Raw genomic sequence first — 56,383 nt, 5'->3', positions numbered from 1 at the left:
CAACCCTTCAACCCCGGCAAGGCGGCGGCTACAACTGGGGGCTCACCAACTACGACTACATCGTCGATCAAGCTCTGAAACGCGGTATGGGTGTGCTCGGCGTGCTGCACGAGACGCCCACCTGGGCGGGCGACCGACTCGGGTCCGGTATGCCCACCGATGTGACGACCTTCGGCAACTTCACGGCAGAGGTGGCTGCCCATTTCGAGGGCCGGGTCGCGGACTACGAGGTGTGGAACGAACCGAACGCGAAGTTCTTCTTGGACCCGGTGAGTCCGGCGAATTACACCTCATTGTTGAAGGAGGCGTACACCCGGATCAAAGGAGTCGATCAGGACATCACCGTGATCGGTGGGGTGCTGGGTTTCGGGTTCACCCTGACTTCCCCCGATGGCACTACCCGGACCATGAATCCGGTCGATTTCCTCGACGGGATGTATGCGGCCGGCGCCCACGGTTACTTCGACGCGCTCAGCTTTCATCCCTACAAGCCCGACATCAGGTTCTCCGACCAGGAGGGCAATGCCCTCACCCCGCTAGCTCAGCTCGAGCAGATGCGGCAGCTGATGGAACAGTACGGCGACGGAGCTCTGAAGGTCTGGGCGACTGAGTACGGCTTACCCACTGTCCCAGGCGAGATTTCGCAGGAACAGCAAGCCGATTTCATCAAGGATTTCCTCAACAACTGGGGCAAGGTGGACGGCACCGGGCCGATCTTCATCTATACAGCCCGCGACCTGGACACCGGGTCGAGTAACGAGCAAGACAACTACGGCATCTGGGAAACGGACTGGACGCCGAAGCTCGCCGTCGAGGTCATCAAGGACTTCATCGCGTCCCAGAACGGCAATCCGATCGTCGACTTCATCCGGAACGCCATCGTGAACCTGGCCAAGATCACCGGCGTGGTGATCAAGGGCATCGCCAACGCGACGGTCCGTGTCGTGAACGCTCTGGTGGACGCCACGGTGTGGGTCGTCAAGGCGATTGCCAAGGTCACGGGGGCCGTGGTCAACGGCATCGTCGATGTCACGAAGCGCATCGCCACGGCTATCTGCAACACGGTGCACGCCGTGGTGGACCGCATCCAGGACGTCTTCAACCGCAACGACACACTGCAGGCCCCCACGTCACTGGCTGGAGCCAGGTCGTTGAATACTGCAGCCGCCCGACTCGCGACCACCGCCGCCGAGGTGGGCACCGCCACGGTCCCGAAGGATCAGCAATCCGGAACCACCGCAGCGGATCTGGACAAAGTCAGCGAAGTCGCGGTCACCGGGGAGGCTGCCAAGAGTGCCACCGGGATCACCGCGGACACCACGAAAGATTTTGACACCAAGGAAATCCCCGACGCCACCACCGAGGTGAAGGCGACCACGGCAACGGAGACCTCCACAAAAGAGCCCGCTACCAAGGACACCGAAACCGTGGAGCCCCCGACTGAGCAGACCACAGCGACGACCGCACCCGTCGCTGAGAAGGCTGCCGCCGCGTCGACGACCAAGACCGAGGCGACCAAGACCGAGGCCACCAAGAAGGACGAGGGCGAGACCGCGTCGGCAACCGGCACCACGAAGACCGGCACCGTGAAGGCCACCCCGTCGACCAAGCAGGACGCCACCACCAGCGCGTCTACGGCGGGTGCCGCCGGCGCCTCGGGTCAGCAATCATCGCCGAACGCCGGGGCCAATGCCGGCTCGGCAAGTTCGAGCTCCGGCGAATAGCAGGACTTCGGGTAATTCTCCCGATTGGCAGTGGGTCGCCGATGGTCCGTGGCCGCTCCAAAAGTACTTGTATTCGCAAATAAAAGCGGGATCGAAATTGGTTGTTTCGCGACGCATTCGGCTCAACTGGACTATTCATGTATGGACAGCAGGTGTGTAAAGGCTGCTGTTCAGCCCATTTTGTGGCGGTGATGGGCGGACGGACGCCGGGGGCGGCAAAGGCGTGCAGGTCAAATATCGGTTGCAGTAAATTAAGTGGAAAGCGTGTGCATTATCCGCGGGGGAAGACGACTGGCCCGGCTGTCGGATTGGCTCGACCAACCCGATCAGTTCGAGGCTGTCACTGCTTTCCTGTGCCATCGGGGGTTGATCCGCTCGACGCGCGTGCTGCTGGCCGTGGTCGCAGCATCGTCGATGCTGGCACCCCTGGCGTTGATCGTGCCCGGCGCAAGGCAGGTCACCCTCGGCTCTGCTGTGGTGATCGGCGTGCTCGCAGCGAGCCTGTCATGCGTGATGACCTGGTTCTGGCTCACCCGATGGCCCACCCGGCGCCAATCGCTGATCGCGGCTTCGGTGGCCACCGCATGCATCGTGGGCTGGAGCCTGGCGCAGCCGAGTGCCGCGCTGGCCGCGCTGACCTGCGCCGCGGTGCCCATCACCAGTGGATACATCGCGTTCTTTCACAGCGCCCGTGCCCTAGCGCTCAACATCGCCGCCGGGCAGGTCGCGTCCGCCGTCGCGGCATACCGACTTGCCACCGACGTCGACATCAACACCGCCATCGCCGCGCTCTGGCTGCTGTGGCTGATCAACATGGTGGCGCCGTTCACCGTCCGTGGCCTGTCGGAGGCCATGAGCAAATACGCGACCCGGGCCGATGAGGATCCGCTGACGGGCCTGCTGAACCGGCGGGGATTCGTGGACGTGGTGGAACGCCTACTGATCGGCGGTTTGGCGGGCGGGCAGAACTATCTCGTCATGCTCATGGTCGACCTCGACGACTTCAAACGGATCAACGACACCTACGGCCATGCCGCCGGGGATCGTGTGCTGCTCCGGGTCGCCGACATCCTGCGCAAGCATGCACCGGATGACGCGGCCATCTGCCGCGCCGGGGGAGAGGAGTTCCTTGTCGCGGCGACCTCCCGAACCGGCGACGCGTCATTCACCACCGCGTTGTGCCGGGCTATTGCGGCGCTCGCGGGAAATGTCACTGCCAGCATCGGCGTCACGGTCGTCCACGGAGACGACGTGCATACCGCGCCGCGACCGGCCGACCTGGTGCTCGAACTCATCAGCGCGGCGGACTCGGCGATGTATGCGGCCAAACGCAGCGGCGGAAACCGTGTCGTCATCGGGGCGCGCTGACGGCGATTCGCCTCCTGTTCGCTGACAAGAAGTGTGACCGACAGCTAGCGTTAGTCCCCGCGCTTTCGATGAGGGGAGGCGCAGTGACGAGGGGGAGGCGCAGTATGAAGCGTTCGTCATCGAGACGACGAGGTGTCCTGCACCGGACGGCGTTACTGGTGACCGCGCTGCTGGTCGGGTCGTTGAGCCCGCTGCTGACGGCAGGTACCGCCTCGGCGGACGGCGAGAAGTACGTCATTGCCACGGACACGACGTTCGCGCCGTTCGAATTCCAGGACAAGCAGGGCAATTTCGTCGGTATCGACATGGATCTGATTCGTGCGATCGCCGCGGATCAGCACTTCACGGTGGACATCAAGCCGCTCGGTTTCGACGCGGCGCTGCAGGCCGTGCAGGCGAATCAGGTCGACGGCGTCATCGCGGGCATGTCCATCACCGACAAGCGCAAGCAGGTGTTCGACTTCTCCGAACCCTACTTCGAGTCCGGCATCCAGATGGCGGTGCTCAAGACCAACGAGGACATCAAGTCCTACGACGATCTGCGCGGCAAGCGGGTGGCGGTCAAGAACGGCACCCAGGGCGCCACCTTCGCCAACTCCATCAAGGACAAGTACGGCTTCCAGGTGGTCTCGTTCGCCGACTCCTCGTCGATGTTCGACGAGGTGAAGACCGGGAACTCGGTCGCGGTGTTCGAGGACTACCCGGTGCTGCTGTACGGCATCGCGCAGGGCAACGGCTTCAAGACGGTCACCCCCAAGGAGGATCCGACCGGCTACGGGTTCGCGGTGAACAAGGGCCGCAACGCCGAACTGCTGCAGAAGTTCAACGCCGGCTTGAACAATCTCAAGAAGTCCGGCGAGTACGACAAGATCGTCAACACCTATCTCGGTGAGGGTGCGTCCAACGACGACAACTCGTTCCTGGGCCTGATCAAGAGCACCTACCCGATCCTGCTGCAGGGCTTGAAGATGACCGTCATCCTGACGGTCGTGTCGATCGCCATCGCCCTGGTGCTCGGCATCATCTTCGGCCTGCTGCGGGTTTCCCGCGCGATCTGGCTGAGGGCGATCGGGACGACATTCGTCGACATCTTTCGCGGCACACCACTTCTGGTTCAGGCGTTCTTCATCTACTTCGGCATTCCGTCGGCGCTCGGCTTCCAGATGAGCGCCCTGACCGCGGGCATCATCACGCTGTCGCTGAACGCCGGCGCCTATATGACCGAGATCGTGCGCGGCGGCATCCAGTCGGTGGACAAGGGGCAGATGGAGGCGGCCCGCAGCCTGGGCATCGGTTATCTGCCCACGATGCGAAAAGTCATTCTGCCGCAGGCGATCAGGACGATGATCCCGTCCTACATCAACCAGTTCGTCATCACCTTGAAGGACACCTCGATCCTGTCGGTGATCGGCATCGCCGAGCTGACCCAAACCGGCCGGATCATCATCGCCGGCAACTACCAGTCGTTCAAGATGTGGCTGATCATCGGCATCATCTACTTCGTGGTGATCATGGCGCTCACCAAACTCTCGGACCGACTTGAACACCGGCTAGTCAAATAGGGGCATCGCAAAATGACTGATCTCATTCCCGAAGCTGCAATCGAGGAGCCGGGCGCCGTCAAGATCCGAATCGAAGGCTTGAAGAAGTCGTTCGGAGATCTGGTGGTGCTCAACGGTATCGACACCACGATCAAACAAGGCGAGGTCGTCTGCGTCATCGGCCCGTCAGGCTCCGGCAAGTCCACCTTCCTGCGGTGCCTGAACAAGCTGGAGGACATCACCGGCGGCAAGGTGACCATCGACGAGTTCGACCTCACCGACAAGAAGGTCGATCTGGACAAGGTCCGTCAGCACATCGGCATGGTGTTCCAGCACTTCAACCTGTTCCCGCACATGACGGTGATCGACAATGTCACGCTGGCGCCGCTGCTGACCAAGAAGATGGGCAAGGCCGACGCCGAGAAGAAGGCGCTCGACCTCCTCGCGCAGGTGGGGCTGGCGGAGAAGGCCCAGGTGAAGCCCTCCACACTGTCGGGTGGGCAGAAGCAGCGCGTCGCGATCGCGCGGGCACTGGCGATGAATCCGTCCATCATGCTGTTCGACGAGGCCACCAGTGCGCTGGATCCCGAGATGGTCGGCGATGTGCTCGAGGTGCTGCGCGCCCTCGCCCAAGGCGGCATGACGATGGTGGTGGTCACCCACGAGATGGGTTTCGCCCGGGAGGTGGCCTCCCGGGTGATCTTCATGGACGGCGGCAACATCGTCGAGGACGCCCCGCCGGCCGAATTGTTCGACAACCCGAAGCACCCGCGACTGCAGGAGTTCCTCTCGAAAGTCCTCTGAGGCTTTCTCGCCCGAATTTCGCCCACAGTCGCCGTGGCTGTGCCAAACTTACTTTCAAGTAAGGATTTGCCCCAGCGCAAGTGTCCCTGACTTGTGCACGGTGCGCCCCAAGGGTGTTCGCGCTACGGGTCGGTGCGGCAGCGGTGCCGTTGACCGCTTCTAGCTGGGCAATATTCGGCCAGGTGCGTGGTGTCGGGGAGGGTCTATGTCGTTTCGTCCCATGATCGGGGTTGCGTCGTCGGCGTCCAGGTCGCTCCTTGTCTTCGCTGTAATCGCAGGCCTGGCACTTTTATCCAGTGTCGGAGTGGGCGTGCGGCTGCTCGCCGGCACATTGGTGGCGATCGGCGGCAACAGCAACCCGAGCAGCGCCAGCATGATCCAAGAGTTGGGTGGTGATCCGCGGTCACTCGGAAGCCATCCCGGCTCGGTCGGGGTGGCCGGACACGGCTACCTCGACCCGACCAATCCCGCGTCGCCCTATTACGGCTACGACTTCCAGAAAGTCGGCTGGCCGTCACAGATTCCGTACACCTCCGGGTGGGACGGCAAAACCACCTTCGAACAGTCGCAGCAGCAGGGGCTGCTGAACGTGCAGGACGCGCTGGACTCGGCCCTGCTCACCGACGGGCCCGTCACCGTCGCGGGCTATTCGTCGGGTGCGAACGTCGTCGTCCGGGAGATGCGGTATCTGCAATCGATCGGGTCACCAGATGCCGACCGGTTGTCCTTTCTTCTCTTCGCCAGCATGAACCGTCCCAATGGTGGTATCGCGCAACGCTTTCCGGGATTTTTCCTGCCGCTGTTCAACGTCAAGTTCGACGGCAGCACACCGACCGACACCCCCTACAAGACCACCGATGTGAGCTGGGAGTACGACCCGATCTCGGACTTTCCGAACTATCCGCTCAACCTCCTGGCCGACCTGAACGCGCTGCTGGGTTTCGGCCTTCTGCACTCCAACTACTTCCCGGCGGATATGACCGGTCCCCGCGCCCGTCCGGATTACACCGACCCCGACAGCAACATCACCTATGTGACGCTGGCGGCGCCGGAGCTTCCGCTGCTGGTGCCGTTCAAGATGCTGGGTGTGCCCAAACAACTCCTGGATCTGGTGCGGCCGGCGCTGAAACTACTGGTCGACCTGGGGTATGACCGCTCGATCAACCCCGGTGTCCCCACCCCGGCGTCGCTGTCCCCGACGCCGCAACGGCTGATCGCGCTGCCGTTCCAATTGCTCAACGCCGTGGGTGTGGGTATCCGGCATGCGCTCAACCCGTCCTGGGACAAGGTGCCCACCGTCTCGGATGAGACGGCCGATCAGACTACCCTCGCCGCCGCGACGCCTACTGCGCTGCCGCAGGCGAAGACCAACACCCGCGTGGCGCAGAGCGCGGCGGAGGTCACCGCGAAAACCGCTACGGGCAAAGCCGATACGACCACCGCCGCCGATGACATCAAGAGCGACCCGGTCGAGGTCAAGGGCGCGAAAGCGGACGACACCACGCCCGCCGCGGCCGGGGGTGAGACCGGTGGCGCCGACACTGCGACGTCCGCCGAGGCAGACAAGTCGACTGCGTCGGCGAGCGATGATGCCGCCCCGCCCGCTCGTCGGCACCCCGCCGGCACCCACCGCCCGCACCGGACCAAGACACCCGCGGCGGATTCGACCACCACGTCGTCGCAGACACCCGACACCGACTCGTCCGACACCAATTCGTCCAACAGCGCCCCGCCGAAAGCCGGTGGCAAACACGGCGCCCGGGACAGGGACGGTGCGGCCGGTGATCGTGCACCGCGGAGCACCGGTGGCGCCGGCGAAGGTTCCGACTCGGACAAAAAGGCCGCCTAGCCGGTAAAACCAATGCAGCGGCCCCTGATGTGCGACGATGGTGACGATCTTGTCAAATAGATGCTGCGTAGCACCGGCCGCATGGGATGGATGTCATGGCTTCACGGGTTTTAGTTCGTCGTCTGGGGTTGACCGCGGGATGCGCGGCCCTCATCGCAATGGGCGGCCTCACGGCCGCGTGCGGTTCGGGTGGCAAGGAGGCGCCGTCGAGCACCACCACGACGACCACGACGACGACCACCACGACGACCGCGCCCGCGACGCCGACCGAGACGGTGTCTCCGACGCAGAAGTCGATCGACCCGACCGGCGGGAACCTCTTCACGCCCAGCGTGCTGGCTCCGCCGGCGCCGACGGAGCCCCCGGGCGTCCACCGTCCCGGATCGTCGTCGTAGGCGTAGAGAGGATCAGCATCGTGAACTCACGCATTCTGAGCCGCCGTCTGGGCGCCGTCGCCGGCGCCGCGGCAGTCATCGCACTGGGTGGCCTGACCGCGGCTTGCGGTAACAGCACCAAGGAAAGCCCCAGCAGCACAACGACCACCACCACGACGACGACCACGACGACCGCGACGACCGCGCCCGCGGCACCGAGCGAGACGGTGTCTCCGACGCAGAAGTCGATCGACCCGACCGGTGGGAACCTCTTCACGCCGTCGGTGTTGGCCCCGCCCGCGCCGACGGTGCCGGGCGGCCAGCATCATGGGATCAACGGCATCCCCTGATCCCCGACGTAGCGCAGGCATGACCGGTCGTCGCCGGTTGTGGGTGCTGGCGGCGGCGTTGCTGCTGGCAGCCGACGTTGCGCCGCTGTCGCGCCCGCCGGATGCCACCATCGCCGGTCCCTACGCCCGGCTGCTGGCCGCGTCCGCCGATCTGGGTGCGTCCCGCTCGAGTGACACGCAACTGACGGTCACGCTCGCCGACGCCCGCCGCCCCGAGGAGTTGATCGGCTGGGCCGCCGGGCGTGGTCTGTCGGTGCGGTGGCGGCCCGGTGATGCCTGGGCCGTCGTCGAGGGCCCGGCGGACCGCGTCGCACGTGCCTTTGCGGTTCCGGTGCGCGATTACCGGGGCCGCCGCGGCCAGGAGTTCTACGCATCCCCGCAGCAGCCCGCGGTGCCCGTCGAACTGACGAGCACGGTCAGCGATGTCGGCCGCATCCTCGGCTACACCCCGCACCACATGGCGCGTCCCGGTCTGCTGCCACTGGACGTGCCGCGCCAAGGGCTGAGCCCGGATGCGCTACTGACGGTGTACGACGCACAACCGCTCGCTGCTGCCGGCTTCACCGGCAAGGGGGCGACCATCGTGTTCTTCGAATTCGACGGCTACGACCAGAGCGATCTGGACACCTTCTCCGATACGTCGGGATTACCCCGGTTCACTCCGATCCTCGTCGGCGGCCAACCGGGCCCGTCGACGGGCGAGACGGTGATGGATCTTCAAGTGGCGCACGCCATTGCGCCCGATGCCCAACTGGTCGTCGTGAACGCGCTGCCCACCGTCGAGGGCGACGGCGGCTATCACAAGGTCGCGCAGCTGTTCGAGACCACGGATCGACAGTTTCCCGGAGCGGTGTGGAGCCTGTCGATCGGTTGGGGTTGCGACAAGTTGCACGGCACCGCCGACCTCACCCCGGTCCGTGCGGCGCTGGCGGCGGCGCAGAAGCACGGCACCACGGTGTTCGACGCGAGTGGGGACAACGGGGGCTTGGAATGCAAAGGCGGGCCGGACTGGTCGGCGCCCCCGGGGCCCGACGATATCGGCCTCGACGCGGTGGCGTCGATGCCCGAGGTCACGTCGGTCGGGGGCACCACGCTGACTACCGACGACCAGGGCCGGTGGCTTTCCGAACAGGCCTGGGTGGACGTGGCGATGTCACTGGGTAGCAGCGGCGGTGTCTCGAAGCTGTACTCCCGTCCCGCATTTCAGAGCAGTGTCGAGACAGGACGGGACACCACCCAGCGGTTGGTGCCGGATGTGGCGGCGGTGGCCGACCCGTTCACCGGGGTGCGCATTGTGTTCGACGGGCAGTCGAGAATCGGTGCGGGAACGTCGCAGGCCGCACCCATCTGGGCGGCGCTGACGGTGTTGATGAACCAGTATCTGCGCGCGCACGGCGGGCGGGCGTTGGGTGGTGACCTCAATCCGCTGCTGTACCAGGTCGCCTCGGGTTCCCGGCTGCCCGGTTTCCGCGATGTCCGGCTGGGGGCGAACGCAGTCGACGTCTCGAGTCCGGGCTATGACCTGGTGACCGGACTCGGTAGCCCGAGCGTCGACAGTCTGGTCCGTGATCTTCTCGCCTTACAGACCGGTGCCGCGCGGCGATGACGGCATTCGCGGCCGGCCCTGATCAACGGGTGCTGTGGCCCTCGGTGACCACCACCCTCTTCCCGTATCTGCCACGTGAGCGGCGTGCCCCGTTCCGCCTCGCGCTGGCGGGCGTGGTCGTCGTGCTGGCGGTATGCGCGGTCCTGCGCTGGCAGGCGCCGATGATCGGAACGGCCGCAGCCGGATTCCCCTTGGTGTTCGTGATGTATCTGCGCACCTGCGGCAGGTCGGGGCGTGCCCTGGTGACGACGGCATTGTTCGCGGCGCTGCTGGGCCTGGGATGGGCGCTGGTCGCGGGCGAGATCGTGGCCCAGTCCTACGACGTCGCCCTGGGATCCGGGGTCACGTTCGGGCACACCATGCTGGAGGGTCTCTCGATTCCGGTCGGCGGGGCGGTTCTCATGTTGTTGCCCGCCATCGCGGCGCGGCTGGTACCCGGATTGATCCGGGATCCCTTGGACGGCTACGTGTTCGGGGAGCTCGGGGCTACGGCGTTCACTGCGGCGGCGATACTGACCCGGCTCAGCCCGCAGCTGGCGACCGGGGTGTCCACGCCTGAACGCTCCGTGGTCGAACTTCTCGTCGAGGCCGGGATCCAGGGCATCGCGGTGCCGCTGATGGCCGCCGCAGTCGGTGGCATGGTCGGGGCGGCACTCGGTGCCCGCCGCCGGCGCGCTGTGGCGGTCACCGTCAGCGTGAGCGTGGCGCTGATCCTCTACGGTGTGCTGGGTGTGGCCGAAGTCGCCCCACTGCCGCAGAGCGTGCAGGTGGGAGTGCATCTGATGCTCACGGTGTTGGCATTGCTGACCGCACGCCTGGCGATCCAGGCCGGGGCGGGTCACGTCGGCGAGCAATCGGTGGCCGATACCCGGGTGCTGCTACCTGTCAGTGTTGGTGTCGTCATCTCGGCGGTGGTGGTTGCGGCGGTGTCTGCCGTGATCACGCCCGCGATTCCGAACTACAAGTGCCCGCCGGACTGCGGGCGACCGCCGATGGGCACACCCGTGGCGACCAACCCTCGATTCACCGCCGCCGACGGGTCGTTCTCGGTCGCCTATCCCGGGCCGGGTACCGCCTACCGGGCCACCCTCGATCCGGACGGGGTGACGCTGGATTTCCTCGCCGGCGACACCGGCACCGTGGAGCTCTTCGGTGAGCCGGCGGCCGGGCGTACGCCGCGTGCGATCGCCGAGGATCTGATCGCCCGCAGCTATCCCGACGCCACGGTGGACTACGAGATCCCCAATGCGGCGATCGGTTACCAGCCGGGATACGGAGTCTTCGCCGATGAGTACCCGCAAGATTCCTCCGGCACCTACACCAGGCTGCGCATCATGGTGATGGTTGCGGTGAAAAACGATGTGGCCCTGGTGGCTTCGGCAGTCGGGCCGTATCACGAGTTCAGTCCGTCATTCGGGATCGGGCACCCGTCCGGGGCGAATCTGCAACTCGCCATGGATATCGGCAAGTACGTGAACAGCTTCACCTGGCACGGCGACCCGCCGCGCTGAGACGGTCCTCAGGAGGGCCGGGGCATGGCGAAGAGGGCCTCCGGTCCGATCTCGAAGTAGTTGGCGGGCCCGCCGCTGCGCAGGATCGGACGAGGTCCGGCGGTGTCGTATACCCCGTCGACAAGGTGGTCCGGTTCGATGTGCACGGCGACGACCTCGCCGAGGACCAGCCAGGTGTCCAGGGCCCCACCGGCGGCGGTGGTGAGCTGAATGAGTTGCGCCAGTTTGCATTCGAAGTTCACCGGGCTCTCCAGCACCATCGCGGAGCTGACGATAGTCGCCGGAACGGGAGTCAGCCCGCTGGTCTCGAACTCGTCTTGATCGGCGGGCAGGGTGGCGGCAGTCCGGTTCATTCGTTCGGCCAGATCACGGGTGGCGAGATTCCAGACGAAGTTGCCGGTGGCTTCGATGTTGGCGACGGTGTCCTTCCATCCGATCGAGGAGAATCCGATGATCGGCGGATGGTAGTTGAATCCGTTGAAAAAGCTGTACGGGGCCAGGTTTCGCACGCCCTCTTGGCTGTGGCTGGAGATCCAGCCGATCGGGCGCGGGCCGACGATGGCGTTGAAAGGATCATGGGGTAACCCGGTCCCCTCCGCGGTGCGGTAGAAGTGGGCGTTGGTGCCGGCCATGTCAGCTCCTCATGGGGTTTCGGCGGGGTCGTGGTCAGTCGGCGTCAGGATGATTCCATGACGGTGGCTTTGGTGCAGGGCAATCCAGGGACCGCCGCGGGTGTCGCCCGGGCCGATGGCACCTTTCTATGTCGTGATCGGGATCCCCTATTGGACGGATGGAACGGGATAAAAGACACTCGGACACGTTCTCGCGCATCGTTGACTTGGAGTGATCTTGCCCGCACCGACTGTCGTTCTGGTCCATGGCGCGTTCGCTGATGCGTCCACCTACCAACCGGTGACCCGCGCCCTCCTCGATGACGGTGTGCCGGTGGTGGCGGTGGCGGTGCCCAACCGCAGTCTGACCGGAGACGCCGAGTACGTGCGGTCGGCCCTGGCCGTGATCGAGGGCCCGATCCTGTTGGTCGGACACTCCTACGGGGGAGCGGTGATCACGGTCGCAGGCGTGGCCGACAACGTGGTCGCGCTGTTGTATCTGTCCGGCTATGCGCTTGCCGTGGGCGAGAGCCTGGCCGAGATGCAGGGCCAGTTCCCGGACTCGGAACTTCCGCCGGCCCTGGAGCAGCGCCCCTTTCCCGGGGCGGGTGCGGCGCCGGGTGGCGTGGACGTGACCATTCAGCCCGGCAGGTTCGCCGCCGTGGTGGCCGCAGACGTGGACCCCCGCATCAGCGACGTTCTCGCGGTGTCGCAGCGTCCGCTGGCGGCCGCTGCGTTCGCCGAGGCGGCGCCCGTCGCCGCGTGGCGGTCTCGACCGACATGGGGTGTCGTATGCACCGCCGACCATGCGATCACACCGCAGGTGCAGCGATTCGGATATGAACGGGCCCAGGCCACGATTCGCGAAGTCGAATCGTCACATCTGGTCATGTTGTCGCAGCCCGGATTCGTGGTGGACCTGATCAAGCAGATCATCGAGTCGCTCAACTGAGCCGGGCCGGCCGCTGCGAAGATCCGGTCGGTACGCGATCCTGTTGCGGTGGAGTTACGTGGGCTGGAGTATTTCGTCGCGGTGGCCGAGGAGCAGTCTTTCACCCGCGCGGCGCAGCGGTGCTTTGTCACCCAGCCGACCATCAGCGCCCAGATCCAGGCGCTCGAGCGCGAACTCGGTGAACCGCTTTTCGACCGTGCCCAGCGCGGTGCAGTGCTCACCGACGGTGGCAGCCTGCTGTTGCCCTACGCCCGGCAATGTCTGCGGGCCGCTGAGGACGCCAAGTCCGAATTCTCGGCCCGCGCCGGCCTGCTGCGCGGTGAGTTGCGAATCGGCACCGGCGGCGGCGTGGAATACACGACGATCCCGACGCTCCTGGGCGAATTGCGGATGAAGTACCCCGGTATCGATATCGACGTTGCCGAGGCCCCGAGCAAGCCCCTGCTCGACATGGTCCTGCAGGGCCGACTGCACGCCGCGGTCATCGCCGCACCCAGCGATGACCTACCGCCGACGATCAGCTCGGCGAAGATGTTCGGCGAGCGGATCGTGGCGGTGTTCGACCCCACCGTCCATCCGTTGCCGGACAACGTCCAGCCAACCCTGGCGGCCGTCGCTGAATACCCGATCATCAGCTACCCGCGTACCAGTGCGCTGCGGGCACGTATCGAGGCGGCGGCCACCGAGACGGGGGCGTCGATTCAGGTCAACTACGCGGCCAACGATGTCCGGCTGCAGGTCGCCTTCGTTCAGCAGGGACTCGGCATCGCGCTGAGCGTGCGATCGGACCCCGCGCTGAAGGATTGCGGCCTCACCGTCCGCGACACCTCGCCCGTGATCGAGTTCGAGAAGATCTTGGTGTGGCGCAACGATATCGCCGAGCCGGCGCCACTGCGGGCGTTCTTCGAGATGTGGGCGAACATGACAGCGGCGGCCGATCCGTCCGGTGCGGCATCCTGAGATGGGCCGTCGCCCATGTGATGACATCATGACTCCATGACGGTGGTTTTGGTGCATGGCAATCCGGAGACCGACGCGCTGTGGGACCCGCTCGTCGAGGTGCTCGGCCGCGACGACGTGATCCGGCTTTCGCCGCCCGGATTCGGTGCGCGTGTGCCGCACGGCTGGGTGGGCACCTATCTGGACTACCGCGATTGGCTGGTCGACGAGCTGGCCCGGATCGACGGTCCGATCGACCTGGTCGGCCACGACTGGGGCGGCAACCATGTGGTGAATGCGATGATGCTCCGACCGGAGTTGGTGCGCAGCTGGGCCACCGACATCATCGGGGTCTTCGACCCGGAGTACGTCTGGCATGAGGCCGCCCAGATCTGGCAGACCCCCGGCGCCGGTGAACAATTCGTCGAGGCCCTGATCGGCGGGAGCGTGCAGGACAGGGCCGGGCGGCTGACAGCGCTCGGCATCACCGACGGCGTCGCCGCCAAGATCGCGGTGGGTCTCGGACCGGAGATGGGGGCGGCCATCCTCGGGCTGTACCGCTCGGTGTCGGGCGACGTCTTGGCCGAGGAAGGCCGGCGGCTCGGAAACGCGGCGGTCCGTCCCGGGCTGTGCCTGCTCGCCACCGAGGACCACTACACCGGATCGGAGGAGATCCGGCGCCGCGCCGCCGAGCGCGCGGGCGCGCGCACCGAGGTGCTCGAAGGGTTGGGCCACTGGTGGATGGTGCAGGATCCGGTGCGTGGGGCGGTGGCGCTCACCGAATTCTGGGATGCCCTGGCCACCGTGTGAGTTCGGTGGGCGCACCGCCCACGTGCGGCCGTTCCCCGGACCGGTGGACCTAACTGAAATGTGTCTTCGGCCGGGGCAGCCGCGCACCGTCGACGATGATGTCGAGCTTCTCGTTGTAGAAGGCCACCAGCCCGGCGATCGGCGCCACCGCGGCCAGCGGATAGCCGTACGCCCAGGCCAGGTCGTCGTGGGTGGTTCCGGCCGCGTGTACCGACCAGTAGCCGGTCGTGGTGCCCTTGTAGGGGCACAACGTCTGGGTCTGGCTCGCTACCAGGTGCTCGAAACGCACGTCGGTCCGGTCGATGTAATACCGCGTGGGTAAACCTGTTTCGAACAGCAGGACCGGGCAGTGTGTGTCGGCGAGCACCGTCCCACCGAACTCGACCACCACGTGGCGGTGGGAGCGGAGCGCATCGACCCGGGTGTACGGATTTCGCGGATGTCCGAGGATCCGTTCGTCCTCCTCGAACCAGTCCAGACTGGACCATTCGAAGCGCACCAGGCCGGGGACGAGCCCGTCGCCCTCGGGGTCATAGACCCGTGCCGCCGACGGCACGGTGACCTCGCCGGCACTGATCGCGTACGACCGGGATGCCCCGAACTGGCTGCGCTGCGGGTGGAGTTCGTCGACCAAGTGCTCCCGCCGCACATCGTCGAGGGGAATGTAGTACTGCGGGTAGTACGGCAGCTCCCACACGTAGCGGGCTGCGGTGGTGTCGAAGATCAGCTCACCGGCGCAGTAGCCACGCACCCGCCGCGGTGCCGGCTCCACCCGTCCCCGCTGCGCGGCGTGGTGCGGAAAGTCGGGCGAGTCGGCGGCCATGGGGCCATTCTCGCAATCGGGACGGAGCTCGTCAGGTCAGGACGGACTTGACCATCTGCGGGCATCTCGTCTTCACCGTCAGGCCGACGAGCTTCGTGGCCACGAGTTGGGGAATGCCCTGCATGGTGGCACCCGTGACCAACCAGGTCATCGTCTTGGCGCCGTCCTTCAAGGACGGGCAGATGGTCCGGGACACCTGTTTGACCACCGCCGGATTGCCGATCGAGAACCCCGCGGCACTCAGTGCGGCCAGGATCGCGTCATCGGCGCCGTCGGCATGTGCCGGCGCGATCGCGACCGGTGCGGCGGCGATCGTGGCGCCGACCGCGGCGGCCACGACGCGACCGGACAATGACCGGGCTTTCGGGTTCGACATGCGTTCACTATCGCGGGAGTTTGCTGAGATGTCCAGTTCGGACGCAAAGACGTGCTCGTTGGTCGGTACACGGGACCGAATCGTCGGCAAGGGAGTTTGCGGGCGGGTTCACCGGTATTTCGAGGGTGAATTGCCAGCGTGTCGTGGTCACCGGGTGCGGAAAACCCCGGGACGGGTCCTACCGTTCAGTCATGGGTTTCTTTGAAGTCGTCGAGACGGTCGGCAAGGTGATCGACGGCATCGGTGTCGCGGCGATCGCGGTCGGGGCGCTGCTGGCGCTGGGCGCCACCGTCAGCCGCATGCGGGACAAGGCTGGTGATCCTTATCGGTTCTTCCGGGAACAGCTCGGGCGTTCGATTCTGCTCGGCCTGGAGTTCCTCGTCGCCGCAGACATCATCCGGACGGTCGCCATCACGCCCACGTGGCAGAGCGTGGTGGTGCTGGCGGGCATCGTGGTCATCCGGACCTTCCTGAGCTTTTCGCTGGAAGTCGAGATCAGCGGGCGATGGCCCTGGCAAAAGGGGGCGTCGGCCGAGAAGGCGGAACCCCGAGCGGGTGACTGACCCGCACCACACCCGCGGTCGCTCGGCCCTGGCACGTCCCTCGACCGTCCGACACGCCGAATTGAATTGCGCGTGTCGAAAAGGGCCGGTACGCCAGAATGTCGTTTGGGTAGACAGGGGACCGGAGAGATTGGGTATGCGTGCGCCGGAGGATGAATTACCCCGCCCGTAAATATTCTCGGGTCGCTGCTTCGGTCATTGTTTCCCTGGTGACGCTGGCGGTGCTCTTCGTGGTACCGACATCGCAACGGCATCGGCCCATGGAATTCGGCCAGGTGGCGCCATTGGCGGCCTCGTCGTCAACCTTGGGGTTCGCCGACTCGCAGTTCTTTTTTTATAACGAAGAACAAGTCGCGCAGACCGTGCAACGGTGGGTCGCGAACAACATTCACGCCGTGCGAATCGGTATTCCGTGGGCGAATGTCGAGACGAAGAAGGGCATCTACGACTGGTCGCGTGCCGACCGTGTCGTCGCCGCAGCGGCTGGGGCGAACATATCGATCATCTGCGCCATCACCTCCAGCCCGCTGTGGGCGGCGGCTCCCGGTTCGATACCTCCCAACGGGCGGCCCGCATCGCCGGATGCGTACGGGAATTTCACCGCTGCCGTGGCGGCGCGCTACAAAGGCAAGATCGCGGCGTACGAAATATGGAACGAGCCCAATGGAATTTTCGGGTATCGGCCCGTACCGGATCCGAGCGGTTATACCGATCTGCTGAAAGCGGCGTACCCGAAGATAAAGGCCGTCGATCCTTCGGTGACGATACTCGGTGGCGTGCTCGGCTCGGGTAAATCGTGGAGCACGTGGACCATCAACCCGGTGACATTTTTGACGAAGATGTATGCGGCGGGAGCAGGCCCGTATTTCGACGCGTTGTCCTACCATCCCTATAGCTACACCATGAAATTCTCCGAGGGGATGTACCAGAGCGATTCCCCGGTCGAGCAGTTGGTGCGGCTCCGTCTGCTCATGTTGGCCAACAATGACCGGGCGAAGAGCATCTGGGTGACCGAATTCGGTGCACCGACCAACCGTGTCTCGGAGGACGCCCAAGCGGCTCTGATGTCCAACATGATCAGCAGTTGGCGCGAACTGCCGTTCGGGGGGCCGCTGATGCTCTACACGACGCGCGATCTCAACAGTTCGAGCGTGATGGAAGAGGACCGCTTCGGGGTCTACCAGGCCAACTGGACCGCCAAGAAGGCGCAACGAGTCGTTCAATCCCCGCCCGGTACCAGCGCTGTCTATCAGCGGTTCGCCACCGTCACCGACCCCGCACTGGGGGACGTGCTCAGTCCGGTGTTCGCCGCGTCGTCGACGGTGTGGGCGCAGTTGCGCACGTCGGCCATGTTGTGGGAACTGACGCCAGGCCAGTTCGTCTTGTCTCCGTCGCCTGTCGGGGATGTGGCCCGAGCGCGGCGAGTCGTCCCGTTGACGGCATTCGCGAACGGTTATCAGGACTTCACCGGCAGCACACCGGTGCGCGTGTGGTATTCGCCCGAAACCGGGGCGCACTGGGGGAGTAAGGAATTCGCCAAGGCGTGGGTGCCGCAACTGGGCCTTGCGACCTCGGATGAGAAGTGGGTGTTCGGCGGCAAGAAGATCATGTTCCAGAACGGTTCGATGACCTGGGCGCCCTTGGGCGGAACCAAGGTCTGGCTCAATCAGCAACGATGAGTGAGTCGCTGCCGGCGTAGGTCGGGCGGCGGGCTCGGTCCGGCGGGCGCGCTGCGTCCCGGAGTCGTTCGGTCATGGGTATGACGCCACCTGCCCGGCACCCCGATATCTATTTGACTTTGTCGGCGACCCTCTCCAGCAAACTCGCACACGCAACGTTGGGCGTGCTCATTCCGGTACCTGCAATTGGGGTGCCAGTTTCGAAGTAGTGGGGCCAAATATGCAGGATCTCCTCATCTGACCCGCCAATACTGGATTTGCTCGGTCGCCCGGGCCCGCTATGACAAACATCTCAAAGGTGGCATCTGCGTGCAGGTTTAGCGAAGTCGGCATCGTCCGACGGTGCGCGGGACCGATAAATTCTGGGTTTGCCTACGAGGCCATTGGGTACTCCACCTTCACGGCGCAGGGCAAAACAATTTACGGGAGGGTTAATACAATAGTTTGCTGTAAGGCGGTTGTGACTATGGCTCCGTCAGCAACCCCTGTGCTAATTTTTGTAAGCCAACAAAGGCGTTTGCTAGAGGGAGGACGATCATGGATCGACGTCAGGGGATGCTGCAGCGAGTTGCCACGGCCGCGGTCGTGAGCACCGGTGGGCTTGCGGTCGCGATGGGCGTTGCCACTGCTTCGGCGGGCGTGGCCGCGGCTGACTCGCAGCAGAACGTCATCACGCAGCTCGGGAACAATCTCGGGAAGCTGGGTAGCGAGCTGGGCAGGGCCGGCAGCAACGTCGGTGACCAGCTGGGTAAGGCCGGGAGCAATGCGGGCAGCCAGCTGGGTAAGGCCGGGACGAATCTGCAGAACCAGCTCGGTAAGGGCGGGACGAATCTGCAGAACCAGCTCGGTAAGGGCGGCACGAATCTGCAGAACCAGGTCGGCAAGGCCGGGACGAATCTGCAGAAGCAGGTCGGCAAGGGTGTCACCAATGTGGTGAACAGGATCGGCAAGGCATTCGGGGGCTGAGTCCTGTGCACGGTCGGCCGCCCTCGAGGTGGCCGGCGCGAAATCTCGATCGAGCATCTACCGGTCCGCTCGCACTGCGAGCGGGCCGGTAGATGTTTCTGGGGCAGGTCGGTGATTCGTTCCCCTGCAGAGCTATTCGATGCGCAGATCGGCCTGGGTGCGTCGCGGTGAGACTCCCTCTTCCGGTGGGCCCGTCGGACGGTCCGAGGTACGTTGGCTGGCGCACGTCCGGTGAGGCAGGGGAGGCAGCAGCGGTGCCGTCGACACGACCGTGGACCGGCGATCCGGTCTGGCTGGCCGATGTGCTCAGGGCCGAGGGGCTCGATGTCGTCGAGTACCCGGGCTGGCGGGACCGCGGACACGGCGATTTCCAGGACATCCGTGGTGTCATGGTGCACCACACGGGATCCGATACCGCCACCGCGGCGTCGATCGCCGAGGGCCGCCCCGACCTGGCAGGGCCGTTGTCGCAGTTGCACATTGCGCGGGACGGCACGGTGACCGTCGTGGCGCTCGGGGTCGCCTGGCATGCGGGTGTGGGGATGTATCCATGGGTGCCCGCGAACATGGGCAATTGGCACCTGATCGGCATCGAATGCGCCAACACCGGTACCAGTCCGCTCGCCCCTCATCGTCAGAACTGGCCCGATGCCCAGTATTTCGCGCTGGTCCGCTGTTGTGCGGCGATCAACCGGCGGCTGGCCCAGACCTCGGCACGCACCATCGGGCACAAGGAGTACGCGGGCTACGCGCAGGGCAAATGGGACCCGGGTGCGATCGGCATGACGTTGCTGCGCAGCGATATCGCCGTGCGTATCGGTGTGATCGCCGACCCGGCGCCGACCCCGCGCCCGCCCGTTCCGGTGGGCGAGTACACCGGAATCCTGCTGTATCGCGGTGTGCAGGGTCCGCAGGTATCCGAATTGCAGCGGCGGCTGAAGTACGCCTACGCGTCATACGCCGGAGGTCTGGTGGTGGACGGCGACTACGGCCCGCAGACCGAGGCCGCGGTGCGTGAGTTCCAGCGCCGCACTGCGGGCCTGGTCGTCGACGGGGTCGTCGGCCCGGCCACCGCGGCGGCGTTGCAGCTCAAGGTGATACCGGCAGACTAGCTCTGCTCGACGAGATTTCCCTCGCCGGATTGGTTGACCGCCGGTGAGCCGGAGTGGAACGCCACGTGGTTGTTGAACCCGCTGGCCGTGATGGCATCCGCCGTGTCCACGGTGACGTTGTTCTCGAAGCCGGACACCGTCAGGCTGGTGCAATGCCCGGTGATGGTGACCCGGTTGTTCGCGCCGCTGACCACCACCACGTTCTCATTGCAGGCGATGGTCTTGACGGCGCCGATGCCCGAGACGCTCACCGTGCTACCGGGCTGGGGCAGCGTCTGCGACGGCGCGGCGGTCGGCACCGCGGTGGGGGGCTGGTTCACCGTCGACCGCCGGCTGGGCGCAGCGCTGGTGATCAGGCCGCCGCCCCCGGAGATCCCCGGAGAGGTTCGGATCATCGTGGCGTTCTGGAGTATCACCCATGTGACGATGCCGCCGACGAGGGCGAGGATGCTGATCATGACCGGCAGGATCAACATCCACAGGCGAAACCCGGAACGTGGTGGTGCAGTGGGAAACCCGGACGGATACCCGCTGTGATACGACCATTGTGCGGTGGGCGGCGGAGGTGGGGTGTAGCCGTCGGCGCTGTACTGCTGGTCGGTGCCCAGTTCGGAAGCCCTGGCCATATCGCTGAGCGGCTGCTCGAGGGCCCGGATCCGGGCCTCGGGATCATCCTGCGGGTTCATGTGCAGATGGTCCCATATCGTTGAACTGTTGATGTCGAACCGTTGATGGTCCCGTCGGGGGCTTCGCTATCGCGAGCAGTCCAGTGAGACCGTGATGGTGCGCCGGACCACCACCGGGACGACGATGTCGCGGTCGCCGTGGCTGTCCACCTGGACGAGTCTCTTTTGTTCTTGCGGATTTCGGACACTGGTCACCACGCATCGATCCAACGGGGCGCTGCCGACCCGGTCGATGTTGACGTGATAGCCCTGCGATTCGAGTAGCCCGATGGTGGACACCGCGGATTCGGCGGACGCCGGCGCCGCGGTGGCGAGCGCCACGGCGGCGGCGAGTGGGACGAAGAGGATCGTACGCATACCGAGAACACGGCCTCGCGGTGGAAACGGTTCAACGACAACGAAAACCCGGCCGGAGACGCTCCGGCCGGGTTCCCATGCGCGCCCTACACCGGCACCGGAGTGCGCTCCGATGCCGGCTCTTCGGCGCGTGCCTCGTCGACCATGGTCAGCTCGTCGAACGGTGCCTGGCCGCTCAGCACGGCGTCGACCTTGGCCCGGTCGATCGTCTTGGTCCACGACCCGACCAGGACGGTGGCCACCGCGTTGCCCGAGAAGTTGGTCACCGCACGCGCCTCGGACATGAAGCGGTCGATCCCGACGATCAGGCCCACGCCGTCGAGCAGGTCCGGCCGGTGGCTCTGCAGGCCGCCGGCCAGGGTGGCCATTCCGGCGCCACTGACCCCGGCGGCGCCCTTGGAGGCGACGATCATGAACACCAGCAGCGACAGCTGTTCACCGAGGGACAGCGGATGGCCCATGGCGTCGGCGATGAAAAGCGATGCCATCGTCAGGTAGATCGCCGTGCCGTCCAGGTTGAACGAGTATCCGGTGGGGACCACCACGCCGACGGTGCTGCGGTCCACGCCCAGGTGTTCCATCTTGGCGATCAGCCGGGGCAGCGCCGACTCCGAGGAGGAGGTGGAGAAGATGAGCAGGTATTCGCGGGCCAGGTAGCGCACCAGCTTGAAGATCGACACGCCGGACACCGCGCGCAGCAGCACACCCAGGACACCGAACACGAACACGATGCAGGTGAGGTAGAAGCCGAGCATCAGTGCCAGCAGTTGGGTGACCGCACTCCAGCCGGTCTGCCCGACGACGTTGGCGATGGCACCGAACGCGCCGATCGGGGCCAGCCACAAGATCATGGTGAGTACCTTGAACACCAGCTTCTGCAGATGCTCGATACCGCGCAGGATGGGCTCGCCGGCGGTCCCCATGGCCTGCAGCGCGAATCCGACCAGAAGCGCAACGAACAACGCCTGCAACACATTTCCCTCGGTCAGTGAGGACAGCAGCGTGTTCGGGATGATATGAGTGACGAAGTCCATCAGGCCGCCGGCCTGATGTGCCTTCTCGGCCAGGGCGGCGCCCTGGCCCGCGGTCTTCTCCGACAGGTGCATACCGGAGCCCGGCTTGAGCAGGTTGCCGACGACCAACCCGATGCCGAGCGCGACGGTCGACATGATCAAGAAGTAGACGAAGGCCAGCCCGCCGACGCGCCCGACGGTGGCGGCTTTGCGGACCGAGCCGATGCCCAGCACGATGGTGCAGAAGATGACCGGCGCGATCATCATCTTGATCAGGTTGACGAACATGGTGCCCAGGACACCGACGTCCTTGCCGATGGAAGGGGCGAGGAGGCCGACACCGACACCGATCACGACGGCGGCGATGACGGCGATGTACAGCCAGTGGGTGCGGTCCCGCTTTTTGGTAGGGGTGTCCTGATGCGAAGTCATGTAAGGATGGTCGAGGAGTAAGTGATCGGGGTCACGTTTTAGTTCATTTCGTTCAGCTGGGGGTGACGGTGCGCAGGTGGTGGCCGGCCGCATCGCAGTGGTCCCTGGCAGGTCAGGCGATCGCCCTGCAGATCCTCGTGGTCGTGGTCGTGGTGCTGGCGGGCAGCGGCCTGGCCCTGCTGGACGCCCGCCGGGACGGCGATGCCGCCGCCCGTCAGCAGGTACTGGGCATCGCGACAGCACTGGCGGATTCCCCGTCGACCGCGGCGGCGCTCGAATCGGGCTCGGCGACAAAGATATTGCAGCCGATGACCGAGGCCGTGCGCACCGCCACCGGCATCGCCTTCATCACCATCATGACGCCGGACGGAATCCGGTTCACCCATACCGATCCCACCCAGATCGGCGGGCACTACCTGGGCACTCTCGAACCGGCGTTGCGCGGTGAGACGTTCACCGAGGTCTACACCGGCACCCTGGGGCCCTCCATCCGGGCGGTTGCCCCGGTGCGGGCGCCCGACGGCCGCATCGTCGGCATGGTGTCGGCGGGCATCACCCGGCAGACCCTGGCGCAGCGCTGGCAGGCGCAGATCCCGATCATCGTCGCGGTCACCGTTGCGGCGTTGGGGATTTCGCTGCTCGGTGCCTGGGCCATCCGGCGACGTCTGCTGCGACAGACACACGGGTTGCGGCCCGACGAGCTGCGGGTGATGTACGACCACCACGACGCCGTGCTGCATTCGGTGTCCGAGGGTTTGATCGTGCTGGACGGTCGCGGCGTGGCTCTGGTCAACGATGAGGCGCGCAGACTGCTGGGCCTGCCGGAGGGGCCGGTGACCCGTGCGGACCTCCCGGAGTTCCTGCGCAGCCACGATCCGGGAGTCCGGGACGAGCTGCAGGTGACCGAGGATCGGGTGCTGGTGGTGAACCGGGCGCTGGTATCCGAGGCATCCGGCGGGCGGGGGCGTGGCGACCGGGGCATGGGCACCGACGAGGTCGTCACCATCCGCGACCGCACCGAGTTGCAGGGCGCCTTGGGCGAACTCAGTGCCCTGCAGGTGCTCACCGATTCCCTGCGGGCCCAGGCCCATGAACAGGCGAACAAACTGCACACCGTCATCACCATGGTGGAGATGGGCCGCCCCGAGGAGGCGGTCGCCGTCGCGACCCGGGAACTCGAACTGTCCCAGCACCTCGTCGACAGGTTGTCGCAGTCCCTGAACGAACCGGCGCTGGTAGCGCTGCTGCTGGGCAAGACTGCTCAGGCCGACGAACGGGGCATCGCGCTGACCGTCACCGAGGACACCCAACTACCCTCGGATATCCCGCTGACCGGGCAGGAGATCGTCACGGTGCTGGGTAATCTGATCGACAACGCGCTCGACGCGTGTGACCGCGACGAGCCGTGGATCGAAGTGACGGTGAACCAGGACGACGAGGCGTTGACGATTCGAGTGGCCGACAGTGGGCCCGGGATGGATCCGCGGACGTTCGAGCGGGCGATGCGCCGTGGGTATTCGACGAAAAGTGATGCGGCGGGCCATGGTCTGGGCTTGGCGTTGATCGCGCAGGTGGTCAACCGGCACCATGGCACGATCGCCGCGGAGGTGACCTACGGGTCGGTGGTCACCGTGACGGTGCCGCGATGAGCGCTTGCGCGAAGAGCAGAGTGCGCCGATGAGCGCTTGCGCGAAGAGCAGAGTGCGCCGATGATCCGGGTGTTGATCGTCGAGGACGAGCCACTGATCGCCAAGGCCCACCGCACGTATCTCGGCCGCCTCGACGGGTTTTCGGTGGTCGCGGTGGCACACACCGCGCGTGACGCGATGCGGGCCGCGGCGGAGGCGCAGCCTCCCGTCGATCTGGTGCTGCTCGATCTGGGGTTACCCGATGCCAGCGGGATCGCGCTCGCGTCGGCGCTGTCGGGATTGGCACCCGCGCCCGACATCATCGCGATCACCTCGGAGCGCGACCTGGAGATGGTGCGGGCCGCCGTGGCGCACGGGGCACTGGCGTACTTGCTCAAGCCGTTCACCTTCGCGGCGTTCCGGGACCGGCTGGAGCGCTATCGGCGTTACCGCAGCGCGTTGCCTGCCGGGACCGAAGCCGCCAGCCAGGCCGAGGTGGACCGGGCCTTCGCCGAATTGCGGGTGGCCACCGACAAGGCCGTCTCACCGAAGGGAGCGGCGCCGCACACCACCGACGAGATCGCCCGGGTGGTGCGGGACAGTCCGAACGGTCTGACCGCTGATGAGGTGGCCGAGCGGGTCGGGGTGTCGCGGGTGACGGCGTGGCGGTACCTGGAGCGGCTCGCCGACGACGGGACCGTCGCTCGGGGCACCGACTATGGGAAGGCTGGGCGTCCCAAGACGCGCTATCAATGGCATTGAGTGCCGGGTGCCCCGTTGCCGGCCGGACATCACGGGTCGGCAAAGAATTCTTTCGGTTCTAGCAAATGTCCAATTTGGGAATTATGATTCTGCGAATTGGTATTCCGAAAGGGTTGCGGGTGAGTTCGACCAGGGTGAGTACGTGGGCAATCGCATTCGTGGCATTCTCACTTGCTTCCCTCGTTTCGGGAGGCGGCGAGGCGGGGGCGGTGCCGCAATCGGAAGCGGCCGCCGGTGGGCGCACGGTCACGGTCAACACGGGCAGTTTTGACCTGACGGTCCGCTCGGCGCCGTCGGCGACCAGCCAGAAGATCGGCAGCATCGCCGATCACTCGAAGGTGGTCATCACCTGCTATGCCCGTGGCGTGGTGTTCAGCGGCGGTCCCTATCACTTGAGCACCGATTTGTGGAACAGGTTGCAAAGTGGCGGTTATGTCACCGACGCGATGCTGGACACCGGTTCCAATGATCCGGTGGTACCGCCCTGTGAGACCGAATCGACGCGGCTGACCACGGGACGCGCCGTGGGCCGCAAGGCGCAGAACAATCCGGGCCGCGATGGCACCGATATGTGGGCCGCGTTCGAGAAGTGGTATTTCGTCTCCGGAAAGCAGTTCTATCCGGCGGTCGGTGGCGCGCCGAAGGATCTCGCGGGTGCGGCCAGGTCGTCGGGTTGGTCGGTGGCCGGCGATCCGCAGTCCCGTGCGATCGTCGTCATTCCGCCCGGAGTGCTCGATGCTCCCGCGGCCGGACATGTGGCGTGGGTGGACACGGTGTCGAAACGCACCGATGGCACGTATCTGCGGATCACCGAGATGGGTGGGCCCGGCATGGGCCCCGGCACCTGGTCGGCGCGCGACGTAAAAGCCCAGAAGGGCCTTTCGTACGTGCTGCTGCCCTGACCCTAGGGCGACTCCATAGCTAATTTGACAGCAACGTCAAATCGGCGGAATTCCGATCATGGCGCCGCGGTTGGTGCCGCGGATACTGGGCGTCGGGGCGGCGGATTTGCTGATGTGTCGGGTGTGATATGCCGCTCATTTCCGGTTCCCGCGTTGCGGTCGCCGGTGGTCGCGGGTTGTTCGGGGCGTCTGGCTGGCAATTGCTGGCTCCGCATCTTCGGTGCTAGACGGCCCGCCTGGAATTGCTGAACGAAGGTCACAACTGCATAACGAAAAGTTTTCTAATAAGTGTCTGAGAGGTTGACGGCAGATCGTGAACCGGTCCCGTTCGAGCCCGCTGTCGCGCCGTTTTTCGTCGCTAGAATCAAGGACGAACGCGCCAACCACGGCGCATGGCGACTGAATCTAGTGCCGGTGCCGACATACCGGCGGAGGTGTCGAGGAAATGGCAAGTGTTGTTGTGCGCGCGAATGATGCTGCGCTGACCGAATCGCGGACGGCGTTCGCGGGATCGGTGCTGATCGGACGTGGTGTCATCGCCGACGTGGCTGCCAATTCCACGACGATCGTGGCTGCCAACCACAGCGACGACTCCGTCACCGTGGTCCGCCCGGACACTGTCACGGGCCCGGGCCAGGTGCCCGTGCAGGGCGAGCCCACCGCCGTCGCACTTGCCGACGACCGCGCGTACGTGCTCACCAGCACCGCGGAGGTGGACAGCGTGGTGGTCGTCGACACCCGCGCCAACACGGTCGTGGCCACTTATCCGCTCGCGTTCACCGCGACCGCGATCGAGGTGAGCCCCGATGGCAAGCGCGCCTACGTGGCGCGCACCGGTGACGACCATGTCGATATCGCTGTCATCGACACCACGGCCGAGCGGGTCGGCACCATCGACATTCCCGCGGGCGTCGGCGCCTCGATCGACGGGCTCCGGATCGCCCCGTCCGGTCGCACCCTGTACGCGGCCGTCACCACGATCTCGGGCAGCCGTCTGCTGATGATCGACACCGAGACCGCACGCGTGCGCAAGGCCCTGTCGCTGGGTGCGCCGATCCGCGATCTCGCCGTCACCAAGACCGCCGCGTACGTGCTGACCTCGGATATCACCGACCTGGGCGCGATCGTCGTCGTCGATCTCGCCGGTTTCACCGTCAACCGCACCATCGCGGCCGGCTCGCTGCCGATCCAGATGGCGATGTCGGCGGACGGTTCGCGAGCCTATGTCGTCGACTACGACCAGGTTGCGGTGCTGTGCACCGTCACCAACGACGTGTTGGAGACCATCACGGTCGGGTCCCGCCCCACGGCGGTGGCCCTGAGTGACCAGGGTGACCGGCTTTACGTCACCGACGTGGAAGGCGAGATCACCGCGTTCCGCGTGACGCCGCCGCCGATGTACTCGCCGTTCGAGGCCATCGCCTTCGCCGACGAGCGCGAACTCGAGCCGGTCGGCGTCTAACGCGTGCCGTTGATCGACCGGTTGCAGTCCAGCGACACCGAGATCGACTGACTGACCGTCTGCTGCACGAGCACCCGTTCATCGGTGCCCGGCCCGACATAGGGCACCCACTGTTTGACCGTGTTCGGATTGCGGACGTTGGTGACCACGCACTGGCTCATCGGCAGGGTGCCGGTCCGGTCGATGTTCACGGTGTAGCCCTCGGACTGCAGGCGGTTGATGGTCTCCTGCGCCGTTTCCTCGGCGGCGGCGATCCCGGTGGACAGGGTGATCGCGGCGCATACGGCCGTCACGGGCAGTAGCCATCTCATTCGCATATGTCCATCATGACCCATGTCGCAGGTTTGCGGTGCAGTCGAGCGACACCGAGATGGACCGGCTGACCACCACCTCGACATAGTCGTAGTCGTGTTTGCCGTTATGGCCGTTGTCCACCCGGATCAGCCGGGTGATGGTTTGCGGGTTACGCACACTGGTGACCACGCACTGATCGATCGGGGCGCTGCCGACCCGGTCGACGTTGACGGTGTAACCCTCGGACTCCAACCGGCCGATGGTGTCCAGCGCGGATTCGTCGGCGTGTGCCGGTGGCGCGCACCCGAGCAGTACGGCCGCCGCCAGTGACACGGTGGTGAGATACGGACGCATGACGCGCCCCCTGTCGATGTGGTGAACACTTCCTGTGAACTACATCGTCCGCCGGCGGTGATTCGTTGCAGGTGCAACCCGGGCTGGCGCTACCATCGCGGCGGTGTACTCCACCATGCAGAATTGGCCGTTGACCATCACTGCGATCCTGCGCCACGCGTGCGGCGTCAATGGGGACCGCGTCGTCACCACCGCCACCGGGCAGGGCGGCCACCGCAGTATCACCTACCGCGAAGTCGGTGAACAGGCCGCCCAACTGGCGCACGCGCTGCGCGGGCTCGGTATCACCGGGGACCAGCGGGTCGCCACCTTCCAGTGGAACAACGCCGAACACCTCGTCGCCTACCTGGCCGCCCCCGCGATGGGCGCGGTCCTGCACACCCTGAACATCCGGCTGTCGCCCGAACAGATCGCTTTCATCGCCAACGAGGCCGAGGACCAGGTGATCATCGCCGACGCCTCACTGGTGCCGTTGTTGGCCCCGGTGCTGCCTCAGCTGAGCACCGTGCACACCGTGATCGTGGTCGGTGACGCTGACACCAGTGTGCTGTCCGGCCCCGCGGTGGTGCGCTATGACGAACTGCTGGCCGGCCAGCCCACAGAATTCGACTGGCCCGAGCTCGACGAGAACTCTGCGGCCGCGATGTGCTACACCAGCGGCACCACCGGAAACCCGAAAGGTGTTGTCTACAGCCACCGTTCGAGCTATCTGCACGCGCTGACAGCATGCACCGCCAACGCCCTGGACGTCAGCTCCAGCGACGTGGTGCTGCCCATCGTTCCGATGTTCCACGCCAACTCCTGGGGCCTGCCGTATGCGGCGTTGATGGCCGGAGCCGACCTGGCCATGCCGGACCGGTTCCTGGATGGGACCTCGCTCATCGAGCTGATCGAAACGCGGCGGCCGACGGTGGCCGGGGCGGTCCCGACGATCTGGAACGATGTCATGCATTGCCTGGAAAGGTCTCCGGGGCACGATGTGTCGTCGCTGCGGCTGGTGGCCTGCGGCGGTTCGGCGGTGCCCGTGTCGCTGATGCGGACCTTCCAGGAGCGGTACGGCGTCTACATCCAGCAGGCCTGGGGGATGACCGAGACCTCCCCACTGGCCACGGTGGCCAAACCGTTGCCCGGCGTCTCCGAAGAGCGGCACTGGCAGATGCGCGCGACCCAGGGCAGGCCGATGTGCGGGGTCGAGGTGCGCATCGTCGACGACGCGGGCAACCGGCTACCCGATGACGGTAAGGCGATCGGTGAGCTGGAGGTGCGCGGGCCGTGGATCACCGGCGGTTACTACCTGGGCCGGGACACCGAGAAGTTCGACAGCGGCTGGCTGCGTACCGGAGATGTCGGCCTCATCGACCCGGACGGTTTTGTCACGTTGACCGACCGGGCCAAGGACGTCATCAAATCCGGCGGCGAATGGATCTCGTCGGTGGAGCTGGAGAACCTGCTGATCGCCCACCCGGCCGTCCTGGAGGCCGCCGTCGTGGGTGTGCCCGACGAGCGCTGGGAGGAACGGCCGCTGGCCGTCGTCGTCCTGGACGAAGGCGCCTCGGCGGATGCCGCCGAGCTGCGGGAGTTCCTGGCCGACAAGGTGGTTCGGTGGTGGCTGCCGGAGCGGTGGACGTTCATCACGCAGGTGCCGCGCACCAGCGTCGGCAAATACGACAAGAAGACCATCCGGGCCCAGCACGCCGACGGCGGCTACGAGGTCATCATCCTCTGACCGATCTGCGCCCAAGTGATCAAACGGGCGCGAAAGTCCCAGGACCTTCGCGCCCGTTTGTCAATCTCGGCGCAGGGTCAGCGTTCGGCGCGCTGGTAGGCCGTGACCACGGCCGCGCCACCGAGGCCGATGTTGTGCTGCAGCGCGGCTGTCACCCCGGCCACCTGCCGCTTGTCGGCGGTACCGCGCAGCTGCCACGTCAGCTCGGCGCACTGCGCCAGCCCGGTGGCGCCCAGCGGATGGCCCTTGGAGATCAGGCCGCCGGACGGGTTGACCACCCACCGGCCGCCGTAGGTGGTGTCGTCGTTGTCGATCAGTGTCGGGGCCTCGCCCGCACCGCACAGGCCCAGCGCTTCGTACAGCAGCAGTTCGTTGGCCGAGAAGCAGTCGTGCAACTCGATCACCTGGAAGTCGGCGGGGCCGAGTCCGGATTGGTCATAAACCTGTTGTGCAGCTTGGACATTCATGTCGTAGCCGATGATGTTGGCCGCGCTGCCGTCGAAGGTCGAGGCGAAGTCGGTGGTCATGGCTTGGCCGACGATCTCCACAGCCTGACCGGCCAGGCCGTGCGAGTCGACGAAGGCCTCGCTGGCGAGGATGGCCGCACCCGAACCGTCGGAGGTGGGCGAGCACTGCAGCTTGGTCAACGGGTCCGAGATCATCTTCGAGCCCAGGATGTCGTCGAGGGTGTATTCCTCCTGAAACTGCGCGTACGTGTTGTTCACCGAATGCTTGTGGTTCTTGTAGCCGATTTTTGCGAAGTGCTCGGCGGTGGTGCCGTATTTCTTCATATGCTCACGCCCGGCCGCGCCGAACATCCACGGCGCCACGGGGAAGGCGAACTCGTCGATCTGGGCCAGTGCCTTGACGTGCCGGCCCAGCGGCGATTCGCGGTCCTGAGCGCCGCCGCCGAGGGAGCCCGGCTGCATCTTCTCGAACCCCAGCGCCATCGTGCAGTCGGCCAACCCGCCCCGAATTGACTGCGCCGCAAGGTACAGCGCCGTTGAACCGGTGGAACAGTTGTTGTTGACGTTGACGATCGGGATGCCCGTCATGCCCAGCTCGTAGAGCGCGCGCTGGCCCGAGGTCGAGTCGCCCGAGCAGTACCCGACGTAACCCTGCTGCACCTCGGCGTACTCGACACCCGCGTCGGCGAGCGCCTTGGTGCCGGATTCACGAGCCATGTCAGGGTAGTCCCAGCCCTCTTTGCCTGCCTCATGGTCCGTTCCGCGAGCTCCGCGTCCGCCTGGCTTCTCGAACTTGGTCATCCCGACCCCGACGACGAACACCCGATTCGGCATGGTGATCCCTTTCGCTTCATTGCAGTCGGGATCGAACATACTTCTCAGGCAAAGGCGTCGGTGTACTGCGGGCAGTAGTAGTCGATCGACATGACCACGAAGGCGGCGGCCTGCCGGGTGGTCAGGTCGGTGTGGGCGAGGATGTCCCGGCCGATATCGGTGCCGGAGGCGCCGGCCTTGAGTTCTGAGCAGACCTGGTGCGCATTGCCGATGACCGCGGAGGCGGAATCGTAGGAGATGCCCTCGTCGGCGATCTCGCTCAGGAACGCGGTATCGGTCTGCGAGGTGATCGCGTTCGCGGTGCCCGCCGAGGCGAACGCCGCCAATCCCAGCGCCAGCCCGGACATCGTGGTGACGAGTGCGGTGCGGGCGAAAGTGCTGAACATAGGCTGGACTCCTGGTGATGTCGGTCCCGGTCGCTCCGGGACGGCATCAGGGTCCAACGCCGATCTTGATGGATTCTTGGTGTCGTCTTGGCGGCTAGCCGTAGGCCAGCCACCACTGGTGCAACTGTGCGAGATCGGGCGCCTGGATATTGCCGATCAGCAGGTCGGAGTTCTTCGTCCAGGTGATGTCGGGACCGTCGTTGTACGTGCCGCAGGCGATCGAGCCCTCGGCCCGCTGCGCGGAGTCGGTGTAGTGCCATGTCGTCGGCGAATCGATCCCGCTGCCCGGGCACTGCAACAACTCGGAATCGCCCTTGATGGCGTCGTCGAAATGGGCCGACAACTGACCTTGATCGGCGAACAGCGAGTACCGCGACGCGGCCGGCCCACCCGGTGAGGAGGCCGGCCCGCAGTCGACGGTCGCCAGCGCGCCGGTCACCGGCGGGTGCAGCACCTGACAGGACCCGGGAGCGTAGTCGCGGGGCAGCATGCCCAGCAGCCGGTTCTCCAAGGTGCCCGGGCTGTCCGGTTCGGTGGTCCGGGTCCGTTCCGTCGTCTCCGCCGTGTCGGTGGTCTCGGTCGGCTCCTCGGTGGTCTTGCTGATGGTGCTGGTCGGGGACGCGGCGGTGTCCTCGGGTTTGACCAGCCAGAACACCCCGAGCGCGGCGAGTACCAGGACGAACACGCCCGCAGCGGCCGCGATCGGCAGCCACGGCGTCGTTTTCTTCTTCGGCGGGGGACCGCCCTGATTCCAGGTCGGCCCGCTCGACGGGGGTTGGTGGAACCCGGCGGGGGTCGCCGCGTACGGCACGGGCGTGGCACCCGGTGGTGGGGTGGCCCCGAACGGCGGCGGCGTGGGCGGCCGGGTGGGCGCGCCGTACGGTGCGCCGGGGCGTGCGGCGGCCTCACCGCGCGCCACGATGGTGGCCGCTTGATCCTGATCCCGGGAACTCAGTGCGTCGGTCGCGGCGGCGGCCAGGTCTCCCGCGCTGGCGAACCGGTCCTCGGGTTTCTTGGCCATCCCGCGGGCGATGACGGCGTCGAAGGCGGTGGGGATGCCGGGCCGGGTGTGGCTGGGCGCCGGGACGGGATTCATCAGGTGGGCGGTGATCACCATGCTGACGCTGTCGCCCGGGAACGGCTGGGAGCCGGTGAGACATTCGTGCAGCACACATGTCAGCGCGTACACGTCGGCGCGGTAGGTGACCTCGCCACTGGTGAACCGCTCCGGGGCCATGTAGGCGTAGGTGCCCACCGCGGTGCCCAGTTCGGTCAGCTTCTCGTCGCTGGCGGCGTTGGCGATCCCGAAGTCCACCAGGTACGCGAAATCGTCCCGGGTGATCAGGATGTTCTCGGGTTTCACGTCGCGATGCATGATGCCGCTCTCATGGGCGGCGTCCAGCGCCGAGGCGACCTGGCGGATGATCGCGACCGCGCGCGCCGGCGTCATCGGTCCGTAGCCTTTGAGCAGCTTGCGCAGGTCGTTCCCGTTGATCATGCGCATATCGACGTACAGCACGCCGTCGATCTCGCCGTAGTCGTGGATCGGCACCACGTGCGGCTCTTGCAGACGCCCGGCCGAATGCGCCTCACGCTGCAGGCGCTTGCGGAACACCGGATCGTGGGAGACGCCCTCCGGTAACAGCTTCAGGGCGACGATCCGGTCCTTGACCGTATCCTCGGCCTCGTACACCTCGCCCATCCCGCCGCGGCCGATGAGACGCCGCAGTCGATACGGGCCGAAATCGGTGCCCTCACGCGAAGTCGGCCCGGTCATGTCTGCCTCGCTCCTCTACGTCCGCAGGCCCAACACCCTAACGGGTGGACGGGGCGCTCACAGCCGATGCTCAGTCGGGACGGACGATCTCGAAGGCGAACTCGTGCTCGCAGATCCGGAAGCGGTCGCCGTCGTCGAGGCTGGCCGTACCGCGGATGCGCTGACCGTTCACCTCGACGCCGTTCGCCGAGCGTAGGTCGGTGATGACGAAACTGGTTCCGGTATCGATGATGACGGCGTGGTGGCGGCTCACGTTGGCCTGGTCCAGCACGATGTCGTTATCGGGCAGTCGGCCGATCCTGGTGGCCGCGGCCAGCAGCGGGAAGACCCGTCCGGACCGTGTGCGCAGCTGTGCCGAGGCGGACTGCACACCGACGGCGGTGCGCAGGTCGAGATTGTTGATCTTGTGCACGGCGGTGGTCTGGGCGGCCCGACGGACGTCGAGAGGTTCCTGGCGCAGGATGCGCTCGTAGAGCGTGCGAAGGGTGGGCCCGGGGTCGATGCCCAGATCGTCGGCCAGGGTGGACTTGAGCCGCCGGAAGGCATCCAGCGCATCGGACTGACGGTCGCTGAGGTAGTACGCGGTGATCAGCTGTGCCCACAACGGCTCCCGGTACGGAAACTCCACGACCAGCGACTCGAGGCCGCCGATGATGGTATACGCACGGTTGCAAGCGATTTCGGCTTCGGCATGGGCGGTGTGGGTCACCACCTTGTCTTCGACGAGTGCGGTGGCGAACGGGTCGACGAACTCGAAATCCCGCAGGTCGTCGAGCACCGGTCCGCGCCACTGCGCCAGGGCGGTGGCCAGGTGATTGCTGGCCTGCTCGAACTGTCCGGCCGCGGCGGCCTGCACCCCGGCGCTCTTGGCCGCGATGAAGCGGCCGATATCGCAGTGCGCATCGTCGACCGCCAACCGGTACCCCGGTGCCGCGCTGGCCAGCACCGTCCGCCCGTCCGCACCGGTGCCGGAGATGAGCTTGCGCAGATTGGAGATGTAGGAGTGCAGGCTGGCCTTGGGTTCCGGCGGGGGGAACTGCTCCCACGCCGCGGTGACCAGGGAATCGCCGCTGACCGGCCGGTTTCGGCTCATGACCAGCAATGCCAGCACCGCCCGTTGCTTCGGCGTCCCCAGCGGCAGCGCTGCGCCGTCGACGGTCACCTGCAACGGGCCGAGTACACCGAAGTCCAGGGCGTTGGTCATCACCGGTCATTGTGCCGGGCAGTGGCCACAAAGGTGGTAGAACGTGTTCTAGTTCTTGTATGCGGAAGGGAGCGACAATGGGGTTGCGCGTGGTGCAGTGGGCCACCGGCGGCGTGGGGATGGCCGCCATCAAGGGCATCCTCGAACATCCCGATCTCGAGCTCGCCGGCGTGTGGGTGCACTCGGAAGCCAAGAACGGTCGCGATATCGGGGACATCCTCGGCAGCGCCCCGCTGGGAGTGGCCGCCACCAACCGGGTCGAGGACATCCTGGCGCTCGACGCCGACGCCGTCATCTACGCGCCGCTGCTGCCGAACGCCGACGAGGTGGCCGAACTGCTGCTGTCGGGCAAGAACGTCGTCACCCCGGTGGGCTGGCTGTACCCGAGTGAGAAACAGGCCGCCCCGTTGCGGGCCGCGGCTCTCGAGGGTGGGGTGACTCTGCACGGCACCGGTATCGCGCCCGGCGGCTTCAGCGAGAAGTACCCGCTGCTGCTGTCTGCGCTGTCAACCGGAGTGACCTTCGTTCGCGCCGAAGAGTTTTCCGATCTGCGCACCTACGACGCCCCCGACGTATTGCGCCACGTGATGGGCTTCGGCGACACCCCGGACAAGGCGATGAGCGGCCCGATGCAGAAGATGCTCGACGGCGGGTTCATCCAGGCGATCCGGATGTGCACCGACAAGCTCGGTTTCCGCGTCGACCCGCGCGTCGTCACGTCCCAGGAAGTGGCGGTGGCCACCGCGCCGATCGCCTCCCCGATCGGCGATATCGCACCCGGTCAGGTCGCCGCCCGCCGGTTCCACTGGGAAGCCCAGGTCGACGGCGAACCGGTGGTACGCATCACGGTCAACTGGCTGATGGGGGAGGAGAACCTCGACCCCCCATGGACTTTCGGCCCGGAGGGGCAGCGCTACGAGATGGCGGTACGGGGTAATCCCGACTTCACCGTCGTGGTGCGCGGATTCCAGGGCGAACCGGGCGACGAGGTGGAGTCCGGTGTGGTCGGTACCGCCGCGCATTGCGTGAACTCGGTGCCCGCGGTGTGCGCCGCGGCCCCCGGTATCGCCACCTATCTGGATCTGCCGCTCATCGCGGGCCGGGCGGCACCGCACCTGAGCTAAGGCGCCACCACCGTCATTCGAGCCAGGGCTCCACCACTGTCATTCGAGCCAGGGCTCCACCAGGATCCGGATCGGGTCACCGTCGGCGTGGTGCAACTTCTCGATACCCTTGGCCACGTCCTCCAGCGACACGATATCGCTGATCGAGCGATGCAGATCCAGTCGGCCCAGCGATACCAGCTTGGCCAGGGTGCCGATATCGGCGTTCTGATAGCCCAGATGGCCCAGGACTTGGCGTTTGGTCAGGTTGAACATCGAGGTGGGCCCGATGGTCGGCGCGTCGGCGCTCATCCCGACCCCCACCAACCGGCCGCCGACGGTGAGATTGGCCAGCGCCTGGTCGAACGTCGAGGACACCCCGACCGCGTCGAAGGCGACGTCCAGTCCGCGGCCTCCGGTGAGTTCGGCGATCTTGTCGTGCAGCGCGTCATCGCGGGCGTCGAAGGCATGGTCGGCGCCCAATTCCAGGGCGCGTTGCAGCACGGCGGGTTTGATGTCGACCGCGATGATCGGCGCCGCGCCGACCAGTCGGGCCAATTGCACGATGTGAGTGCCGATCCCGCCGACGCCCCAGACGCCGACCGACTCCCCGATACCGACCTTGCCGGTGCGCACCACCGCGCCGAACGGCGTCGACACCGCGTCGGCGAGGATGGCGGCCTGTTCCAGCGGGACGTTGTCGGGCACCCGGGTCAGTCCGAAGGCCTGCGCGACGGTGTACTGCGCCCACGCCCCGTCATACGCGAAGGCCATCAACCGGATCCGCAGGCAGTTGCTCACGTCGCCGCGGCGGCAGTTCACGCAGTCCAGGCACGGCCGGCCCGCGGCGACGACCACCCGGTCGCCCTCGGCCCAGCCGGTCACACCGGGGCCGAGTTTGGCGACGGTGCCCGAGGCCTCATGCCCCTGGGTCACCACCGGGATCTGGGCTGGGAAGGTGCCGTTGATCAAACTCAGGTCCGAATGGCAGATCCCGCAGAACGCGACCTTGACCAGTACTTCGCCTGGGCCCGGTTCTGGAATCGGAACATCCTCCACCGCAATGGTTTTGGTTTCCGCGTAGAACCGCTGGGCCCGCATCGTCGCGTTCGTCATGCTGCCATCATGACGCACGAGCGTCGGAGAATCGGGTAGAACACACGCCTGTGCTGGCAGACTCAGTGCCCGTGAAACGTGGCTTGATCCTGGCCGGTGGTGGATTGGCGGGTATCGCCTGGGAGACCGGGGTGCTCGCCGGTATCGCCGACGAATCCCCGGACACCGCGGCGGCGCTGGTGGGTTCCGACGTACTGCTGGGTACCTCCGCCGGGTCGGCGGTCGCCGCTGCGCTGGGCAGCGGCGCGGCGCTGGCCGAACTCTTCGCCCGTCAGATCGCCGACCAGTCGCATGAGATCGATTCCGGTGTCGACATCGACCAGATCTCGGCGGTGTTCCTGAGCGCGCTCAGCGAGCCCGGCAGCCCCCAGGAGCGGTTGCGGCGGATCGGGGCGATCGCGCTGGCCACCGGCACCGTGCCCGAGGCGGTGCGCCGCGCGGTGATCGCGCACCGGCTGCCCTCGCACGACTGGCCGGACCGAGATCTGCGGATCACCGCGATTCCCGTCGACACCGGGGAACTCGTGGTGTTCACCCCGGAATCGGGGGTGCCGCTGGTCGATGCCGTCGCGGCCAGTTGCGCGGTGCCCGGCGTCTGGCCGCCGGTGACCATCGGGGACCGGCGCTATATGGACGGTGGGGTGGGGAGCAGTGTCAACACCGCCGCCGCCGCGGACTGCGACGCCGTGGTGGTGCTGGTGCCCGCCGCCGAGTTCACACCGTCCCCGTTCGGTACCGGGACGGCCGGCGAGATCGCCGCGTTCGCCGGCCTCACCTTGACGGTGTACGCCGATGACGAAGCGCTGACCGCGTTCGGGCGCAATCCGTTGGACCCGGCTTGCCGGCGACCGTCTGCGGTCGCGGGCCGGGCACAGGGCAGGCGGGTGGCGGGGGCGGTCGAGGAATTCCTCTCGCACTGACCGGCCGAGCCGGTTCAGTCCAGGACGGCCAGCGCGGCGGCGGCGAGTTCCTGACCGATCTCGATGACCTCATCGGCGCGATGGAATTCCAGGCTGCGACATGCCGTGCGCGGTACCTCGATCAGCAGGTCGGGGGGATACGCCGCCAGCGTGTGCCGGGCCAGCGCGGCCTGGGCGATGTCGATGGTGCGGTTCATGATCTCGAAGCTGCCCAGGCGCGGCACCCCGGTATCGTCGGGCGGTTCGGAGTCGACACTGCTGAAGCGGCTCAGCACGGAACGCGCGGCCGGAGTCTCCAGCACTCGCTGGGCGGCGGTGGTGTCCAGCAATGCCGTTGTGCTGCGCCACATCCGGCCCAGAAACTCGGCGGTGGGCCGGGGCCCTTCCGGCTCCCTGAGCCGGGCCGCCGGATCCGCGCCCGACAGGCTGATCGCGATGGTGAGATCGGCGTTGACTGCCGCGATGGGCGCCATCGGCAGCGGGTCCAGGATGCCGCCGTCGGCCAGCAGCCGGCCGTCCACCACATGCGGGGTGAAGATGCCGGGGATCGCGATGGAGGCCCGGATCGCGTCATCGAGCGGACCGCGCTGCATCCACACCGATTTACCGGCGATCAGATCGGTGGATACCGCGGTGTACGGGATCGGCAGCTCCTCGATGGTGACGTCGCCGAGGATCTCGCGCACCGCGTCGAGGATCTTCTCCGCCCGCAGCACCCCGGGTGAGCTGATCGAGGGGTCCAGCAGCCGCAGCACCGCCCGCTGCGTCAAAGAGCTTGCCCAGGTGGCGAATTCGTCGAGCTTGTCGGCTGCATACAGGCCGCCGACGAGGGCGCCCATCGATGACCCGGCGATCCCGACGATCTCGTACCCGCGGTCCTGCAGCTCGTTGATGACCCCGATGTGCGCGTAGCCGCGGGCACCGCCGCTGCCGAGCGCAAGGGCGATCCGCATCGGCGCTCAGGACTCCTTCATGATCCGCTGCGCCACCGGTGCCAGCAGCCGGCCCGGCAACAGCCGGGCGCTCGCCGCCAACACCGTATTCGCCAGTCCCGAGATGACGGTGGGACCCGATTTGTCGACGGCGGCCAGCGCGGTGTCGACGACCTGCCGGGAGGTCTGGCGCCCACGGGTCATGAATTGCTTTCCGGTGCGGGCGAAGAACTCGGTCTCGGTGGCACCCGGGCACAGCGCCAGCACCCGCACCCCGCTGCCCTTGGTCTCCTGCCACAGCGCCTCGGTGAACGACAGCACGAACGCCTTGGTGGCACCGTAGACGGCCATGGTCGGGGTCGGCTGGAACGCCGCGGTGGACGCGACGTTGATCACCAATCCGCTGCCCGTCCGCACCATCGATGGCAGGAACCGCGCCGTCAGATCGACCAGGGTGCCGCAGTTCAGCTGAATCTGCGCGGCCAGCGCATCCGGGTCCAGCTCGACGAACTCGCCGTGCGACCCGACACCGGCATTGTTGATCAGCACGTCGACCTTCCGGCCGAGGGCCTCGACCTGCGCGGCCAGCTGTGCCCCCGACCCCGGCAGGGACAGATCGGCGGCGAGCACGTCGATCCGAATGCCCGGCGTGCTGCGCGACAGCGTCGCCTGCAGCTCCTCCAGCTTGTCCGCCCGGCGTGCGACGAGCACCAGGTCGGCTCCGAGACCGGCGAGCTGGTGGGCGAACTCTTCACCGATTCCGCCGCTGGCGCCGGTGATCAGTGCGGTGCGATTACGAAAGTCCACACCGTCATCCTGCCGTATTCGGGCAGATCGCGGCAGCGGGCACAACCCCGGGCACGTGAGCGGCCGTCACACCGGCGCGGGGCCGGGAACGGATCGCGCAGCGGGCTTTCGGCTCGGCCTGATTCGAACCTCAGCCGCACTCACCGTTGGCGGCGGCGTTTGCCGCCATGATGACGCCGGCCTGCTGCGCCGGGGTGAGCTGCACCCACGGGGTGTTGAAGCTGCCCGGACCGTTGGCCTCGGGCGCCTGCAGGGTCTTCAGATAGTCCTCGACCAGGGTGCGCGGTTCGGCACGCTGCTCGTCGAGCCAGAGCTTGGCAGCGTGGCAGGCCTGCCCGTACTGGGATTCCGTGGCATCGGAGGGCACGTCGACGACGGTGGTGACCCCGCGAGGCGAGACCGCGACGGCTCCCGCGCGCAGTGGCGCTTCCTGCGGTAACGGCGGCGGCTCCGAGATCGGCGTGGCGGTGGTCGTGCTCGACGCGGTCGGGGCCTCGGGGTGCGATGAACAACCGGCCAGGGCGACTGTTGCGGCCGCGAACACCAGAATCGGGTAGCTGCGCATGTTTCCAATCTATGCAACACTCGCGGCCGTGATGGAGGGGACCGGTTTTCGGAGCTGTTGTTGCGCGCTTGCTGTCTGACAGCACCAGCACGCACGCCCGTCAACCGTTCCCTTTTTGGAGTCACCCATGGTTTCTGCCTCTGCCGCAGCGCTCGTCGCCCCGCCCGCGGTCTCCGCGCCCACCCGCCTGCGGCTGCCGGATCTGCTCAACGCGACCGACCGCTGCGCCGACGATGTGCTGTCCGGCCGGTATGACCGGTTGCTGCCCGCGGGCGGTCCACCGACCGACGAGCGCTGGTACAGCCGCCTCTATGGCGATGACGAGCTCGATATCTGGTTGATCAGCTGGGTCCCGGACCGCTCCACCGAACTGCATGATCACGGCGGCTCGCTGGGCGCGCTGACGGTGGTCTCGGGTGCGCTGAGCGAGACCCGCTGGGACGGTCAGGCCTTCAAGCGCAGGCGGTTGCGCGCGGGGGACCAGGCGGCCTTTCCGCTCGGGTGGGTGCACGATGTGGTGTGGGCGCCCACGGCGGCGACCGGGGGATTTGCCGGTGTTCCGGCCGCTCCGGTCACGCTCAGCGTGCACGCCTACTCGCCGCCGCTGACGGCGATGTCCTACTACGAGGTCACCGACAAGCAGACGCTGCGCCGCAACCGGACCGAACTGACCGATGCACCCGAAGGATGACATGAGCCGGATCGATGAGGTACTCGCGGCCGCCCGGTCGCGACTGCACCGCCTGCCCGCCGACGAGGTGCCCGCGGCGCTGGAACGCGGCGCCCTGCTCGTCGACATCCGGCCCGCCGCCCAGCGCGCCGCCGAGGGCGAGGTGGCGGGCGCTCTGGTGATCGAGCGCAACGTGCTGGAGTGGCGCGCCGATCCCACCAGTGACGCCCGGCTGCCGCAGGCGGTCGACGACGACGTCGAGTGGGTGGTGCTGTGCTCGGAGGGCTACACCTCCAGCCTGGCCGCCGCGGCGCTGCAGGATCTGGGGCTGCACCGGGCCACCGACGTCATCGGTGGCTATCACGCCCTGGCGGCCGCGTCATTCGCCGGAGCGCAGCAGCGGCCGTAGCTGTTCGGTCTTGGCCGGGGTCCAGCCGGGTGGTTGCAGTACGGCCGCCCACGCGTTGGCGACATCGCGCACATAGACATGGCCGTGCCCGTCCGGTACGTCGACCGCGACCGCCATATCGGCGGACACCTGCAGGAACGTCACCACCGGAATCCACTCCATCCGAGGCGAAACGTCATACCCGCGAGGTTCTCTCAGCCAATCGGGTTTGGCGAACAGCAGATCGGGATTCCACCAGGCGATCGGGTCGGACGCGTGCTGCAGGTACACCACACGCGGGTGCCCCCATGGATCAGCGGGCCGGTTCAGGTTGTCCGGCCGGGCGACGAACCGGGCGTTCTCACCCTTGTCGTAGATCGGCAGCCACTGCGGTGATCCTTCGTCGCGGTTGATGGTCAGATCGGTCCAGATGGTGTTGTTGAACGTCGGGCCGGAGAACAGCGCACCGTCGGTGCGGGCGATCAGATTGTTCAGCGCCAGGAACGGTGCCTCACCGCCGAAGGAGCCCAGGCTCTCGCCGAACACCACGAGCTTGGGTCGCTTGTTCTCGGGGAGTTCGCGCACCATCGCGTCGACCTCTTCGAACAGTGCCTGGCCGGCCTGGCGGGCGTTCTCCTTGTCCACCAGGAACGAGATCCAGCTGGGCAGGAACGAATACTGCATCGACACGATCGCGGTGTCGCCGTTGTACATGTATTCCAGAGCCGTGGCCTCGGCCTCGTTGATCCAGCCGGTCCCGGTGGTGGTCGCCACCGCGATGACCTTGCGGTCCAGGCCGCCGGCGCGCCGGAGTTCCTCGGCGGCCTTCTTCGCGATCGCCTTGATCCCCTCGGCCGAATTCAGCCCGGCGTAGGCCCGGATGGGCTCGGTCGCCTTGGCGCCGTTGAACTTCGACAGATCCTCGACCGACGGCCCGCCGGACACGAAGACCCGGCCCTGATGACCCAGCGAGGACCAACTGACCAGTGACTGCGGTCCGCCTGAGCGCAATGGTGTTGTGGGAGCGGCATTGTCGGGATCGGCCTCGTTGTTCACCGACTCGAAGGTGTTGTTGATGGTGGACATCGCGAAACGCACCACCACACCGTTGAGCAGTGCGATGAACAGTGCGAGCAGCAATCCCACCGCCACCGTCGCGGACACCCGAGGTGGCGCGATGCGCTCCAGCTGGCGCACCAGGAAGTGCACCAGCTTGTCGACCAGCTGGCCGAGTTCGACGAAGGCGAACAGGAAGACGACGGACAGCACCCCCGTGAGCGGGTGGTCCCAGAAGGTCAGCCGCGGCACCCCGAACAGATCGCGAACATCGTCCTGCCACACGTGGAACCAGACGACCGCCGCGATCTGGCCGAGGATGCCGACCGCGATGAGCACCTTCCACGCCCAGCCCGGGGCGGACGGGCTGGTGTCTCTGGACCGCATGTACCGAATCAGCCAGACGCCGAAGACGCCGAGCATGTAGCCGATCGCGCCGGCGGCTCCGCTGACCAGCCCCTGGAACAGCGGGCCGCGCGGCAGCAGCGACGGTGTCATCGACAGCCAGATGAACACCAGACCGGTGGCTGTGCCGAAGAAGGTGTAGTGCCGAATCCACCAGGCCCGCTTGGCTGCAGGTGCTGGCGGGGCTTCGAGGGCGGTGGCGGTCACCGCTTGACTTTAGCGATGCGTGAAATTCGGTGCGCGCTTCTCGGTGAACGCGTTCATACCTTCGGTCTGGTCGTCGGTGGCGAAGGCCGAGTGGAACAACCGGCGCTCGTAGAGCAGGCCCTCGGCGAGCGTGGATTCGAAGGCCCGGTTGACGGCTTCCTTGGCCATCCGCGCCGCCGACAGCGACATCCCGGCGATGGTCGCGGCGGTGGCGTTGGCCTCCTCGAGCAGGGTGTCGGCGGGCACCACCCGTGACACCAGTCCGCTGCGCTCGGCCTCGGCGGCGTCGATGGTGCGGCCGGTGAGGATCAGATCCATCGCCTTGGCCTTGCCGATGGCGCGGGTCAGGCGCTGGCTGCCGCCCATCCCCGGCAGCACGCCGAGCTTGATCTCCGGCTGGCCGAACTTCGCGGTATCGGCGGCGATCAGCAGGTCGCACATCATGGCCAGCTCGCAGCCGCCGCCGAGCGCGTACCCGGCGACCGCGGCGATGGTGGGCGTGCGGGTGGCGGCGAACGTGCCCCACAGGGCGAAGAAGTCCGACGAGTAGACGTCGGCGAAGGACAGGTCGGCCATCTCCTTGATATCGGCGCCGGCGGCGAACGCCTTTTCGCTGCCGGTCACGATGATCGCGCCGATACCCGCGTCGGCATCGAATTCGGCTGCGGCCGTGGTGACTTCGTGCATCACCTGGCTGTTGAGGGCGTTGAGCGCCTTGGGCCGGTTCAGCGTGATGGTGCCGACGCGGCCCGCGCGGGTCACCAGGATGGTCTCGTAGTCAGTCATCGGATCTCCTTGTTCAGAACGTCAGATCAGGATGGGCGGCGGCGAAATACGCGTCGATCGCCGCATCGTCGCAGAGCTCCAGGGTGGCCGGCGACCATGTCGGGTTGCGGTCCTTGTCGACGAGTTGGGCGCGGATACCCTCGACGAAATCATGCGAGGCCACCGAGGCCACCGAGACCCGGTACTCCTGTTGGAGCACCTCTTCGAGCGAGTGCAGGTGCGCGGCGCGGCGCACGGCGGTCAGCGTGACCGCCAGCGCGATGGGCGAACGGGTGGCGATGAGGTCGGCCGCGTCCCGCGCGGCCTGCTCATCGTGGCCGCGCAGGTCGGTGAGGATCTCGGCGACGGTTTCGCCGGCGTAGCAACTGTCGATCCAATCCCGCTGGGCGAGCAGCTCACTGGCCGGCGGCTCCTCGGCGTAGGAGCGCAGCGCATCTTCGTGACCGTCGGCGATGACGGCCTCGGCGAAGTCGGCGAGGCGATCATGCGGGACGTAATGGTCGGCGAAGCCCATCGCGATGGCGTCCGCGCCGGAGAACGGTGCACCGGTCAGTGCGGCATGCAGGCCGAGCCGCCCGGGGGCGCGGGACAACAGGTAGGTGCCGCCGACATCGGGGATGAAGCCGATGCCGACCTCCGGCATGCCCATCTTGGTCTTCTCGGTGACCACCCGGACGTTACCGTGCGCGGCGACGCCGACGCCGCCGCCCATCACGATGCCGTCCATCAGGGCGACATACGGTTTGGCGTACCGACCGATGTGCGCGTTGAGCAGGTATTCGTCCCACCAGAACGATCGCGCCGCCGCGCCGCCCGCCAAGGCGGAGTGATAGAGGGCGACCACGTCGCCGCCCGCGCACAGCCCCCGCTCGCCGGCGCCGGTGAGCAGGACGGCCGTGATGGCATCGTCGTGTTCCCAGTCGGTCAGTGCCCGCGCGATACCGGCGACCATGACGTCGTTGAGGGAGTTGATCGCTCTGGGCCGGTTCAAGGTCAGGATGCCGACACCATTGCGGACACTTACTAGGATGTCCTCGTTTTCGGTCACGATTGCAATCTAGTTCGTCGCCCCAGTGGATGCAGCGACGGGTAGGGTTTGACCAAGATCAATCCTGGACGTTTCCTGAGAGTCTTATCAGCGTCTCGGGAACCTGTCGGAGGACTTGATCGTTGATCGTACGTCCGGGAACGCCGGACCTACAGCACAGGAGAGGACCTACGGTGCGCGAGAGCAGCAACCCGGTATTCCGCTCCCTGCCGAAAGAGCAGGGCGGATACGCGCAATTCGGTACCGGAGCCGCGAGCTTCGGTGCGCAGCAAGTGCGTGATGCGGAACCTTATGTCACGCAGTACCCGGACCAGCAGCGCGGCGTCTCGCGACCGCTGACCATCGATGATGTCGTCACCAAGACGGGTATCACCCTGGCCGTGGTGACGGTCGTCGGCGTCCTGTCGTACTTCCTCGTGTCGCAGAACTACGGACTGATGATGCCGTTCGTGGCCATCGGCGGTCTCGGTGGCTTCGCGCTGGTGATGATCGCGACGTTCGGTCGCAAGCAGGACAACCCGGCCATCGTGCTGAGCTACGCCGCATTGGAAGGTCTGTTCCTCGGCGCGGCGTCCTTCCTGTTCGCCAACCTGGTCTCCACCGGCGGCCCCGGCATGATCGCGCAGGCGGTCTTCGGCACGGTGGGCGTTTTCGTCGGCATGCTGGTGGTCTACAAGACCGGAGCGATCCGGGTGACGCCCAAGTTCACCCGGATGCTGGTGGCCGCGATGTTCGGTGTCGTGGCGATCGCGCTGCTGAACATGGTGCTCGCACTCTTCGGTGTCGGCGGCGGCGAGGGTTTCGGCCTGCGTAGCGGTGGCCCGCTCGCCATCGTGTTCTCCCTGGTCTGCATCGGCTTGGCCGCGTTCATGTTCCTCGTGGACTTCGATTCCGCGGACCAGCTGATCCGCGCCGGTGCGCCGGAGAAGGCCGCGTGGGGCATCGCCCTGGGCCTGACCGTCACCCTGGTCTGGCTGTACATCGAGATCCTGCGCCTGCTGAGTTACTTCAACAACGACTAGCACGACGGCGAGAGAAAGGGCGTCCACAGCGTGGGCGCCCTTTTTCATGCTCGCGGTCGAACGGGTCGATTCCAACGATCTCCTCGACGGTCACGGCCTCCGGGTCATGTCGTCCTGTGCGTCTTCGGCAGAAGCCACCGGGGAAGCGGCGAGCTTGAGCAGTGCGGTGCGGCACATATCGCGGATCGCTCGGCGAGGCTGATGCCCGTGGCGCATGTCTTGGTGTGCAGAGGACAGCAGCGACCAGGTCATGGTGACCATCCACGCGGGTGTGAATCGCGGGTCCAGGGTGTGATCCTGCTGGCCGCGCTGCACCACGGCCAGGATGCCGCGGTCGGCCTCGCAGTCGAAGTCGTCGACGTCGTCCTCGCAGGCGGCGCGCATCCACCAGCCCAGGCTGTCGAGTCGTTCCAGGAGCTCATCGACAATCCTGGTGTAGGCGGCCAGGCCGGTGCCTTCGTGAGTGTGCGCCTGTTCGATCGCTTCCTCGTACTGGGCTTCGACGTGTCTTTCGATGCCGTCCATCAGGGAGGCGCGGTCCGGGAAATACCGGTGCAGCGTGCTCCGGGCGACCCCGGCCGCGGTGGCCACGTCCCCCATGGTCGCCGAGGGGTTGTCGCTGACTACGTCGATGGCGGCGAGGAGCAGTGTTGCGCGCATTCTGTCCCGCAACCGTGTGGATTCGATCGGCGACGTCATGCCCCTATCGTCCACCATGGGAGCTGAATCGGACACTGGTTGACGAAATTAGGACACCTGTGTCCTAATTATGGGTATGGCATCCACGACCACAGCGATCTCGCGTGCTCCGGAAGAGCAGCGGTCCAGGCTCTCGATCCTGTGGGCATTCGCGCGCCCACAGGCTCCCAAGCTGGCCTTCGCACTTGTTCTGGGACTGGGTGTTGCCGCTGCCGAACTCGCCACGCCACTGGTCACGCGTTGGGTGCTGGACTCGATCGGGGCGGCCGGCAGCCTGTTCGGCGGCCCGATCATCCTGCTTGCCGGACTGATCGTGGCCGGCACCGCGCTGAGCTGGTGCCAGTGGGTGATCCTGGGAACGTTGGCCGAGAACGTCGTCTATGACGCGCGCCGGACGATGGTCCATCGGTTTCTCCTGGCGCGGTTGATTCCACTGCAGGCGCGACCGACCGGCGAACTTGTCACTCGCGTGACCAGTGACTCCGTGTTGCTCAGGGAGGCGGCGTCTTCGAGCGTGGTCGGTCTGGTCAACGGCACCATCACCCTGGTGGGGACCCTGGTGATGATGGTCGTGCTGAATCCGCTGCTCGGTGCGGTCACGATCGGTGCGATCGTCGTGATCGCCCTGGTGTTCGCGATACTGATGCCGGCGATAGGCCAGGCACAGGAGCGCGCACAGGAGTCGTTGGGCATCCTGGGTGGGGCGCTGGAGAGCACCCTGCGTGCGATCAAGACGGTCAAGGTGGCGGCCGCTGAGCGCAGTCAAGCCGATGCACTGGTGGCGCACGCCTCGGAGTCCAGGCTGCAGGGTCTGCGTGCGGTGCGGCGCGAGGCGCTGGTGTGGAGCATCGCCTTCTCGGGGATTCAGACGGCCACGTTGCTGATCGTGTGTGGTGGCGCCTACCTGGTGACCACCGGTCAGATGACGATGTCGACGCTGGTGGCCTTCCTGCTCTACACCGTCGGCTTACTCGGTCCGACAATGGAATTGAGCAACGACCTGACCACCTTGCAGGCGGGTGTGGCGGCCGCGGGCCGGATGCGCGAAGTGCAGGCCCTGGCTGTCGAATCCGACTCGGCCGAGTCGACGCCGACGGCACAGGATGATGTCGCCGCACCGGTACTCGCCTTCGACGGAGTGACGGCCGGCTATCACCTCGGGGCCCCTGCGGTGCTGCGGGACGTCAGCCTGGAGATCCCGCGGCGGGGGCATACCGCAATCGTCGGTCCGTCGGGTGCAGGCAAGACCACGCTGTTCTCCTTGATCCTCAAGTTCATGGAGCCCGAGAGCGGTCGGATGTCGATGTCGGGAACGGCATACTCCGAACTCTCCACAGCTGCGGTCCGAGCCCGCCTCGGCTACGTGGAGCAGGACACCCCCCTGCTGCCGGGAAGCCTGTACGACAACCTCGTGTTCGCCAATCCGGCAGCGTCCGAGGGCGATATCGCCGAGGTGTTGCAACGGGTCCGGCTGACCGATTTCGTCGACGGCCTTGAACACGGACTCGACACCGACGTGGCCGGTACGACCATCTCCGGTGGACAGCGGCAACGCATCGCGCTGGCCAGGGCAGTGCTGGCGCACCCGGAGGTGCTGCTGCTCGACGAAGCGACCGCCCAGATCGACGGACTCTCGGAATCTGCGGTGCACCAGGTCATTCGGGAACAGGCTCGCACCGGAGCCGTGCTCACCATCGCGCATCGGCTTTCCACGGTCATCGACGCGGACACCATCGTCGTCATGGATCAGGGACGGGTGGTAGACCTCGGCCGCCATCAGGATCTCTTGGCACGTTGCGTGCTGTACCGCCGACTGGTCGATTCGCTACGGCTCGATCCACCCCGTCATCCCGACGAAATATCGGCCGCATCCGGAAAGGCTCCTCAACAATGACATCGACGACATCGACGACATCGACGACATCGCCCGTCGCGGCTGTCAAGAATCCAGCTCTCGGACCATTTCACGACGGGCGAGAGATGGCGCTGGCGGCGCTGCTGGCCGTCCTGGCAGGGGCCACGGGCGCCGCGGCGTGGCTCTACACCTCGGGCTGGTATGTCACGTTCATGACCGGCAACTCCGAGCGGATGGTGCTCGAGCACCTGAAAGGCAATCACGCGTTGGGAATTTCGGCGGCCACTGCGGTCGCCGCCTTCCTGTTCGGCGTCGGTACAGCCACACTCGCCCGGCTGTACCTGTGGCGCAAGGCCAGGCACGGCGCCACGATCATGGCGACATCGGCGTCGTTCGTCGCGTGGCTCTGTGACGTGCTGCTCCCGGATGACGGGCCGCAGATAGGCGCGATCCCGGTGCTGTGCCTGGCCTTCGGTCTGGGTGCTCTCAATACGTCGATAAGCCGGCGGGGCGAGGTGGTCATGCCGTTGTCATACGTGACGGGCACGCTGGTGAAGATCGGACAGGGCGCCTCGTTGCACCTGGCCGGGGTCACCCGGTGGGCCTGGGTGCCCCATCTGAGCACTTACATCGGTTTTCTGACCGGTGCTGCGGCCGGCGGTATCGCGTTCTCCGTCATAGGAACCCAGGATTCTCTGCTGGCACTGTGGATCATTGGCGCACTGATCACGTTGGGGGCGTGGCGTTTGGACCATCCGCGATTCCTGGTGCACGACGAGCGATGAGCTGACTGCCGATCGACGTGGCTACACCGCGCGTGGGATGACCCGGCTCGCTGCCTGGACGGCGTTGGCGCGGGCGGTGTCCACGTCGGCGTCGTAGGCCAGCGCCACACCCATCCGGCGCTTCACGAAGCTCTCCGGCTTACCGAACAGCCGAATGTCGGTGCGCGGCACCTGCAGTGCGTCGTCCACCCCGTCGAAGACGATGCCCTCGGCATCCACGCCGCCGTAGATCACCGCGCTCGCCCCCGGGGTCTTGAGTGAGGTGTCGACCGGCAGGCCCAGGATGGCCCGGGCGTGCAGCTCGAACTCGTTCTGCCACTGCGTCACCATGGTCACCATGCCGGTGTCGTGCGGCCGCGGGCTGACCTCGCTGAACCAGACCTGATCACCCTTGACGAACAGCTCGACACCGAAGATGCCCTGCCCGCCCAGATCCTGTGTCACCGTGCGCGCGATGTGCTGCGCACGCTCGAGGGCGGTGGCGGACATCGGGTGAGGCTGCCAGCTCTCGACATAGTCGCCGCTGACCTGTTTGTGTCCGATCGGTTCGCAGAACTGGGTGCCATCGACGGCCCGCACCGTCAGCAGCGTGATCTCGTAGTCGAAATCGACGAATCCCTCGACGATGATGCGGGTGTTGCTCACCCGGCTGCCGGACATGGCGTAGGCCCACGCCGCGGCCACGTCATCCGGGCCGTCGATCTTGCTCTGGCCTTTGCCCGAACTGCTCATCACCGGCTTGACGACGCACGGATAGCCGATGCTCTCGTCGATCGCGGCTTGTAGTTCGTCCTGCGAATCGCAGAATCGGTACGGACTGGTCGGCAGACCGAGGGTTTCGGCAGCCAGCCGGCGAATACCCTCGCGGTCCATGGTCAGCCGCGCTGCCCGCGCCGTCGGGATCACCCGCACCACGCCGTCGGCCTCCAGAGCCTCCAGCGTCGGGGTGGCGATCGCCTCGATCTCGGGCACCACGAGGTCGGGCTTCTCGGCTTCGATGAGCGCCCGGAGTTGATCGGGATCGGTCATCGAGATGGTGCGCGCGTGATGCGCGATCTGATGGCCGGGCGCGTTGTCGTAGCGATCGACGGCGATGGTCTCGACGCCGAGGCGCTGCAAGGCGATCAGGACTTCGCGGCCCAGTTCACCCGAACCCAGCAGCATCACCCGGGTGGCGTGCGCCGACAGCGGTGTTCCGAGAGTGGTCATGGTTCCTCGGGTGTCTGTGATGCGCCGGGGGCGCGAACATGTCGCATGCTCGCGCCCCCAGTGCACGGTGAAATCAGGACAGTCGCTCCACGACCATCGCCATACCCTGGCCGCCGCCGACGCACATCGACTCGATACCGAAGGTCTTGTCGTAGGTCGCCAGGTTGTTCAGCAACGTCGCGGTGATGCGGGCGCCGGTCATACCGAACGGGTGACCCAAGGCGATGGCGCCACCGGACACGTTCAGCTTGTCCTCATCGATGCCGAGCTCGCGGGCGGACCCGATCACCTGCACCGCGAAGGCCTCGTTGATCTCGACCAGGTCGATATCGGAGATCGTCTTGCCGGCCTTGGCCAATGCCCGGGTGATGGCCTCGATCGGGCCCAGGCCCATGATCTCCGGCGACAGCCCGGACACCCCGGTGGAGACGATCCGCGCCAGCGGGGTCAGCCCCAGCTCCCTGGCCTTGGTGTCGCTCATGATGACGACCGCGGCGGCGCCGTCGTTGAGGGGACAGGCGTTGCCCGCGGTGATCGTGCCGTTGGGCCGGAACACCGGCTTGAGCTGGCTGATCTTGTCGTAGGAGGTGCCGGCGCGCGGACCGTCATCGGTGGACACGACGGTGCCGTCGGGCAGCGTCACCGGAACGATCTCGCGCTCGAAGAAGCCGTTCTTGATGGCCTCCTCCGCGCGATTCTGCGACCGCACGCCCCAGTGGTCCTGGTCCTCGCGGCTGATGCCGGTGTAGTTCGCGACGTTCTCGGCGGTCTGGCCCATGGCGATGTAGACGTCGGGGATGAGGCCGTCTTCGCGGGGGTCGTGCCACTCGGTGGCGCCTTCGGCCTGCTTGACCGTGCGCGCCTGCGCCTCGTCGAACATGGCGTTCTTGCTGTTGGGCGCACCGTCGGCGGCGCCGACACCGAAGCGGGACACGGTCTCGACACCGGCGGAGATGAACACGTCACCCTCGCCGGCCTTGATGGCGTGGAAGGCCATCCGGGTGGTCTGCAGCGAGGACGAGCAGTACCGGTTCACGGTGGTGCCCGGCAGGAAGTCGTAGCCGAGTTCGACGGCCACCGCACGCGCGATGTTGTAGCCGGCCTCGCCGGCGGGCTGCGCGCAGCCCATCATCAGGTCGTCGATGTCCCTGGGGTCCAGCGAGGGCACCTTGTCGAGTACCGCGCGCACCATCTGGGCGGCCAGGTCGTCGGGACGCATGGTGGCCAGCGATCCCTTTACGGCGCGGCCGATCGGTGAACGGGCAGTGGCAACGATGACGGCTTCGGGCATGATGGCTCCTCTGGCTCCCGAGGTGGAGGGGTTGCTTCCCCCAGAACCTAACCCGTGACAGGAGCGACGATCGGTGCGGGTACGCCCGTGGTGCGCCGCCACAGCCGGGTCAGGCTGCTGACCCGGCCGAACACCGAGTTCGCCGACTGCAACGGCGACTCGGGATCGTGTTCACCCAGTGCGTCGCAGAGCGCCGGCAGCAACTGCTCGGCTGCCAGGGCGTACCCCTCGCCGGACGGGTGGTAGCCGTCCGGCGAGAACAGCCTGTCGGGTGCCTGCTGGAAATGCGGTGCCAGCAGATCCGAGAACGGCACCGGCACCCCGCCGGCCGCGCGCACGGCCGCGGCCTGGGCGCGCGCCAGGCTCAGCCCGCGGCTGCGGGTGTACCAGCGCAGTGGTTGCGGGATCGCGGAGATGACACCGAAATCCGGGCAGGTGCCCACGACGACGACGGCGCCGCTGTTCCGCAGTCGACGCACCGCCGACTCCAGCCGGCGTGCCGACGGACCGATGCCGTTGACGGCGGTGATGTCGTTGGCGCCGATCATGATGACCGCCGCGTCCGGCGGCGGACCCGCCACGTACATGGCGTCGATCTGACCGGACAGCCCTTTGGATGTCGCGCCGACGATCGCCTTCGTGCTCAACCGGACCCGCTTGCCGGACAGCTCTGCCAGCCCCCGGGCGATCCGCACGCCCGGTACCTCTTCGGCCGACTGCGAGCCGTAGCCGGTGGCGGTCGAATCGCCGAAGACCATCAGGTGCAGATCGAAGGTGACACCGCGCTGGAAACGTTCGACCGGTCCGCCGCCGGGGTGGTAGACGCCGTCGGCGCGGGGTGGCACGTCCCAGGATTTGGGGATGACCTGGCGCGTCTTGGCGGCTTGTCCGGTCAGAAGGGTGCGAGCCCCGACATAGGCCGAACCCGTTGACGCGACGGCCGCGGCCGCCAGAGCGATGGTTGACCGACGCGGTGTGCCCACCCGGTTGATTTTAGTGATCTGTGCACGGATGTCAGTGAGCTCGAGCTGTCCGAACGGTCACGTTGCGGTATCGAGTGCGGCACCAAATCGGCACTTTGATTTGTTGAACATATTGACGGTGGCAAGCTAAGTTACTCCGGTTGGCTAAGTAACCAGACTTATCCGGGCACTACAACGGCGTAGGAAGTGGTGGCGATGACGGCACCAAGTGAGATCTCAGGCTCCTCTCGTGCTGCTATCAGTGCAGCTAGAGCCCATCGAGTACGTCGATTCCCGGTCAGTGACTGGGCCCCGGTCGAGGTCGTCGAAGACGGTCCGAGTATCGCCGGCCGACTGGCTTCCCTGGCCGCTCGGATGACCATCAAGCCGATTCTGGCAATCGGTTGCCACGCTCCTACGCTGCCCTGGCCGTTCGGGATCGTGGACTTCGCCGCGCGAGTCCTGCGGCCGTCGGCCGGCACCGTGCGTGCCACCATCGCGTTGCCGAACTGCACGGCGCAACTGGTCCGCGCCGACGGGGTGCTGCCGGCGGACGGTAACCGCAGCGTCGTGCTGTACCTGCACGGCGGGGCCTTCCTGTCGTGCGGTGTGAACACGCACGGCCGGCTGGTGGAGAGCCTGTCGAAGTTCGCCGACAGCCCGATGTTCGTCGTGAACTACCGGAAGCTGCCCAAACATTCGATCGGCGAGGCGCTCGACGACTGCTACGACGCCTACCGCTGGCTGCGGCTGACCGGTTATGCGCCCGAGCACATCGTGCTGGCCGGGGACTCGGCCGGTGGCTACCTCTCGCTGGCGCTTGCTCAGCGGCTGTTGGCCGAAGGTGAGGAACCCGCCGCCATGGTGACGCTCTCGCCGCTGTTCGAGATCGACAACGCCGGCCGCGAACAGCATCCGAATCTCGACGGTGACGCGATGTTCCCGCCGCACGCGTTCGGTGCACTCGCCGAACTGATCGGCAGGGCCGCGGACAAGACCGGGGAAGAGGTGTACGAACCCCTGGACTACATCGAGCCGGGACTGCCCCGCACGCTCATTCACGTGTCGGGTTCGGAGGTTCTGCTCAACGATGCGCGAAAGGCCGCCCGAATGCTGGCCGCCGAGGGCGTACCGGTCGAGGTAAGGGTCTGGCCAGGCCAGATGCACGTCTTCCAGTTGTGTTCGCCGTTGGTGAACGAGGCGACGCGCTCGTTGCGCCAGATCGGTGAGTACATTCGCGAAGCCACCTGGTGACTCCCGCTTGGTGACTGATGGCGCGGCCTGACACGATGGATGTATGCGCATCGCCAGGCACATCAGTGACCTCATCGGTAACACCCCGCTGGTTCAGCTGAACTCGGTTGTGCCGCACGGCGCCGGACTGGTCGCCGCCAAGGTCGAGTACCTGAACCCGGGCGGCAGTTCCAAGGACCGGATCGCCGTGAAGATGATCGACGCGGCCGAGGCCAGCGGCGCCCTCAAACCTGGTGGCACCATCGTGGAACCGACCTCCGGCAATACCGGAGTCGGTCTGGCGCTGGTGGCGCAGCAGCGCGGCTACAAGTGCATCTTCGTCTGTCCGGACAAGGTCAGCGAGGACAAGCAGAACGTGTTGCGCGCGTACGGCGCCGAGGTCGTGGTGTGCCCGACGGCGGTGCCGCCGGACCACCCGGACAGCTACTACAGCGTCTCCAACCGGCTGGTCGAGGAGGTGCCCGGGGCATGGAAGCCCGACCAGTACTCCAACCCGAACGGGCCGGCCAGCCACTACGAGACCACCGGTCCGGAGATCTGGGCCGACACCGAGGGCAAGATCACGCATTTCGTGGCGGGCGTCGGTACCGGCGGCACCATCACCGGAACCGGCCGTTACCTCAAAGAGGTGTCCGAGGGACGGGTCAAGGTCATCGGGGCCGACCCGGAGGGTTCGGTGTACTCGGGCGGCACCGGGCGCCCGTACCTGGTCGAGGGTGTCGGTGAGGATTTCTGGCCCAGTGCGTATGACCCGACCGTGCCCGACGAGATCATCGCGGTGTCGGACGCGGATTCGTTCGAGATGACCCGCCGGCTCGCCCGCGAGGAGGCCCTGCTGGTCGGCGGTTCGTGCGGGATGGCCGTCGTGGCGGCGCTGCGGGTGGCCGAGCGGGAAGGCCCCGACGCCGTGGTGGTGGTGTTGCTGCCCGATGGTGGACGCGGTTACCTGTCGAAGGTATTCAACGATGCGTGGATGTCGTCGTACGGCTTCCTGCGCAGCAGGCTGGATGGGTCCATCGAAGAGGTCACGGTCGGGCACATCTTGCGGCGCAAGTCCGGTGAGCTGCCGGATCTTGTGCACACCCATCCGTCGGAAACCGTCCGTGACGCGATCAACATCCTGCGTGAGTACGGGGTGTCGCAGATGCCCGTCGTCGGTGCGGAACCGCCCGTGATGGCCGGCGAGGTGGCCGGCAGCGTATCCGAGCGGGACCTGCTCTCCGCCGTCTTCGAGGGACGGGCGAAGTTGGCCGACGCGGTCGGCGACCATATGGGCGCACCGCTGCCACTGATCGGTTCCGGCGAACTGCTCAGCACCGCGGCCAAGACTTTGCGCGATTACGACGCGCTGATGGTCGTCGAGGATGGCAAACCGATCGGTGTGCTTACCCGCCATGATCTTCTCGGATCGCTTTCCGACGGCGGTTTCCCCCGGTAGACGCCCGCGTTTTCACGGTGTCCGTCGCAGTTTGATAGGTGCGAAATCAATTACTTACACTAATGATTGGCGTGCCACGGTCGTTATGTCGGGGCGATGAAGAAATGGCTATGGTCGCCATTTCGGGCGAATTCTCAGGTAGGGTGACACCGCTCATAGTCAGCTAATTTCCTCACCTTGGAAGGCGTCCATGACCACACCTCCGCCACCGCCGCCTGGAAATTACCCGCCACCCCCACCGCCTCCCGGTGGTGGCTATCCGCCTCCGCCGCAGGGTGGCTTCCCGCCGCCTCCGCCGCCGGGCGGGGGATCGGGTCCGGGTTTCGGTGCGGGATTCGGGGGACCGGCTCCCGGCGGTGGGTTGCCGCAGGACGCGTACACGCCGTGGTTGACCCGTGTGCTGGCCTACATTCTCGATTACATCCCGGTCTACATCATTGTCGGGATCGGCTGGGGACTGCTGCTGGGCACCCAAGACACGGTCTGTATCACCCAGACCTCGGAGTACGACCTCGGTGACTTCTGCGCAACCGGTGCCTCGACGCTCGGGCAGGTCTCGATCGCGGTGTGCTCGATCCTTGCCTTCGCCTTCATCGTCTGGAATCTCGGCTACCGGCAGGGTACGACGGGGTCCAGCATCGGCAAGGGCATCATGAAGTTCAAGGTGATCAACGAAAACACCGGGCAGCCTTTGGGTTTCGGTATGTCCATCGTGCGCGAGTTGATCTACCTGGTGTTTTCCGGTGTGTGCGGCATCATTTGGATTGTCGCCGTGCTGTTCCCGCTGTGGGACCAGAAGCGGCAGACGCTCGTGGACAAGATCGTGAAGTCCGTCTGCCTGCCGCTCTGACCTAGGCTCAACCGAAGCGCCGGTCCGCGAAATCACTGTGCGGACCGGCGTTTCACCGTAACGACCGACTGACGAGAGGGTGTTATGACTCAGCCACCACCTCCGCCCGGCAACTACCCGCCGGGCGGATATCCGCCACCGGAGAACGTCCCGCCCGCCGGTGGCTACCCGCCGCCCGCGCCGGGTGGCTACCCGCCCCCGCCGGCCCCCGGCGGTTACCCGCCGCCGCCCGCACCGGGTGCCTACCCGCCCCCGCCGGCCGGTAACTATCCGCCGCCGCAAGGGAATTACCCGCCGCCGCCGGCCGGCGGTTACCCCCCACCGCCGCCACCACAGGGTGGTTATGCGCCGCCGCCGCCCGGATATCCGGGTGCACCGGCGTTCGGCGGCCCCGGCCAGGGATACAGCGTCGGTGAGGCGTTCTCCTGGGCGTGGAACAAGTTCAGCAAGAACGCGGCCGCAATCCTCGTGCCGACGCTGGTGTTCGGCGTGGTGTACGCGGTCCTGCAGGGCATCATCCAGTTCATCTCGAGCATGTTCACCACCACCGACAGCTACACCAGCTACGACGGTGGCTACGCGGCGAGCGTCTCGATGGGTGCCGGTGGCATCGTCGTCTCCATCATCGGCAGCATCGTCATGCTGGTCGTCGCGGCGGTGGTGCAGTCCGCCTACGTCGGCGGCATGCTCGACATCGCCAATGGGCAACAGGTCGAGATCGGTTCGTTCTTCAAGCCGCGCAACGTGGGCAACGTGATCATCGCGTCGGTCGT

55 protein-coding genes (2 of these 55 running past the window's edge) are annotated in these 56,383 nt (G+C 66.5%); 32 read left to right on the top strand and 23 right to left on the bottom strand.

Annotation, left to right across the window (positions count from 1 at the left end):
* From FHU31_RS28440 to FHU31_RS28400, 9 genes are all read left to right on the top strand, one after another.
* On the top strand, positions 1 to 1,724 hold the 3' portion of the coding sequence (locus tag FHU31_RS28440; RefSeq protein ID WP_167164319.1) for a cellulase family glycosylhydrolase. 271 nt of this gene lie to the left of the window's left edge; the window shows 1,724 of its 1,995 coding nt (coding positions 272–1,995); the start codon falls outside the window, past its left edge; the stop codon is at positions 1,722 to 1,724.
* Between the two features lie 366 nt (positions 1,725 to 2,090).
* Positions 2,091 to 3,092, top strand: a complete 1,002-nt coding sequence (locus FHU31_RS28435; RefSeq protein WP_167164317.1) for a GGDEF domain-containing protein — start codon at positions 2,091 to 2,093, stop codon at positions 3,090 to 3,092.
* Positions 3,093 to 3,196: 104 nt separating this feature from the next.
* Entirely contained in the window at positions 3,197 to 4,654 is a 1,458-nt protein-coding gene (locus FHU31_RS28430; protein WP_167164315.1) for an amino acid ABC transporter substrate-binding protein/permease, read from the top strand.
* Positions 4,655 to 4,666: 12 nt separating this feature from the next.
* Positions 4,667 to 5,437 (top strand): amino acid ABC transporter ATP-binding protein, encoded by a 771-nt coding sequence (locus FHU31_RS28425; RefSeq protein WP_167164313.1) that lies wholly within the window; start codon positions 4,667 to 4,669, stop codon positions 5,435 to 5,437.
* Between the two features lie 310 nt (positions 5,438 to 5,747).
* Complete coding sequence (locus tag FHU31_RS28420) at positions 5,748 to 7,286, top strand: PE-PPE domain-containing protein (protein ID WP_167164311.1); 1,539 nt, start codon at positions 5,748 to 5,750, stop codon at positions 7,284 to 7,286.
* A gap of 158 nt (positions 7,287 to 7,444) precedes the next feature.
* Positions 7,445 to 7,681, top strand: a complete 237-nt coding sequence (locus tag FHU31_RS28415) for a hypothetical protein (protein WP_308206706.1) — start codon at positions 7,445 to 7,447, stop codon at positions 7,679 to 7,681.
* Between the two features lie 17 nt (positions 7,682 to 7,698).
* Positions 7,699 to 8,010 carry a hypothetical protein gene (locus FHU31_RS28410; RefSeq protein ID WP_409371174.1) on the top strand — a complete coding sequence of 104 codons (312 nt, stop codon included), beginning with the start codon at positions 7,699 to 7,701 and terminating at the stop codon, positions 8,008 to 8,010.
* A 19-nt stretch (positions 8,011 to 8,029) separates the two neighbouring features.
* Positions 8,030 to 9,616, top strand: coding sequence for a S53 family peptidase (locus tag FHU31_RS28405; protein WP_167164305.1), 1,587 nt, complete (start codon positions 8,030 to 8,032; stop codon positions 9,614 to 9,616).
* On the top strand, positions 9,613 to 11,127 hold the full coding sequence (locus FHU31_RS28400) for a zinc ribbon domain-containing protein (RefSeq protein ID WP_234901696.1): 1,515 nt from the start codon (positions 9,613 to 9,615) through the stop codon (positions 11,125 to 11,127). Before FHU31_RS28405 ends, FHU31_RS28400 begins: the two co-directional genes overlap by 4 nt.
* 8 nt (positions 11,128 to 11,135) lie before the next feature.
* On the opposite strand, the gene FHU31_RS28395 is transcribed toward FHU31_RS28400, so the two are convergent.
* Complete coding sequence (locus FHU31_RS28395) at positions 11,136 to 11,759, bottom strand: flavin reductase family protein (RefSeq protein ID WP_167164304.1); 624 nt, start codon at positions 11,757 to 11,759, stop codon at positions 11,136 to 11,138.
* A 217-nt stretch (positions 11,760 to 11,976) separates the two neighbouring features.
* Here FHU31_RS28395 and FHU31_RS28390 point away from each other — a divergent pair, with 217 nt between their 5' ends.
* The 3 genes from FHU31_RS28390 to FHU31_RS28380 are packed head-to-tail and all read left to right on the top strand — an operon-like array spanning position 11,977 to position 14,439.
* Positions 11,977 to 12,690: an alpha/beta fold hydrolase gene (locus FHU31_RS28390; protein ID WP_167164302.1), complete on the top strand. Its 714-nt coding sequence runs from the start codon at positions 11,977 to 11,979 to the stop codon at positions 12,688 to 12,690.
* Positions 12,691 to 12,738: 48 nt separating this feature from the next.
* On the top strand, positions 12,739 to 13,650 hold the full coding sequence (locus FHU31_RS28385) for a LysR family transcriptional regulator (RefSeq protein ID WP_167164299.1): 912 nt from the start codon (positions 12,739 to 12,741) through the stop codon (positions 13,648 to 13,650).
* A 36-nt stretch (positions 13,651 to 13,686) separates the two neighbouring features.
* A complete protein-coding gene (locus FHU31_RS28380) occupies positions 13,687 to 14,439 on the top strand; it encodes an alpha/beta fold hydrolase (RefSeq protein WP_167164297.1) in 753 nt (250 codons plus the stop codon).
* Positions 14,440 to 14,488: 49 nt separating this feature from the next.
* On the opposite strand, the gene FHU31_RS28375 is transcribed toward FHU31_RS28380, so the two are convergent.
* Entirely contained in the window at positions 14,489 to 15,262 is a 774-nt protein-coding gene (locus FHU31_RS28375) for a DUF427 domain-containing protein (protein ID WP_167164295.1), read from the bottom strand.
* A 31-nt stretch (positions 15,263 to 15,293) separates the two neighbouring features.
* Positions 15,294 to 15,638 carry a DUF732 domain-containing protein gene (locus FHU31_RS28370; RefSeq protein WP_167164293.1) on the bottom strand — a complete coding sequence of 115 codons (345 nt, stop codon included), beginning with the start codon at positions 15,636 to 15,638 and terminating at the stop codon, positions 15,294 to 15,296.
* A gap of 191 nt (positions 15,639 to 15,829) precedes the next feature.
* Between FHU31_RS28370 and FHU31_RS28365 the strand changes: the two genes are divergently transcribed.
* The 4 genes from FHU31_RS28365 to FHU31_RS28350 all read left to right on the top strand — a co-directional run bounded on the left by FHU31_RS28365 (position 15,830) and on the right by FHU31_RS28350 (position 19,958).
* Positions 15,830 to 16,201 carry a DUF1622 domain-containing protein gene (locus tag FHU31_RS28365; protein ID WP_167164291.1) on the top strand — a complete coding sequence of 124 codons (372 nt, stop codon included), beginning with the start codon at positions 15,830 to 15,832 and terminating at the stop codon, positions 16,199 to 16,201.
* A gap of 152 nt (positions 16,202 to 16,353) precedes the next feature.
* A complete protein-coding gene (locus FHU31_RS28360; RefSeq protein WP_167164289.1) occupies positions 16,354 to 17,880 on the top strand; it encodes a cellulase family glycosylhydrolase in 1,527 nt (508 codons plus the stop codon).
* 537 nt (positions 17,881 to 18,417) lie between these two features.
* Complete coding sequence (locus FHU31_RS28355) at positions 18,418 to 18,846, top strand: hypothetical protein (RefSeq protein WP_167164287.1); 429 nt, start codon at positions 18,418 to 18,420, stop codon at positions 18,844 to 18,846.
* Between the two features lie 254 nt (positions 18,847 to 19,100).
* Positions 19,101 to 19,958, top strand: a complete 858-nt coding sequence (locus FHU31_RS28350; protein ID WP_167164285.1) for a peptidoglycan recognition protein family protein — start codon at positions 19,101 to 19,103, stop codon at positions 19,956 to 19,958.
* Here FHU31_RS28350 and FHU31_RS28345 read toward each other — a convergent pair.
* The 3 genes from FHU31_RS28345 to FHU31_RS28335 form a co-directional block, all read right to left on the bottom strand.
* On the bottom strand, positions 19,955 to 20,644 hold the full coding sequence (locus FHU31_RS28345) for a DUF3060 domain-containing protein (protein ID WP_167164283.1): 690 nt from the start codon (positions 20,642 to 20,644) through the stop codon (positions 19,955 to 19,957). The two genes, FHU31_RS28350 and FHU31_RS28345, sit on opposite strands and share 4 nt — an antisense overlap.
* Positions 20,645 to 20,710: 66 nt before the next feature.
* Positions 20,711 to 21,001, bottom strand: coding sequence for a hypothetical protein (locus tag FHU31_RS28340; protein WP_167164281.1), 291 nt, complete (start codon positions 20,999 to 21,001; stop codon positions 20,711 to 20,713).
* Positions 21,002 to 21,087: 86 nt separating this feature from the next.
* Complete coding sequence (locus tag FHU31_RS28335) at positions 21,088 to 22,446, bottom strand: cation:dicarboxylate symporter family transporter (protein WP_167164279.1); 1,359 nt, start codon at positions 22,444 to 22,446, stop codon at positions 21,088 to 21,090.
* Between the two features lie 68 nt (positions 22,447 to 22,514).
* On the opposite strand from FHU31_RS28335, the gene FHU31_RS28330 reads away from it, so the two are divergent.
* The 4 genes from FHU31_RS28330 (at position 22,515) to FHU31_RS28315 (ending at position 27,200) form a co-directional block, all read left to right on the top strand.
* Entirely contained in the window at positions 22,515 to 24,095 is a 1,581-nt protein-coding gene (locus tag FHU31_RS28330) for a sensor histidine kinase (RefSeq protein WP_167164427.1), read from the top strand.
* A 60-nt stretch (positions 24,096 to 24,155) separates the two neighbouring features.
* The gene (locus FHU31_RS28325; RefSeq protein WP_167164277.1) at positions 24,156 to 24,836 is read left to right on the top strand and encodes a response regulator; all 681 of its coding nucleotides are present in this window, start codon (positions 24,156 to 24,158) and stop codon (positions 24,834 to 24,836) included.
* A 209-nt stretch (positions 24,837 to 25,045) separates the two neighbouring features.
* Positions 25,046 to 25,738 carry an amidase gene (locus tag FHU31_RS28320; protein WP_263987823.1) on the top strand — a complete coding sequence of 231 codons (693 nt, stop codon included), beginning with the start codon at positions 25,046 to 25,048 and terminating at the stop codon, positions 25,736 to 25,738.
* Between the two features lie 445 nt (positions 25,739 to 26,183).
* Positions 26,184 to 27,200, top strand: a complete 1,017-nt coding sequence (locus FHU31_RS28315) for an MmpL3/TtfA transport complex stabilizer (RefSeq protein WP_167164275.1) — start codon at positions 26,184 to 26,186, stop codon at positions 27,198 to 27,200.
* On the opposite strand, the gene FHU31_RS28310 is transcribed toward FHU31_RS28315, so the two are convergent.
* The gene (locus FHU31_RS28310; protein ID WP_167164273.1) at positions 27,197 to 27,517 is read right to left on the bottom strand and encodes a hypothetical protein; all 321 of its coding nucleotides are present in this window, start codon (positions 27,515 to 27,517) and stop codon (positions 27,197 to 27,199) included. The genes FHU31_RS28315 and FHU31_RS28310 overlap by 4 nt on opposite strands.
* A gap of 7 nt (positions 27,518 to 27,524) precedes the next feature.
* Positions 27,525 to 27,848: a hypothetical protein gene (locus tag FHU31_RS28305; RefSeq protein ID WP_167164271.1), complete on the bottom strand. Its 324-nt coding sequence runs from the start codon at positions 27,846 to 27,848 to the stop codon at positions 27,525 to 27,527.
* A gap of 103 nt (positions 27,849 to 27,951) precedes the next feature.
* Here FHU31_RS28305 and FHU31_RS28300 point away from each other — a divergent pair, with 103 nt between their 5' ends.
* Positions 27,952 to 29,574 carry a fatty acid--CoA ligase gene (locus FHU31_RS28300; protein ID WP_167164269.1) on the top strand — a complete coding sequence of 541 codons (1,623 nt, stop codon included), beginning with the start codon at positions 27,952 to 27,954 and terminating at the stop codon, positions 29,572 to 29,574.
* 77 nt (positions 29,575 to 29,651) lie between these two features.
* On the opposite strand, the gene FHU31_RS28295 is transcribed toward FHU31_RS28300, so the two are convergent.
* The 4 genes from FHU31_RS28295 to FHU31_RS28280 all read right to left on the bottom strand — a co-directional run bounded on the left by FHU31_RS28295 (position 29,652) and on the right by FHU31_RS28280 (position 34,242).
* Positions 29,652 to 30,875, bottom strand: a complete 1,224-nt coding sequence (locus FHU31_RS28295; RefSeq protein ID WP_167164423.1) for a lipid-transfer protein — start codon at positions 30,873 to 30,875, stop codon at positions 29,652 to 29,654.
* 44 nt (positions 30,876 to 30,919) lie between these two features.
* Positions 30,920 to 31,261 (bottom strand): DUF732 domain-containing protein, encoded by a 342-nt coding sequence (locus FHU31_RS28290; protein WP_167164267.1) that lies wholly within the window; start codon positions 31,259 to 31,261, stop codon positions 30,920 to 30,922.
* 94 nt (positions 31,262 to 31,355) lie between these two features.
* Positions 31,356 to 33,038 carry a serine/threonine-protein kinase gene (locus FHU31_RS28285; RefSeq protein ID WP_167164265.1) on the bottom strand — a complete coding sequence of 561 codons (1,683 nt, stop codon included), beginning with the start codon at positions 33,036 to 33,038 and terminating at the stop codon, positions 31,356 to 31,358.
* Positions 33,039 to 33,108: 70 nt separating this feature from the next.
* A complete protein-coding gene (locus tag FHU31_RS28280; RefSeq protein ID WP_167164263.1) occupies positions 33,109 to 34,242 on the bottom strand; it encodes a BTAD domain-containing putative transcriptional regulator in 1,134 nt (377 codons plus the stop codon).
* A gap of 77 nt (positions 34,243 to 34,319) precedes the next feature.
* On the opposite strand from FHU31_RS28280, the gene FHU31_RS28275 reads away from it, so the two are divergent.
* Positions 34,320 to 35,366 (top strand): NAD(P)H-dependent amine dehydrogenase family protein, encoded by a 1,047-nt coding sequence (locus tag FHU31_RS28275; RefSeq protein WP_167164261.1) that lies wholly within the window; start codon positions 34,320 to 34,322, stop codon positions 35,364 to 35,366.
* A gap of 39 nt (positions 35,367 to 35,405) precedes the next feature.
* On the opposite strand, the gene FHU31_RS28270 is transcribed toward FHU31_RS28275, so the two are convergent.
* Positions 35,406 to 36,461 (bottom strand): zinc-binding dehydrogenase, encoded by a 1,056-nt coding sequence (locus tag FHU31_RS28270; protein WP_167164259.1) that lies wholly within the window; start codon positions 36,459 to 36,461, stop codon positions 35,406 to 35,408.
* Between the two features lie 65 nt (positions 36,462 to 36,526).
* Here FHU31_RS28270 and FHU31_RS28265 point away from each other — a divergent pair, with 65 nt between their 5' ends.
* Complete coding sequence (locus FHU31_RS28265) at positions 36,527 to 37,381, top strand: patatin-like phospholipase family protein (RefSeq protein WP_263987824.1); 855 nt, start codon at positions 36,527 to 36,529, stop codon at positions 37,379 to 37,381.
* Positions 37,382 to 37,395: 14 nt separating this feature from the next.
* On the opposite strand, the gene FHU31_RS28260 is transcribed toward FHU31_RS28265, so the two are convergent.
* The 3 genes from FHU31_RS28260 to FHU31_RS28250 all read right to left on the bottom strand — a co-directional run bounded on the left by FHU31_RS28260 (position 37,396) and on the right by FHU31_RS28250 (position 39,685).
* Positions 37,396 to 38,334 carry a patatin-like phospholipase family protein gene (locus FHU31_RS28260; RefSeq protein ID WP_090362585.1) on the bottom strand — a complete coding sequence of 313 codons (939 nt, stop codon included), beginning with the start codon at positions 38,332 to 38,334 and terminating at the stop codon, positions 37,396 to 37,398.
* 6 nt (positions 38,335 to 38,340) lie between these two features.
* Complete coding sequence (locus FHU31_RS28255; protein WP_167164257.1) at positions 38,341 to 39,120, bottom strand: SDR family NAD(P)-dependent oxidoreductase; 780 nt, start codon at positions 39,118 to 39,120, stop codon at positions 38,341 to 38,343.
* Positions 39,121 to 39,250: 130 nt separating this feature from the next.
* Positions 39,251 to 39,685 carry a lipoprotein LpqV gene (locus FHU31_RS28250; RefSeq protein ID WP_167164255.1) on the bottom strand — a complete coding sequence of 145 codons (435 nt, stop codon included), beginning with the start codon at positions 39,683 to 39,685 and terminating at the stop codon, positions 39,251 to 39,253.
* Positions 39,686 to 39,812: 127 nt separating this feature from the next.
* On the opposite strand from FHU31_RS28250, the gene FHU31_RS28245 reads away from it, so the two are divergent.
* Positions 39,813 to 40,376: a cysteine dioxygenase gene (locus tag FHU31_RS28245; RefSeq protein WP_167164253.1), complete on the top strand. Its 564-nt coding sequence runs from the start codon at positions 39,813 to 39,815 to the stop codon at positions 40,374 to 40,376.
* A gap of 1 nt (position 40,377) precedes the next feature.
* Positions 40,378 to 40,764 carry a rhodanese-like domain-containing protein gene (locus tag FHU31_RS28240; RefSeq protein WP_167164251.1) on the top strand — a complete coding sequence of 129 codons (387 nt, stop codon included), beginning with the start codon at positions 40,378 to 40,380 and terminating at the stop codon, positions 40,762 to 40,764.
* Here the strand turns inward: FHU31_RS28240 and FHU31_RS28235 are convergent.
* The 3 genes from FHU31_RS28235 to FHU31_RS28225 are packed head-to-tail and all read right to left on the bottom strand — an operon-like array spanning position 40,735 to position 44,245.
* On the bottom strand, positions 40,735 to 42,411 hold the full coding sequence (locus tag FHU31_RS28235) for an alpha/beta hydrolase (protein ID WP_167164249.1): 1,677 nt from the start codon (positions 42,409 to 42,411) through the stop codon (positions 40,735 to 40,737). The genes FHU31_RS28240 and FHU31_RS28235 overlap by 30 nt on opposite strands.
* A 9-nt stretch (positions 42,412 to 42,420) precedes the next feature.
* Positions 42,421 to 43,197, bottom strand: a complete 777-nt coding sequence (locus tag FHU31_RS28230; RefSeq protein WP_167164247.1) for an enoyl-CoA hydratase — start codon at positions 43,195 to 43,197, stop codon at positions 42,421 to 42,423.
* A 13-nt stretch (positions 43,198 to 43,210) separates the two neighbouring features.
* Positions 43,211 to 44,245, bottom strand: a complete 1,035-nt coding sequence (locus FHU31_RS28225; protein WP_167164244.1) for an enoyl-CoA hydratase/isomerase family protein — start codon at positions 44,243 to 44,245, stop codon at positions 43,211 to 43,213.
* Positions 44,246 to 44,418: 173 nt separating this feature from the next.
* Between FHU31_RS28225 and FHU31_RS28220 the strand changes: the two genes are divergently transcribed.
* A complete protein-coding gene (locus FHU31_RS28220) occupies positions 44,419 to 45,267 on the top strand; it encodes a Bax inhibitor-1/YccA family protein (RefSeq protein WP_090362609.1) in 849 nt (282 codons plus the stop codon).
* Between the two features lie 90 nt (positions 45,268 to 45,357).
* Here FHU31_RS28220 and FHU31_RS28215 read toward each other — a convergent pair whose 3' ends face one another.
* Entirely contained in the window at positions 45,358 to 45,966 is a 609-nt protein-coding gene (locus FHU31_RS28215) for a TetR/AcrR family transcriptional regulator (protein WP_167164242.1), read from the bottom strand.
* Between the two features lie 76 nt (positions 45,967 to 46,042).
* Here FHU31_RS28215 and FHU31_RS28210 point away from each other — a divergent pair, with 76 nt between their 5' ends.
* Positions 46,043 to 47,860, top strand: coding sequence for an ABC transporter ATP-binding protein (locus FHU31_RS28210; protein WP_208411497.1), 1,818 nt, complete (start codon positions 46,043 to 46,045; stop codon positions 47,858 to 47,860).
* Complete coding sequence (locus tag FHU31_RS28205; RefSeq protein ID WP_167164240.1) at positions 47,857 to 48,606, top strand: YoaK family protein; 750 nt, start codon at positions 47,857 to 47,859, stop codon at positions 48,604 to 48,606. The genes FHU31_RS28210 and FHU31_RS28205 overlap by 4 nt, the downstream gene beginning before the upstream one ends.
* A 21-nt stretch (positions 48,607 to 48,627) precedes the next feature.
* Here the strand turns inward: FHU31_RS28205 and purT are convergent, their stop codons facing one another.
* From purT to FHU31_RS28190, 3 genes are all read right to left on the bottom strand, one after another.
* Positions 48,628 to 49,815, bottom strand: coding sequence for a formate-dependent phosphoribosylglycinamide formyltransferase (gene purT / locus FHU31_RS28200; protein WP_167164238.1), 1,188 nt, complete (start codon positions 49,813 to 49,815; stop codon positions 48,628 to 48,630).
* 73 nt (positions 49,816 to 49,888) lie between these two features.
* Positions 49,889 to 51,106 carry an acetyl-CoA C-acetyltransferase gene (locus tag FHU31_RS28195; protein WP_167164236.1) on the bottom strand — a complete coding sequence of 406 codons (1,218 nt, stop codon included), beginning with the start codon at positions 51,104 to 51,106 and terminating at the stop codon, positions 49,889 to 49,891.
* 47 nt (positions 51,107 to 51,153) lie between these two features.
* A complete protein-coding gene (locus FHU31_RS28190) occupies positions 51,154 to 52,089 on the bottom strand; it encodes an SGNH/GDSL hydrolase family protein (RefSeq protein ID WP_167164234.1) in 936 nt (311 codons plus the stop codon).
* 195 nt (positions 52,090 to 52,284) lie between these two features.
* Here FHU31_RS28190 and FHU31_RS28185 point away from each other — a divergent pair, with 195 nt between their 5' ends.
* From FHU31_RS28185 to FHU31_RS28170, 4 genes are all read left to right on the top strand, one after another.
* The gene (locus tag FHU31_RS28185; protein ID WP_167164232.1) at positions 52,285 to 53,322 is read left to right on the top strand and encodes an alpha/beta hydrolase fold domain-containing protein; all 1,038 of its coding nucleotides are present in this window, start codon (positions 52,285 to 52,287) and stop codon (positions 53,320 to 53,322) included.
* A gap of 43 nt (positions 53,323 to 53,365) precedes the next feature.
* The gene (locus FHU31_RS28180; RefSeq protein ID WP_167164230.1) at positions 53,366 to 54,760 is read left to right on the top strand and encodes a cystathionine beta-synthase; all 1,395 of its coding nucleotides are present in this window, start codon (positions 53,366 to 53,368) and stop codon (positions 54,758 to 54,760) included.
* A 190-nt stretch (positions 54,761 to 54,950) separates the two neighbouring features.
* Positions 54,951 to 55,610: an Rv1078 family RDD domain-containing protein gene (locus FHU31_RS28175; protein ID WP_167164229.1), complete on the top strand. Its 660-nt coding sequence runs from the start codon at positions 54,951 to 54,953 to the stop codon at positions 55,608 to 55,610.
* 84 nt (positions 55,611 to 55,694) lie between these two features.
* Positions 55,695 to 56,383 carry the 5' portion of a DUF2189 domain-containing protein gene (locus FHU31_RS28170; RefSeq protein WP_167164227.1) on the top strand. 319 nt of this gene lie beyond the right edge of the window, so 689 of the gene's 1,008 nt are visible here — the first part of the coding sequence; the start codon lies at positions 55,695 to 55,697; its stop codon lies off the right edge, out of view.

The sequence above is a fragment of the Mycolicibacterium fluoranthenivorans genome, assembly GCF_011758805.1.
GTDB classification, from domain to species: Bacteria; Actinomycetota; Actinomycetes; order Mycobacteriales; family Mycobacteriaceae; genus Mycobacterium; species Mycobacterium fluoranthenivorans.
This window is presented reverse-complemented; position numbering and strand designations above follow the sequence as displayed.

Excerpts from the sequence above, each read along its gene's own strand:
- FHU31_RS28305 (WP_167164271.1), bottom strand. The coding sequence starts at position 27,848 with ATGCGTCCGTATCTCACCACCGTGTCACTGGCGGCGGCCGTACTGCTC.
- FHU31_RS28430 (WP_167164315.1), top strand. The coding sequence starts at position 3,197 with ATGAAGCGTTCGTCATCGAGACGACGAGGTGTCCTGCACCGGACGGCG.
- FHU31_RS28245 (WP_167164253.1), top strand. The coding sequence starts at position 39,813 with ATGGTTTCTGCCTCTGCCGCAGCGCTCGTCGCCCCGCCCGCGGTCTCC.
- FHU31_RS28185 (WP_167164232.1), top strand. The coding sequence starts at position 52,285 with ATGACGGCACCAAGTGAGATCTCAGGCTCCTCTCGTGCTGCTATCAGT.
- FHU31_RS28415 (WP_308206706.1), top strand. The coding sequence starts at position 7,445 with ATGGGCGGCCTCACGGCCGCGTGCGGTTCGGGTGGCAAGGAGGCGCCG.
- FHU31_RS28260 (WP_090362585.1), bottom strand. The coding sequence starts at position 38,334 with ATGCGGATCGCCCTTGCGCTCGGCAGCGGCGGTGCCCGCGGCTACGCG.
- FHU31_RS28355 (WP_167164287.1), top strand. The coding sequence starts at position 18,418 with ATGGATCGACGTCAGGGGATGCTGCAGCGAGTTGCCACGGCCGCGGTC.
- FHU31_RS28295 (WP_167164423.1), bottom strand. The coding sequence starts at position 30,875 with ATGCCGAATCGGGTGTTCGTCGTCGGGGTCGGGATGACCAAGTTCGAG.
- FHU31_RS28370 (WP_167164293.1), bottom strand. The coding sequence starts at position 15,638 with ATGTCGAACCCGAAAGCCCGGTCATTGTCCGGTCGCGTCGTGGCCGCC.
- FHU31_RS28365 (WP_167164291.1), top strand. The coding sequence starts at position 15,830 with ATGGGTTTCTTTGAAGTCGTCGAGACGGTCGGCAAGGTGATCGACGGC.
- FHU31_RS28175 (WP_167164229.1), top strand. The coding sequence starts at position 54,951 with ATGACCACACCTCCGCCACCGCCGCCTGGAAATTACCCGCCACCCCCA.
- FHU31_RS28230 (WP_167164247.1), bottom strand. The coding sequence starts at position 43,197 with ATGACTGACTACGAGACCATCCTGGTGACCCGCGCGGGCCGCGTCGGC.
- FHU31_RS28195 (WP_167164236.1), bottom strand. The coding sequence starts at position 51,106 with ATGCCCGAAGCCGTCATCGTTGCCACTGCCCGTTCACCGATCGGCCGC.
- FHU31_RS28360 (WP_167164289.1), top strand. The coding sequence starts at position 16,354 with ATGAATTACCCCGCCCGTAAATATTCTCGGGTCGCTGCTTCGGTCATT.
- FHU31_RS28395 (WP_167164304.1), bottom strand. The coding sequence starts at position 11,759 with ATGGCCGGCACCAACGCCCACTTCTACCGCACCGCGGAGGGGACCGGG.
- FHU31_RS28290 (WP_167164267.1), bottom strand. The coding sequence starts at position 31,261 with ATGTTCAGCACTTTCGCCCGCACCGCACTCGTCACCACGATGTCCGGG.
- FHU31_RS28215 (WP_167164242.1), bottom strand. The coding sequence starts at position 45,966 with ATGACGTCGCCGATCGAATCCACACGGTTGCGGGACAGAATGCGCGCA.
- FHU31_RS28340 (WP_167164281.1), bottom strand. The coding sequence starts at position 21,001 with ATGCGTACGATCCTCTTCGTCCCACTCGCCGCCGCCGTGGCGCTCGCC.
- FHU31_RS28315 (WP_167164275.1), top strand. The coding sequence starts at position 26,184 with ATGGCAAGTGTTGTTGTGCGCGCGAATGATGCTGCGCTGACCGAATCG.
- FHU31_RS28380 (WP_167164297.1), top strand. The coding sequence starts at position 13,687 with ATGACGGTGGTTTTGGTGCATGGCAATCCGGAGACCGACGCGCTGTGG.
- FHU31_RS28375 (WP_167164295.1), bottom strand. The coding sequence starts at position 15,262 with ATGGCCGCCGACTCGCCCGACTTTCCGCACCACGCCGCGCAGCGGGGA.
- purT (WP_167164238.1), bottom strand. The coding sequence starts at position 49,815 with ATGACCACTCTCGGAACACCGCTGTCGGCGCACGCCACCCGGGTGATG.
- FHU31_RS28205 (WP_167164240.1), top strand. The coding sequence starts at position 47,857 with ATGACATCGACGACATCGACGACATCGACGACATCGCCCGTCGCGGCT.
- FHU31_RS28325 (WP_167164277.1), top strand. The coding sequence starts at position 24,156 with ATGATCCGGGTGTTGATCGTCGAGGACGAGCCACTGATCGCCAAGGCC.
- FHU31_RS28425 (WP_167164313.1), top strand. The coding sequence starts at position 4,667 with ATGACTGATCTCATTCCCGAAGCTGCAATCGAGGAGCCGGGCGCCGTC.
- FHU31_RS28405 (WP_167164305.1), top strand. The coding sequence starts at position 8,030 with ATGACCGGTCGTCGCCGGTTGTGGGTGCTGGCGGCGGCGTTGCTGCTG.
- FHU31_RS28275 (WP_167164261.1), top strand. The coding sequence starts at position 34,320 with ATGGGGTTGCGCGTGGTGCAGTGGGCCACCGGCGGCGTGGGGATGGCC.
- FHU31_RS28240 (WP_167164251.1), top strand. The coding sequence starts at position 40,378 with ATGAGCCGGATCGATGAGGTACTCGCGGCCGCCCGGTCGCGACTGCAC.
- FHU31_RS28285 (WP_167164265.1), bottom strand. The coding sequence starts at position 33,038 with ATGACCGGGCCGACTTCGCGTGAGGGCACCGATTTCGGCCCGTATCGA.
- FHU31_RS28280 (WP_167164263.1), bottom strand. The coding sequence starts at position 34,242 with ATGACCAACGCCCTGGACTTCGGTGTACTCGGCCCGTTGCAGGTGACC.
- FHU31_RS28310 (WP_167164273.1), bottom strand. The coding sequence starts at position 27,517 with ATGCGAATGAGATGGCTACTGCCCGTGACGGCCGTATGCGCCGCGATC.
- FHU31_RS28210 (WP_208411497.1), top strand. The coding sequence starts at position 46,043 with ATGGCATCCACGACCACAGCGATCTCGCGTGCTCCGGAAGAGCAGCGG.
- FHU31_RS28400 (WP_234901696.1), top strand. The coding sequence starts at position 9,613 with ATGACGGCATTCGCGGCCGGCCCTGATCAACGGGTGCTGTGGCCCTCG.
- FHU31_RS28180 (WP_167164230.1), top strand. The coding sequence starts at position 53,366 with ATGCGCATCGCCAGGCACATCAGTGACCTCATCGGTAACACCCCGCTG.
- FHU31_RS28345 (WP_167164283.1), bottom strand. The coding sequence starts at position 20,644 with ATGAACCCGCAGGATGATCCCGAGGCCCGGATCCGGGCCCTCGAGCAG.
- FHU31_RS28335 (WP_167164279.1), bottom strand. The coding sequence starts at position 22,446 with ATGACTTCGCATCAGGACACCCCTACCAAAAAGCGGGACCGCACCCAC.
- FHU31_RS28250 (WP_167164255.1), bottom strand. The coding sequence starts at position 39,685 with ATGCGCAGCTACCCGATTCTGGTGTTCGCGGCCGCAACAGTCGCCCTG.
- FHU31_RS28270 (WP_167164259.1), bottom strand. The coding sequence starts at position 36,461 with ATGACGAACGCGACGATGCGGGCCCAGCGGTTCTACGCGGAAACCAAA.